Raw genomic sequence first — 57,671 nt, 5'->3', positions numbered from 1 at the left:
GATTCAACAACTTCGCCAGTCACGATCACAGAACAACCAGCGGTTAGCTTAAGAACATCATTCTCATAATTGGAAAGGGTATTAGGCGCTACGGCTTGCACGGCATCAAAACACGAGCCATCGTGTACCGCTAAAAATGAAAGACCTGCTTTTGAATCACGACGAGTACGGATCCAACCCTTGATAGTAACTTGTTGACCAACGCTGAACTTACCGCCCAAAACGTCTGTCACTGAGGAATGCGTCATAGCAAACAACTGCTCCAATCTGATAGTGCTAATATTGTAAGGGAACCAATGTTACTTCTTGAGGCTAAAGACTCAAGTAAAAATTGATAAAACACAGGAAATCTATAAGTTATGTTAATGAAAAGGACTAACAACGGGATTAATTAGGGTAGGAAATGCCACAAAATAGAAAAGAACGAAGAAAAGGCCCCGACGGTTTACAAAAATTGTTTGTGTTGTTCTCGCTACTCGCTTGGACAATGTTTCTCGGTTCGCTCATCGTTTATCACTATGCTAGACCAGAAATTGCCTATAGCGCCTTTCAGCCATCAGACGGGCAAGGGTATCGTGACCATTGGCATGAAGACTTACGTCAAATATTTGTTTATTTGTTGTGGGGCTGCTGTGGAATTACCCTTGGGGGAATTTTTATTAACTGGAGTCGCTCTCGCCGCAAAACTGACCATTTCAAAATCAATATGGGTTTATTGGCGATGATTGTGATTACTGTGCTGCTTTCGTATTACTTAAAACTGTTCAACTAATTAGTCACTCAGTACTTGGTAAATGGCCGAGCACAGCTTGGCTAATTGAGTGTCGCTAATCGTGTAGGGCGGCATAACGTAAACCAACTTACCAAATGGCCTAATCCAAACACCTAATTCAACAAATTTAGCTTGTATACTGGCTAAATCATTAGCGGTTTTGGTTTCAACAACTCCTATCGCGCCTAGTACCCTAACATCAGCGACGGTGCTTAATTGCCTACATGTGCTTAGTTGTTGTTTAAGTTGTTGCTCAATTTCGGCTATGCGAGCTTGCCAATTGCTGTCTAGCAGTAGCTTTATGCTGGCGTTAGCTACCGCACAAGCTAAAGGGTTACCCATAAAGGTGGGTCCATGCATAAACACACCCGCTTCGCCGCCACATATTGTATCTGCAACATGTTTCGAGGTGAGGGTAGCCGCTAAGCTCATATAGCCGCCGGTAAGGCCTTTACCTAAACACAAAATATCTGGGGTAATGTTGGCGTGTTCGCAAGCAAACAGCTTACCGGTTCTGCCAAACCCAGTTGCAATCTCATCGGCGATTAATAGCAAACCATAGTGGTCGCATAGGTCTCTTAACTCGCTCAGATACTGTGGATGATAAATCCTCATTCCGCCTGCACCTTGAACAACAGGCTCGATAATTACCGCAGCGATGTCTTTATGATGCTTATCCAACATGGTTTTCATGGGGGCGATATCTTGTTCTTGCCATGGTTCATTAAAACCAATCTGCGGGGCTTCACAGAATAAGTGCTCAGGTAAAAATCCCTGATAAAGTTGATGCATTCCCCCTTGTGGATCACACACCGACATCGCGCCAAAGGTATCGCCGTGATAGCCATTTCGGACAGTGGCAAACTTAGTGCGTTTTTCACCTTTGGCATGCCAGTATTGCAAAGCCATTTTTAAGGCAACTTCTACGGCCACTGACCCTGAATCGCTAATAAAAACTTGTTCTAAATTGCCAGGGCTTAAAGCGACAAGGTGTTTGGCTAAATCTACAGCGGGTTGGTGGGTTAAGCCACCAAACATTACATGAGACATTTTACTTAGTTGCTCGCTGGCGGCCTTATCAAGTTGTGCAATTTTATAACCATGAATGCACGCCCACCAAGAGGCCATGCCGTCTACCAAGCGTTGACCGTTTTCTAATTCAATCTCACATCCTTCGGCCGATGCTACTGGATAACAAGGAATAGGATTGATTGAAGAAGTATATGGATGCCAAAGATGTTGTTGGTCGTAATGTAAATCTATGCTCATTTAATAACCGCTAGTAAAGTTGTTGGTCTTAAAAAGTTGACAGCGAGGTGGCTGTGGATAGACTAACGGAATATTTTTTCTAAAGAAAGCTTAACCAATGACTCAAGCACTCCGCCACGATTGGACCGTACAGGAAGTAAACGACTTGTTTGCTTTGCCATTTAATGATTTGTTGTTTCAAGCCCAGTGCGCTCATCGCGCAAACTTTGATCCAAACCAAGTTCAGGTTTCAACGCTGCTTTCTATTAAAACGGGCGCATGCCCTGAAGACTGTAAATACTGCCCGCAAAGTGCACATCATAAAACCGATTTAAAAACAGAACGCTTGCTAGAAGTAGAGCACGTGTTAAAAGAAGCAGAAAAAGCGAAAGCAAACGGCTCAACCCGTTTTTGTATGGGCGCTGCTTGGAAAAACCCCAAACAACGAGATATGCCTTACCTAGTAAAGATGGTAGAAGGCGTAAAAGAGATGGGAATGGAAACCTGTATGACTTTAGGCATGTTAGAAAAACAACAAGCCGATGAGTTGGCAGTAGCGGGCTTAGACTATTACAACCATAACCTTGATACTTCGCGTGAGTACTACCAAGAAATTATTACCACAAGGACATATGATCAGCGCTTAGACACGCTTGATAACGTGCGTTCAGCCGGAATGAAAGTATGTTCGGGCGGAATTATGGGCATGGGCGAAACCGCCACAGACCGCAGTGGTTTGTTGGTGCAACTGGCTAATCTGCCACGTCACCCAGAAAGTGTGCCGATTAACATGTTAGTTAAGGTAAAAGGCACCCTGCTAGAAGATGTTGATGACATGGACCAATTTGAGTTCGTTCGTTGTATTGCCGTTGCTCGAATCATGATGCCTCGTTCACATGTGCGCTTGTCTGCAGGACGCGAGGAAATGAATGAACAAGTGCAAGCCTTGTGTTTCATGGCTGGCGCTAATTCAATATTTTATGGTTGTAAACTGCTTACCACACCAAACCCTGACGAAAACCAAGATATGCAGCTATTTAAAAAACTGGGTATCCGCCCTGAGCCTGCGGCACTAAAAAACGGTACTGAGGAGCAGGAAGAAGCGCTTTATCAAACTTTAGTGAAGCAACAACAGCAAAGCTCCCAGTTTTATGACGCATCTTAATGGCCTTTGAGTTTGTTAAAGAACAGCTAGTAAGCCGTAAACAGCAACAGTTATTGCGAGCCAGGCGCTGCCAAAGTAGCGCACAGGGCAGGGTTATCGACATTGCTGGCGAGCGTTTATTAAACTTTTCTAGTAATGATTATTTGGGTTTGTCTCATCACTCTAAGGTGATTGACGCTTGGGTAAAAGGTGCTAAAAAATATGGCGTGGGCAGCGGTGGTTCGCCCTTGGTCACCGGATTCCAAACGCCACATTATGCGTTAGAGCAACAACTGTGCGAATGGCAGGGGCGTACAGGTGCGTTACTATTCAATAGTGGTTTTTCCGCTAACCAAGCGGTGATCAAAGCCTTGTTAAAAAAGGGTGACTTATTAGTTCAAGATAAGCTCAATCATGCATCCTTACTTGAAGCGGGTATGCTGTGTGAAGCACAGCAAAAACGCTTCGCTCATAACGATATAGATCAATTGAATCATCGATTATCTTCTCATGAAAACAATAAGTTAGTGGTCACAGAAGGGGTATTCAGCATGGACGGTGATCTTTCCCCTTTAAAAGAGTTAAGCTCACTGTGTAAACATCGCAATGCTTGGCTAATGGTAGATGACGCTCATGGCGTAGGCTGCATAGGTGACCAAGGTCGGGGCAGTATTAGTGACGCCAGCGTGCGCGCCGAAGATGCTCAAATACATATGCTCACTTTTGGTAAAGCACTGGGCGTATCTGGCGCGGCTGTATTATGTGATGAAGAACTTAAAGATTACTTGGTTAATTTTAGTAAGAGTTATGTGTATTCCACCGCTATGCCAGCAGCACAAGCGTGTGCGGTAAGTGCTGCTATCAAGGTAGTGTGCACAGAACCTGAATTTCAAACTAAGTTAAATAATAATATTGGTTTGTTTAAACGCTTGGCTGAACAACTTGGTTTAACGTTAGCCAATTCTAATACTGCCATTCAACCCATTTTGTTAGGTTCAAGTGAAAGAGCTTTGTCGATCAGCCAACAATTACAGGAAAAGGGCTTTTTTGTTAGCGCTATAAGGCCGCCTACTGTGCCCAAAAACACCGCGCGTTTGCGTATTACCTTAAGTAGTCACCACTCAACGCAAGACATTAGCGATTTATTGACGGTGTTGGTTGATTTATTAAGCGGTGAAAAATGATTATCGATAAAGAGCAAGTTGCTCGGCACTTTTCTAAAGCAGTAGATACCTACAATGATTTTGCGGGCTTACAGCGAGATATTGGCCATCGCTTGTTACAAGAAGTGCCAAATAATCACTATCCGCTAGCAATGGATCTTGGTTGCGGTACGGGTTTTTTTGCTAAAGCACTGCAAAGTAGCAGTAGTCAGGTTATTGGTATTGATTTGTCCCACGCCATGGCCTCGCAAGCTAAACGGGCTAACACTGGGATCGCTGCGGTGGTTGCTGATGCAGAGCAACTAAGTTTAGCGAACGATAGCGTAGATTTGGTTTTTTCTAATTTAGCGCTGCAGTGGTGCAACGATTTAAGTACTGCACTAAGCGAAATTAAACGCGTTCTAAAACCTGGTGGAGTAGCAGTTTTTTCAACCTTGCTAGACGGAACGTTGTATGAACTCAAACAAAGTTGGTCTGAACTTAATCAGTACCGACATGTGAATCACTTTATAAGCGCTGATGACGTCGCAGCTTGTATTCAATTATCGGGATTCAAGAATTCTCGATTGATATTTGAAACCGAGACGCTTTGGTACCAACAAGCACTAAGTTTACTGGCTGAGTTAAAAGGCATTGGCGCGAATTATGTGATTGATGGTAAACCCAATGCCAGTAACGCCACTCAGTTGAAAAAAATGGTGAGCAGCTATAAACAGCAATTTGCTAATCCTGCCAAGGGTAATCGAGTAAGCGCGACTTACAAGGTATGTTACGGAGTATTAATTAATGACTAAGGCTGTTTTTGTCACTGGCACTGATACAGAAGTAGGTAAAACAGTGGTGAGTTGTGGGCTTATTAAGGCCTTACAAAAACACTCTTCTGGACTGGTGGTTAATGGCTTTAAGCCGATAGCAGCGGGGGCCGAGCAGAGTGAGCAAGGTTTAGTCAATGAAGATGGCTTAGCCATTCAAGCTGTATCATCTTCTTCGCTAAGCTATCAAACCATCAATCCTGTGGTGTTGGAGCAGGCTATTGCTCCCCATATCGCCGCCCGGTTTGCTAAAACACCGATAGACACCCACTTAATGGATAGAGGCTTGAATGAGCTTAAAGCCTTATCTGATTGTGTCGTTGTAGAAGGCGCTGGCGGTTGGCATGTGCCATTAAACGATAACGCTGGCACCATGTCTCAATGGGTGGCTAATCAACAGCTTCTGGTGTTGTTGGTGGTAGGGGTAAAGCTCGGTTGTTTAAATCATGCTCTGCTGAGTGTCCAAGCAATTAAAGCCAGTGGTGTGCGCTTGATAGGTTGGGTTGCGAACGTGCTAAACGATGACGAGCAAATCTCTACGCTTAACATTGAGTATTTACAAGGTGCTATTGAGGCACCATGCGTGGCCACCATTCCTTATAAAACTGACCTCAAGCCTCAATCAATAGAAAAATATTTCAATATCAATCAACTTATTGGTGAAATGTAAATCAAAAAAAAGTAGTTGTTAAACCATTGAAAATTGTGAGCTATGCCCAATATTATAGTAGTTGGGCTTTTCCACGTTTTTAGAGGAAGACGATGAAACGTATATTGTTGTTTTTAGGTACTAACTTAGCGGTAGTTTTAGTGCTAGGTATAGTGATGAACATAGTATTCTCTGCTTTGGGTATTTCTACTCAAAGTATTGGTGGGCTATTAGTATTTTGTGCCATTTTTGGTTTTGGTGGCTCAATTATTTCCTTACTTATATCAAAGTGGATGGCTAAGCGTTCTACTGGCGCTCAAGTCATTACCACCCCAAGAAACGAAATCGAGTCTTGGTTAGTTAACACTGTAGCCAAGCAAGCAAAAGCTGCCGGTATTGGCATGCCTGAAGTAGCTATTTACAACGCTCCAGATATGAACGCTTTTGCTACAGGTGCTAAACGCGATGCAGCTTTGGTGGCAGTAAGTACCGGTCTATTAGAAAATATGAACCGTGAAGAAATAGAAGCGGTTCTGGCTCATGAAGTGAGTCATATTGCTAACGGCGATATGGTTACCCTTACCTTAATTCAAGGTGTAGTGAATACTTTTGTAATGTTTTTCGCTCGAATTATTGCCAATCTCATTAGCTCATCAATGAGCAACAATAATGAGAATGGCCAAGGTATGGGTACTTTAGCCTATATTGCTACTGTGTTTGTGTTAGAAATGGTATTTGGTATTTTGGCCAGCATTATTGTTATGTGGTTTTCTCGTCAGCGAGAGTATCGAGCAGATGAAGGCTCGGCTAAGTTAGTCGGTAAAGAAAAAATGATTAACGCCTTACAGCGTTTAGGCGGAAGTCGAGAGCCCGAGATGGAAGGTTCAATGATGGCGTTTGGTATTAATGGTAAGCGCGCAATGAGCGAACTGTTTTTAAGCCACCCTCCACTTGAAAAACGTATTGCTGCTCTAAAAGCGAGATAAGCCTCTGCAGGAAGACCGTAAACTTTAGTAAAAGTGCCGTTTTAACGGCACTTTTTTGATCTTAAGCTTAATTTTTGAGCGTAAACATTTAAGTTTGTAATATCGGCGTAAATTTTTACACTGTTCGCTTTCTTTTTAGGCTAAGCGCAAGCAGAATGGTTACATCAGTTTTGGTTGTGTACTCAGGACGAGTAAAGCACTACGCAGGGATATGAAACTTTCGCTTTTATTAAATAGTTATTTCAAACAAGGGCTGTTATTTGTACTCGGCTACTTGTTAGTTGCTTGTCAAAATCAAACCCAACAGCTACGTGTTGCCGTATCGCCGTGGTTAGGTTTCGAACCCATTTACCTGTCTAAACAACTGGCTTACCCCGGTTCAGACGAGTATCAAGTTAATGAACTCACCACGCCAAGTCATGTAATGCATGCTTTAAAAAGTGCACAAGTAGATGCTGCATTTTTAAGCCTCACTGAAGTGATTAGCCTTTTAGCTGAACGTGTAGATTTAACTGTGGTTGCGGTAATTGATCGCAGCGTAGGCGGGGATGCCTTAGTCACTCAACAGCCTATTAACGACATAACTCAACTTAAGGGTAAACGCATCGGTTATGAAAGCTTATCGGTAGCCTCTCTGGTGATGGACGATTGGCTAAAAGATACTGACGTAAATGCCGATGATTTTGTTCTCGTTGAAGCAAAGCTAGACGAGCAATTAGGCTTATTTCGCCGAGGTGAAATAAGTGCAGTAATGACCTCTGGTCCTATACAAAGCCGCTTGGTAGACAATTTATCGGCCAATGTCCTTTATCAAAGTGCTGCTCAAGGCCAACCTTACTATCGTGTGTTAGTTGTAAGAACGGCGGTACTACAAAATAAACGCCAACAGGTTTCAAAGCTGCTGACTAATTTCTATGCTGCAAATAATTGGCTAGAAGAGCACTCACGAGAAGGGTTTAAATTAATTGCTAAACGCACTCAGTTATATAGCAAAGAAGTAAGACAAGCCTACAGCAAGATTCAAGTACTTAACGCTCAACAAAGTATCGCCTTGTTTTCTAGCAAATTTATCTTAGGGCATGCCCAAGAAAAAGCCCAACGAATGGCTGAGCTAGAATTAATTCATCGAGCTCCTGATTTGTCTCGTAACTTCAACAGTCAGTGGTTGATGGAGTTAACTGGTGTTTAAGTTTAAACGTATATCTCTCAGTGTAGTGATACCCATTTTGGCGTTGGTATTATTGCTTATTGCCCAAGGTTTGTTATTGCTGGGAACCTTAAACGAGCAACAGAATAAAATGGCTGATCACGCAAGCCAACGCTTGCTGCATATTGGTTATCAATTGCAACAAAGTTTGTCAGACAGTTTGTCCCGTCATCAGTGGGATATTGCTGAACGGCAACTCACTTTAGTCGCACTTAATCAACAGCTAGATTCTTTACAAGTTATTGATCCGCAAGGCTTGGTGCAGCTTTCGAATAAACGAGCAGAAAAAAGCTTGTTTGCCGCCGATAATGCCAACTACTTTAACAGCGAGTTGTTTAATCAAGTTAAAACCAAACGTTCTCCAGTGACTCAAGTTTTGCCAGAGCAATGGCAGGTTAATTTGTATTTGCCGCTAGATATGGGACCAAGAGAAGACAGCTTACGCAGAGCTGATCAAGGTGCCATCTTCGTGAGTTATAATCTTAAAAACACCTGGTTAGTTAAGCGCCAGATTATTTTAGACGAAGCAGTAAAAACCTTTGTCTATATGGCAGTCGCCATGCTGTTATTGGTATTGATGCTAAATAGAATGCTGGTTAAGCCAATTAACAAATTAGTAGGGCGCACTAAGCAAATTCAAACGCATAACAACGCCAATATTAACGCTAAGAGTCAGGGCGAAATTGGTGCTTTAGAAAACGCTATTGGAAAAATGGCCAGTGGTATTCACACTAGTTTTGCGCAATTGCAACGCAGTGAACAGCGCTGGCAGTTCGCCTTAAGTGGATCTGGCGACGGTATTTGGGATTGGAACCTGATAACAAACACCGTTTATTATTCACCTCAGTGGAAAGCCATGCTTGGTTATCAAGAGCGTGAAATTGGTGAAAAGATTGAAGAGTGGGAATCTCGCATTCACCCCGATGATCTAGATAAAACCTTAAATGAACTTCGTAAACACCTTAAAAAGAAAAACAAAGTTTATGAAACGATGCACAGGGTTAAACATAAAGATGGTCATTACCTGTGGGTACTATCTCGAGGCATGGTAGTAGAGCGCAGCGAGCGTGGACTGCCATCGCGGGTTATTAGTACTCAAACCAATATCTCTGAAGTACGCTCAGCACAAGAGCTTGTGCGTTTCCAATCATCACATGACGATATTACTCGTTTGTCGAATCGCCGTAAGCTTCTTGAAAACTTAGATTTAGAAATTGAGCGAGGCCGCAAGAGCAATAACGTTGGTGCGTTAATTTACTTAGACATCGACCACTTTAAAAATGTTAACGATATGCTCGGGCATGCCGCAGGGGACTTACTGCTACGGTTAATTGCCCACCGTTTACGGGAAGGGCGCAGTAGTTCAGAAACTGTGGCGCGCTTAGGTGGTGATGAATTTGCCTTATTGGTACCTAATCTGTCTAGTAATAGAGAAGAAGCTCAAGAGCTTGCCAGAAAAATGGCTGAGCATCTCGGTAGAGTTATTCATAAAGAGTTCGTGATAAAAGGTAATCAAATTTCGTTAAATTTGACTACTGGTGTTGCGCTATTCCCTAATCATGACAACAACGCTACTGAGATTTTACGCCAAGCGGATATTGCGCTTTACCACGGTAAAGACAATGAACGTTCAAGCGTGCATGTATTCTCAGACAAAATGGCTGACGAAATTCAAGAGCGCCACGTACTTACACGAATGATGCGGGAAGCCTTAGAAAACGAAGACATGGTGGCTTACTTTCAACCGCGTTATAACGATAATTATGAAATGGTGGGCGCAGAAACATTGCTACGTTGGTTTGATGCCAAAATGGGCTGGATTTCGCCAGGCCGCTTCATTCCTCTTGCCGAAGAGACTGGCCTTATTGTTACGCTAGGTGAATGGGTAATGCGCAGTGCCTGCGAAACCCTTAAAACCTGGCAAGACCGCGGTTTACCCGATAATTTTAAAACCCTGTCGATCAACGTAAGTCCTAATCAGTTTCACCGGGACACTTTTGTTAAAGAAAGTTTAGCGATTATTCATGCCTCGGGCTGTGATCCTAAGTTAATTGAATTAGAAATTACCGAAGGTGTATTGGTAGATAATGTTCAAGATACCGTAGAGAAGATTCAAGCTTTGCGCGATATTGGTGTACGTTTCTCAGTAGATGATTTTGGTACAGGGTACTCATCGCTGGCTTACCTTAACAAGCTGCCAATTAACTGTTTAAAAATTGATAAGTCATTTGTTAGTGAGTTGCAAAGTGGTGGTAGTGAGTGTGCCATTATTACTACTATTATTTCTATGGCAGAAAACTTAGACCTAGAAGTGATTGCTGAAGGGGTAGAAACGGAGTACCAATTAGAGTTTCTTAAATATCGTCGTTGTACTGTGTATCAGGGATTCTATTTTAGCGAAGCGCTTGAGCCGGAGATATTTGAAGAGAGATTGTTTGTTGGCCAGGCTGAAACGGAAATAGCCTGACCAATATTACCATGGCCTAAAGTTTAGGCCTTTCTTGTCCATTTATGAAACTTCTCTAAATACGATAACACCTTTTCTGGAGCGTGATTACGCTTCCATTCACCGGCTACATATTTATTGGCTTCCATCATCGTCGGGTAGGCGTGAATCGTGCCCAATATCTTGTTTAAGCCTAAACCATGTTTCATTGCCAAGGTAAACTCTGCTAATAATTCACCGGCGTGTTCAGCTACAATTGTCGCACCCAATATTTTGTCTTTACCAGGTACGGTGAGTACTTTAATAAAGCCATTGGTTGCTCCCTCTGCGATTGCTCTGTCTAGCTCTTCTAGCTGAAACTCTGTTACCTCGTAAGCAATCCCTTGTAGTTTCGCGTCTTGTTCATTGATCCCTACGCGAGCAACTTCAGGGTAGGTGTAGGATGCCGCTGGTATTACCGAGTAGTCAGCTTTAAACTTCTTAAAACGCCCAAATAGCGCATTCACTGCAGCGTACCACGCTTGGTGTGCCGCAAAGTGCGTAAATTGGTAAGGGCCTGCCACATCGCCTACAGCGTATATGTTAGGAAAGTTTGTTTGCAGGTGAGCATTAACCGCTACTGTGCCGCGTTCCGAGTTTTCAACGCCGAGCTCTTCTAGGCCGAATCCTTTGGTATTTGCTACGCGACCTAGCGCGAGAATGACCTTGTCGAACTCTATTTCTTGTTGCTCTTCACCTTTAGTCAGCTTAACGCTTTGTACTTGGTTGTTATTGTGAAAGCTAATGGCTTTCCAGCCCAACATCAGTTCAATACCTTCTTTGGTAAACTGTTCTTCAAGTAGCTTACTTACTTCAAGGTCTTCGCGGATCAATAAGTGGTCAGCCATCTCTATTTGGGTTACTTGAGCGCCCAATCGTGCAAAACTTTGGGTCAGTTCACATCCAATTGGACCGCCGCCTAATACCAATAGTTTTTTAGGCAATTCACTTAGTTGCCATAAGGTATCAGAGGTTAAAAAATCAACATCTTGTAAGCCGGGAATAGGGGGCACAAGAGGGCGAGCACCGGTAGCAATAACAATATTTTGCGTGGTTACTGTTTTACCATCTATTTCAACTTCCCATGGGCTACGAATATGAGCTGTTCCCTGTACACAGTTAACGCCCAGCTTTGTATAACGCTCTACAGAGTCATGTGGTTCTACTTGCTTAATCACTTGATGTACACGCTCCATTACTTTCGTAAAGTTTGCTTGAGCGTCCACTTTCTCGTAGCCAAAGTTTTCAGCATTTTTTGCTTCATATGCAAACTTAGCGCTGCGGATTAAGGCTTTAGAAGGGACACATCCTGTGTTTAGACAGTCACCTCCCATTAAATGTTTTTCTACTAAGGTGACTTTAGCTTTAACCGCGGCAGCAATGTACGAACTCACCAGCCCGCCAGCGCCAGCGCCAATTACCAATAGGTTATTGTCAAAGGTTTTGGGTTTGTTAAAAGGCGCATACACTTTACGCTGCTTAATGCCATTTAGGATGGCTTTGCTGATATAAGGCAGAATGCCTAGTAGGGTAAAGGCAACCAATAATGAAGGAGATAAAATTCCAGATAAACTGTCTAGCTTCGCTAACTCGGTGCCGGCATTTACATATACAACAGTGGCCGGGAACATACCTAATTGGCTTACCCAGTAAAACGTTTTTAATGGTAGCTTAGTTAATGCCATTACTAAGTTAATAAGAAAGAACGGAAAAATTGGGATTAAACGTAAGCTTAATAGATAAAACGCGCCTTCTTTTTCTATGCCGCTGTTAATGCTTTTTAGTTTTTCAGCATAGCGTTGCTCTAGACTGTCTCTAACTAAATAGCGCGCCACAATAAACGCCAAGCTAGCACCAATGGTACTGGCGAACGACACCATAATCACACCATTTACAACGCCAAATAAAGCGCCGGCTAACAGTGTTAATAGTGCCGCTCCGGGGATGGAGAAGGCAGTTACAAATACATATAGGAAAAAGTAACCGATAATCGAAATAAGGAAATGTTGTTCTACGTTAGCCTGCAAGCTTGCTTGGCTTTGCTTAATTGTGTCGAAATTAAGCCATTGTCCTAAATCAAACCACCATATCAGGCAGACAACAACGGCAAGCACCGCAACAACAATCAGTTTATTTGGTTTCATATTTAATTCTCTGAACGGTAGTGTCAGTTTATAGACCTTTAAGTGAATGATTCTATTTCACTATTTTTTCACTGTTAGTATAGGTCACAATAAAATCACACACTGCCTTGGGATCATTTAAATCCAATTTTGGCAGATGGCTACTTAGTTCGTCGGTACTAGCAATGGCAATAATTTGAGCGTCGTTTAAAGACAGCAAAGGTTTGTTTAGCGCAGATCTATGTACTTCAATTTTGGGTATTTGGCTATGACGATAACCTTCTACTAGTACAAGATCACAAGCCTGCCAGTTAACCCAATGTAGTTGCTCTTGTATCTCGTCGTGTTGTTGCTGTTTGCTAAAGTGGTAGCGCTTGTGAGGGCAAGCCAAAATCACTTCGTTGGCGCCTGCAGTAACAAACTGGTGGCTATCTTTACCTGGTTTATCTAATTCTAATTGGTGGTGGCTGTGCTTGATCACCGATACCTCAAGCCCTCGTTGTTTAAGAAGAGGAATGAGGGCGCTTAGTAAGGTGGTTTTGCCACTTCCGCTATATCCCGCTAAACCTAACACCGGTTTTGGCCATTTTTTATCCATTTAGAAACACCTTCATACTTTTTTAGCTCGATTATTAGAGCTTACCTAGATAAGTAGTTTTAAACTGTAAAAAAATCTTTAAACTTAAGCATTCATGGATGTTTATTCGAGGAAGAGTGCAATTGTTTTTTCGCTTGTGGCCGATATTGCTAGTTTTGTTTACCACTTCGGTAACAGCGATTGATTTTGATTACCAAGGATTATCAGGCGAAACCAAAGATAACGTAAAAGTGTATTTGGAAGCGCAAACTTTCCCAGAAAACAGTAGCGTACGTCGCATCTCATCTGCCAGTGCTGAACAAACTAAACGTGCCTTGCGCGCGTTGGGTTATTACCAAAGCAAAATAGATGTTAGCGAGAAAGAAAAAGATGTTTACTTGGTTGAGGTGGAACTAGGCGAACGCTTAGTGATAAGCAAATTCGACTTTACATTTGAAGGCGAAGCCAACAAAGACAGTCGATTCACTAGCGCTGTAACAAAGAGTGGGCTAGCTGATGGGCAAGTGTTCTCTCACGCTGCTTATGATGGCTTAAAGTCTGAGTTTAATCGACTGGCCGCGCGATATGGATATTTTGACGCTGAGTACCACCAATCCGAAGTAAAAATCAGTATTAAAGAAAACACAGCCAGTATTCATTTAAGTTATGACTCCGGTCATCGTTATCGTTTCGGCAACATCATATTTACCAATCCCGATTTACCTAAAACAATTTTTGCTAATCTTGCCGAGTTTAACAAACAAGATCGTTATGATTCGAAAAAAGTCGGGGAGTTTAATCAACGCCTGGGTGAGACTGACTACTTCCAAGTTATATCAGTAAGGCCAGATCTAGAAAATCGCCACGACGACAAGATAGATTTATTGGTGGGATTGGCGCTAAAGCCTCGAGACACTTTTGAGGTAGGTGGCGGCATCACAACCGATATAGGCCCTCGTGTCCGTTTAAAGTGGACTCGACCATGGGTAAACGATAAAGGCCATAGCATTGCCTTTGAAATTGAAGCCGCCGAGCCAAAACAAAGTGCGTTGTTTGTATACCGTATTCCCATGAATAATCCGGTTGATGATTACCTTGATATTCAAACCGGCTACATTCGCGAAAAAACTAACGATACTGAAAGTGAAAAGACCGTCGTGTCAACCACTAGGCAGTGGCGCTGGGATAACGATTGGAAGCCTTCTATTTTCCTCAAATGGCAACACGAGGAATATCGTCAGGCAGATCAGTTTGATGTTACCGATTTGGTGCTGCCTGGTTTTAACTTTGCTCGCTTACGTACCCGCGGTGGTTTAGATCCGTATTGGGGAGATAACCTGCAAGCTAGTGTTGAAGTAGGGCACCCATATTGGGGCTCTGATGTCGAAATGTTGCGCTTAGCCACTATTGGAAAATGGCTCCGCTCTTACCAAAATCATCGACTTTTACTGCGTGCAGACGTTGGTGGAATATTGGCAGAAGACATTACTGACGTTCCTGCGTCTATGCGTTTCTTTGCCGGTGGTGACCAAAGTATACGCGGGTATGATTACAAAACGATTAGTCCGAAAAACGAAGAAGGTCAACTGATTGGTGGTAAATACCTGACTGTGGGAAGCATAGAATACAATTATCAATTTGCTGAAAAATGGCGCTGGGCAACCTTTGTAGATGCGGGTACGGCAACCAATGATTTCTCAGAGCCTGTGTCGGTTGGCGTGGGAATGGGTATTCGATGGCTTACCTTAATTGGTCCGCTGCGGATAGACGTGGCAAAAGGCTTACAAAATGAATCGGATCCATGGCGTGTCCACTTCTCGTTAGGGCCTGATTTATGATTTTTAAAGCTTTCAAGTACTTGCTGGTTTCAATTAGCGCGCTGTTATTTTGCCTCATTCTCGGTTTATCGTTGACCCCTAGTACTCAGTGGATTTTAGGAAAAGTGAGTAACTTGGTTGATGGACTGACCATTACCCAGCCAGACGGAAACTTATATAAAGGCATTTCAGCAAAACAGCTTATTTGGCAACAAGCCGGGTTACGTGTAGAGCTGGCCGATCTTGATCTCGCCTTAGATTGGGTATGTATGAGTAAAACTCAGCTTTGTGTAGAAAGGTTGTTAAGCACAAAGTTGTTGGTTGCCGTTGACACCGCGGCCATGGCCGCAGCCTCAAACATTGACGACCCTGAGCCACCGGTAGAATCAAGTACCGGACCGTGGACACCTCCTTTCCCCTTTGTGTTAAATCGCTTAGCAGTAGATAACGCAGCAGTTACCATTGATGATATTGATATTTCATGGCAACGCCTACAAGTTCAAGCTAACTGGCAGAAAAGCACTATCAGTGTTGACCAGTTGTATTTGGATAAATGGAAACTAGCACTGCTTAATCAAGATAGCGCAGCTCAACCATCTAAAGAGACATCTGAATCTAAGCCTCTTGTTCCTCTGCTTATCGAGGTGCCTGATGTGACGATGCCTTATCAAGTGATGGTTAATGACTTAGTGCTTACTCAAGGGGAATTAACACTAAGTGAGCCTGCCTTGGCGTTTCCTTCACTGGAGCTAATAGGGAAGTTAGATTTTTCTTATCTGGAATTAGAAAAGCTAAATGCAATAACTCCTTGGGGAGAGTTAACACTAAAGGGGAGTCAAGGTTTCCAAAAGCTTTACGCGTCGGATTTAGCTGGTCGTTGGGATATGAAAGTTGATGAGCAGCACTTAGGTGTAGACTTCCAATTGCTAGGTGATGGCAAGCAGCTAGATGCCGAACTGTCGAGCGACGGGTTCATCGCTTCAGAAGTCGGGTTAAATATAGCCTGGCAGAAAACCAACATTCCCTTCGAAATAACCACAGAGTTAAAGCAAGCGTTTAGTGTTTTGCCAGAACAGCTTTCGGTTAACGCGCTTAGCTTGCATGCCGACGGTGATTTGTCTGGTTACCAGATGCAGCTGCAAAGTGATTTGTCTGGCTTGCAAGATCTATGGTTAAACGCCCAACTTACTGGTGATTTATCGCAAATTGAGCAACTGGCCATACAGGGTGAACTGCTAAAACCCAAGACCCTATCGGACAGTAGTCAAAAGAATGGTGAAGAAAAAGCTAGCAAAGCAAATGAAGTTGAAGCTACCGGCTTAGTTGTCGAGCAAACAGTGGTTCGCGACCAACAAGCGATTGGTGGATTTAATATTTCCGGTTCTGCGGCATGGCAACCTGAGTTGAACGCTGAGGTCGCTATCAGTTTAGATAACCTGCAACTCAGTCATTGGGCTGATTTAGGTGAGGAAATGGCGCTGCCTGATTTAGACGGTGACATTAAAGCCAAACTAGTGGCTAACCTCTGGGAATTACAGCAAGCCAGTTTAAGTGGAGAGTGGTTAAACTTGCCGCTTAACATCGAGCTAGTGGGCAAGGGGGATTTAGATAAGCAGGCTCACCAAGCGAAGTTAAACCTCAATCTGGCTAATACTCAAGTTAAGGCAGACGCAAACACGAATGCTGAAAATGTAGACGTAACTGTTAATATTGACGCTAAGAACTTGGCAGAGCTCCCTTGGCTAGACAGCGGTTTGTTGGATGCAGATATAAGCGTGGCTGGCGCAGTTGATAACCCAGTATTCACTTGGCGTATTGCGGGTGACGAGTTAAATAGCCAGGATTTCACTTTAGTTAAGCTCAATACCCAGGGAAATCTATCCTTGGACGAAGCCTTTACTGGTCAAATTGATTTAGCGATAGCGCAGTTATTGGTGGCCGGAGAGACTATTCAAACTGCTGATTTGAACTATTTCAGCAAAGATACAAAACAACAGTTAGCGATTAATGTTGAACAAGCTCAACGAAGTGCCCATGTTAAACTTGCGGGTAGTGGCGGTTTAGAAAGCTGGCAAGGGCAGTTAGCCAAAGCTGACCTTAACGCCGAACTCGGCAATTGGTCGCTGTCTAACCCCGTCGATATAGATTATCAGCAAGCGGTGGCCACTATCGGAACACACTGTTGGTCTAGAGAGCAAAGTGAATTTTGTTTGTTATCTCCTTTTGTGAGTGACGGAAACAGTGAAGTGGACCTTACCATTAAACAATTCGATTTTGCTGTGCTGAACAAGCTCATTCCAGAAGACCTCCATCTTGAAGGACAGGCGTCTGCTGAAATATTTGCGAAGCTGAATCAATGGACACCAGAAACAGCCCGTTTAGCGCTTAAACTAAGCCCTGGTTCACTTACTCAAGATGCCGAGAGCGGCGAGATAACCTTGGCTTACGAATCCCTTGATTTAAACGCAGATATTAAAAATGAAAAACTACATTGGCAGGCTTTGTTTAGCTCAAAGCAACTGGGCGAATTACTCACTTCAGGAGCCGCTTCAATTGATAAAGAGGGAAGTATAGACGGTGAGTTACAGTTAAATCATCTTACCTTATCGCCGTTACTGCCTTTTGTTAATGTGTTAGATGAGCTGGACGGTGACATCAATGGTTTGGTAAAGGTATCGGGTAAGCTAAAGTCACCAGTATTGCTCGGCGAAGTTAAATTGGAAAATGGTTTGGTATCGGGTCCTGATGTGCCCCTTACGATAGAGCAACTGCACACAGAGCTGAGTTTCGATAATCAATTAGCGCGTTTAAACGGTGGCTTTAATAGCGACGGGAAAACCGCTCAGTGGACTGGTGAGTTTAGTTGGCCTAACAATCAGTTGTTTGGTCAACTAGATATAGATGCTAGTCAACTCCCCATTAACGTAGACCCTTATGCCAGTTTATCTGTTTCTCCAGATGTGAGTATTAAGTTTGCTGATAATCTGATTGATGTAAGTGGCACCATTGCAGTAGAAGACGGAGCTATCGTAGTGAAGTCGCTACCCGAGTCAGCCGTATCTGAATCATCTGACGCGATTGTAATTGAAGAGCAATCGGAAACGGTTGCCTTACAGAAAACCAAGATTGACCTAAATGTAACATTATCGGAAACCATTACCTTAGAAGCATTAGGTCTTAATACTAACCTTAAAGGCCATTTAAACTTAAAACAACAACCTTTAGAGGCGTTGCGCGCCAATGGTCGGATTGAATTGGTTGATGGTAGCTTTAAAGCCTACGGACAAAACTTATTGATAGAAAAAGGTTGGTTAATGTTTACCGGGCCTTTAGAGCAACCCTATCTAGATTTTGAAGCGGTGAGAAATCCAGACACTATTTCAGACAGTGTTACTGTGGGCGTTAAAGTTGTAGGTTTAGCTGATGCCCCTCAAGTAACGTTGTTTTCAGACCCATCTATGTCGCAAAACGAAATGTTGTCTTACTTATTGCGCGGCCGGGCCTTAAGCGACAGCGAACAGGATGATAATGCACTTTCTTCCATGTTACTTAGCGCGGGAATAGGCAGGGCTGAAGGGTTAGTCGGTAACGTGGGAAGTACCCTAGGTTTAAACGATTTGGCCTTAAGTACCGCGGGTTCTGGTAGCACGACTCAAGTTGAGGTGAGTGCCTATGTATTACCTGGCGTACAAGTTCGTTATGGCATGGGGGTATTTGATCCGGTTAATGAATTAACCGTGAAATATGAGATTTTACCTAAACTGTTTATTGAGGCATTTTCTGGCTTGCATAGTGCGTTAGATGTTTATTACGAATTCTATTTAGATTAAGTGTTAGCGTGGTCTCGGTTATATCGGCTGAAGGTTGAAGAATACATGAACAAAAAAATAGCTAAACGGGCGCTGCTGGTAGCGTTAATTGTCGGGTCTTTATTAAACCTAATAAACCAGTGGGAAGTTATTAATGGCGCTGCCGCTAATTGGGGAGCGCTGCTATTTACTTACTGTGTACCATTTATCGTTTCTTACTTTAGCGGTGTTATGGCTAATCAAGCGCCTGCCGCCAATAGTAATACCGCTAAACAGCCACCAGCAGAAACTGCATTAATCCAAATTAATCAGTCGTTGTCTGAAATTGGTCAAAAATTACGTTGTTCTATCAACGATACCGGTGATTATGAAACACTCGCCGACAATGCTGAAGAAACCATAAAAGACTTAGCAATCCAACAACAAGCTTTGCTAGCGGTCGTTAAGGCATCTAAACCGTCACAATAAAGTAACCTCTTATTCATCTAACAAGCAGCTCGCTTTAACGAAAGTCGCTAATTTGACCTTGTGTTCCTGTTTATTAAATAACAAAAACTTTCCTATAGTTTGCTGTACCTCACACTAGATATATATCGTAATATTCTCAATCCTTAACATAATAGTCTGGTGATTCTTCGTCAAAGAGAATACTACTCGACAAAACATGTTTTATTGCGGAGATTTTATGAGCACAATTAACCTAACGGTTAAGGAAAAAATTGCCTACGGCTTGGGCGACACGGGATGTAACTTTGTATGGCAAACTGTCATGCTATTTTTGGCTTATTACTACACCGATGTTTATGGTTTATCACCTATCCATATGGGAACTATGTTTTTATTGGTTCGGTTTATCGACGCTGTCACTGACCCCTTAATGGGCTCGTTGGTTGACCGCACACGAACCAAACACGGACAATTTCGCCCTTATATTCTTTGGATGGCGGTGCCGTTTGGCGTGGCGTGTATGATCACTTTCTACACGCCTGATTTAGGCTCCACCGGCAAAATTATTTACGCATACTGCTCGTATATTCTACTTACCTTAATGTACACCGCGATTAACGTGCCTTATTGCGCAATGGCTAACGCTATGACTAATGACCCTAAGCAGCGAGTTTCATTGCAGTCTTATCGTTTTGGATTAAGCACTGCGGGTGGTTTAGTTGTGGCATTAGTGGCTTTACCTTTGGTTGACTACATTGGGCAAGGAGATGAGCAGAAAGGCTATTTAGGCGCCATGATCATAATGGGCATTGGCGCAATGTTGCTATTTTTCTATTGTTTTGCCAATACAAAGGAACACCACACAACAGAGCTTAGTGAAGCGAAGAAAGGTTCAACGCTTAGTGATGTAAAACTGCTGTGGAAAAACACCCAATGGCGAGTATTATTTATTTTAAATATTGTGCTGCTAACTGGCATTGTGCTTAAAGCAGCTTCAACTATGTATTACGTAAATAGTGTAATGGGTCGCCCTGATTTGGCGACAATGATGATGGTGGCGGGCATGCTCGCAAATATTGTTGGTGCGCTGGCTTCTGCGCCAGTACTAGGGCGTTTTGACAAAATAAAAACCTATAAAGTGCTGATTGGCATCTCTGGTATTCTATCAGCGTCGATGTTTTTTATTGAACCCACTAACATCATGTTGATCTTTGTGGTGATGATTGTGCTAAGTGTGGTTCAAATGAGTACCACGCCATTGTTATGGAGCATGATGAGTGACGTTGTTGATTACGAGAAATCGCGCAGCGGTCGCTCGTTAAGTGGAATGGTATTCTCAACTAACTTGTTTGCGATTAAAGCCGGTATTGCAGTAGGTGGCGCAATGGTAGGTTGGATACTTGCTGGAGCCGGTTACGTTGGTGGAGCGGAATTACAATCTAACCAAGCAATTACGTGGATCAACTTACTGTATACCTTTATCCCTGGCGTGTTTTTTATCTCGTTAGTTGTTGTTATGCACTTTTATCGTTTAGACGAGAATAAACTGCAATTGATAAAACAACAAAATGAACGAGCGGAAACCAAGTTACAAGCTCAAGCTGTTTAAACTGTTTTGAGTATCCAAAAAAGCCAATATCAGTGATATTGGCTTTTTTCGTTTGGCGCGCTTTGATGCTTGCTTAATACAGTAAGCTAAAGTACTTACGTCTAAATTGCGAAGACAGTGGGTCACCGTTTAAGGTCGCCAGTATATCTAAGAAGTTTTTCTTCACTTGGCCGTCTGCAGCCTCTAGGTTGCTTTGCAATATCTCATACAGCAACTCTAAAGCTTCTTGATTACGGCCCGCTTGTGAGTATTGGATGGCTAAACTTACTCGTAGCTCTGGGCTATCCTCATTGCCATTAAGCTTTTCTTCCAAAGCCTTAATCTCTGGGCTTTCTGCCGCAGCTTGTAATAACTCTAATTGGCTTTTCAGCTCATGGTAATCAGCTTGTTGTTCTTCAAGTGGCAAGGCATTAAGCAAAGTTTCTGCTTCAGCGGCTTGTTGGTTATTTAACAAGGCCTGGATCAGCACCAAAATAATATCGTTGCGTTGCGGTGCTAGTTGGTGTGCTTCTTTAATGGCACTTAAGGCTTCACTTTGTTGGTCAGCTTCCAGCAAGGCTTTTGCTTTAGCAAAAAGTTGCTCTTCTGGTGGCGGTAAATGGCGCACAATAGTTTGCATCACTTCTTCAGGAGATGGGATGTCGGCAAATCCGTCAACTGGGCGACCTTCTTTAAGAATGACGACGGCTGGCGCTTGAGTCACACCAAGTTGCTGCGCTAAGGGCGCAAGCTCATCCATATTCACTCTAGCAAGAACAAAACTACCACCGGTTTGCTGGTGGATTTGCTGCAACAAGCCAAATAGCGGTTCACATTGCGGACTAGAAGGAGACCAAAAGTGGACGACCACAGGTTGGTTTAGTGAACCTTCAATAAGTACCTGTTGGGCATTCTCAAAACTAATATCGATAACAGACGGTGTAGGCTGCATAGTGTTTTCCGTTAATTGTTTAGCCTTAATTTGGTGACTAAATGCATGTTTTTCAAGTAAGAGTTCTAGATTAGCAAATTAGCGATAAAAAAGCGGGCTTTAAAGGAGTAAACTACATCATCATTTGAAAGTTCAAACAGGGTGTTATGGAATCATTGTCGTTAGCAGATCTTACGATCTTATTGGTAGAGCCTTCAAACATGCAGCGTAATATCATTCGCACTCGCTTACACGAAGCAGGTATTGATAACTTCTTAATGGCAGAAAACTGCCAACAAGCGCTGGAACTCGCGATTAAAACGGCACCAGATTTGGTGGTAAGTTCGATGTACTTTAGCGATGGTACCGCTACGGATTTAGTGCAGCAACTTCGTGCAAACGACTTAAGCCGAGATATTGCATTTATGCTTATTTCTAGTGAGGCTTGTCACCATACTCTAGACGCGATAAAGCAAGCTGGTGTTATTGCCATGCTGCCAAAGCCTTTTGAGTTTACTCACTTGTTAGCGGCTTTACAGGCTACGATTAGCTACATCGAGCCAGACAGCCAAGTAATTAATAATCTCGACATTTCCGATAAAACCATTTTGGTCGTTGACGACAGCCAAACTGCGCGTCGACACATCTCTAAGGTGCTTGAAAATATTGGATTGGTTAATTTGTTAGTGGCTGAACATGGCCAAGAAGCGCTAGCTATTTTGGAGCAGAATGAAGTTGATTTGGTCATTACTGACTACAACATGCCGGTTATGGATGGTGCAGCGTTAATCGAAGCCTTAAGGCAACACCCTAAATTTTGTGATATTCCAGCCTTGATGGTGACATCGGAAAATAACTGCGCCAAGTTAGATGGGGTTCGCCAAAGCGGTGTTTCTGCTCTAGTGGATAAACCCTTTGATATTGACGCAGTGAAACAGGTGCTTACTCGACTGTTCGAAAACGTGTAAGTTTAGTCGAAGATTTGATCGCCCATCTGATCAATAAAGGTTTTGCACTTATGCATTGCTAGCTCGGCGGCATCGTCTGAGCTAGCGCAAGTGTCTGAACGAATAAATGTATGTTCTTTTAACTCGCCATTTATTGTTTTACTAATTACCGCTGCCACTCGGTACTGGCCATTTGACGACTGAGGGCTAGGGGTAATAGTAAACTCATTGTATAACTCTTCTGGATAGCTTTTTGCCTGAACAGGCGCGGCTTGAAACATTTTCTTTAAAGCTGAAAAGATACTCATCTTAATGATTTTCCTAAATTTAAGCTAAAACATGCGAAACAGCCGCGAGCTTAACGGGCCGTTTACGGTATGATGCATGATAACGAGCAAAACACCCTAACCGCAATGGAATTACTGTGAACTTAGAGCTTATTTCTTCTCAATTTAACCAAGTTAGCGCTTTAATTACCTTATCTCTCGCTATTCTTATTTTATTACTGTTGCTGATAAATAGCATAAAGGGCAGTCAAGCAAACAAGCAAAAGGCCGCGCTTGATATGCAGATTGACCAGATACAGCAAGAGCAAGCTGAGCTAAAACTAAACCTCGACAATACTCAACAAAGTTTGCAAGAGCAGCTGATCAGCAATGCTGGTTTACGGAATGAAGTTGAATACTTACGTGAAATAAAAGAGCAATTTGAAACTAGCCAGCAATTGTTACAGCGTGAGCAACAGCGCTGTGCGTTGCTTCAACAAAAAGACCTTACCTTGCAAGAGCGCATTACTTACCTAGAAAAAAGTGAAGAACGGGTAAATGTCCAGTTTGAATTATTGGCTAACCGAATTTTTTCTGAAAAAGGTTTGGAACTACAGCAACAAAGTAAACAAAGCATAGAAACTGTGTTGCAGCCTTTAAAGCAGCAGTTAGATGGATTTAAACAGCAAGTTCAACAGAGTTATGAGAACGAAGCTAAACAGAGACACTCTCTAAAAGACCAAATAGTGACCTTGCAACAGCTCAACCAACAGATGAGTGATGACGCGTTGCGTTTAACTAAAGCGCTAAAAGGTGACAACAAGCAACAGGGGGATTGGGGCGAGCTAATCCTCGAGCAAATCCTTCAATCTTCTGGATTGAGAGAAGGGCATGAGTATCAAACTCAAGTAGTGGGTGTGAATCAGCATGGGCAAACAATTAAACCAGATGTAGTGGTTAAATTGCCAGGTGATAAGGCAGTAATTGTTGATTCTAAAGTGAACTTGGTGGCTTACGAGCGTTACTTCAACAGTGACGATACAGAAGTTAAGAAAACAGCCCTAAAAGAGCACGCAAAAAGTTTACGTAATCAAATCATTGGTTTAGGCAAGAAAGATTACCATACTCTTTATCAACTACAATCTTTAGATTATGTATTGTTATTTGTGCCAATTGAAGGCGCATACCTGAGTGCGCTGGAGCATGACCCATCTTTAGTTCAGTTTGGTGTAGAAGCGAATATTTTGCTGGTTAGTCCAAGTAGTTTAATGGTGGCATTGCGAACGATTCAAAATTTGTGGAGAAGCGAACATCAGCAGCAAAACGCTCAAGTTATTGCGCAACGAGCTGGGAAATTGTTTAATAAATTTGTGGCATTTACCGAAGATCTGCAGAATCACGGTCAACAATTGCAGCGGTCAACTGATAGCTATAATAGTGCGATGAATAAACTGAGTACTGGTAAAGGGAATTTAGTTAGGCAAGCCCAGCAGTTAAAAGATCTGCAGGTTAATACCAGCAAATCTTTAGACAATAAGTTGCTGGCCGATAGCCAGCAACATGAGCCAGTTTAAATACTGCTTAATATCAACGATGATTGCGCTTCCAACGACAATGAAAGTTGTTGTTGGTTGGGCTGCAGTTCTTCAATACTTCCCATCAATCTATAACGCGTCGATTGCTGCATATTGCTTAAGTTTAAGGTGATATTGGTAGCATCTCCGCGATTGATTACCACAATAGAATGGTGTTTTGGTAACCAACGTATAAATACCCAAACATCATCACTTTCAAGCAAACTGAGGATATCGCCTTCTTGAAACTCTTTTCGGTGTTTGCGCAAGGCGATTAACTGCTGGTAATGAGCCAGCAATGGCAGTTGCCACAGCGATTGATCCCATGGGAAACAGCGACGACAATCTGGATCGTTAGCACCGGTTACACCCACTTCATCGCCATAATAAATTGACGGTACGCCTACGTAGGTAAGTAATAGCGTGGCAGCTACTTTATTGAGATCTATGCCATCATTAACTAAGTGACTAAAGCGGGGAGTATCGTGACTGTCTAAGAGGTTATATTGGGCTAGTTGATTAGCAAAAGGAATTGAACCGCGAGACTCGGCTAGCCACTCAGCTAATCCTTTTGCATCAAGTTTAATTGGCGAATAACGCGGAACATCCATTTTGGCTAAAAAGGCAACAATGGGTTGGTTAAAACCGTAATAGTTCATTGCCGCATCTTCTTGGTCCCCCTGTAACCATTGAGTTGCTTCGGCAAAGTGCTCGCCAATCATGTATGCGTTTGGGTTGGTTTCTTTAATCGACTTTCTAAATTCTGCTACGTAATGAGCATTATTTTGTGCACTGTTATGTTCACCCAGCATATGAATCACATCAAAGCGCCATGCATCGATAGAAAAGGGGGGCTTTAACCAATGTTTAAGTACCGATTGCTCACTTGAGTAAATCGCTTTTTGTACTTCTAGGTTGGCAAAGTTAAGTTTAGGCAGGGTCTCTACGCCTTTCCAAGACCAATAGTTACCGCTGTCGTCAAAGTGGTACCAATCTTTAAACAAAGAGTCACTGTTGTGATAAGCGCCGCCCGTTCCTTGCTGGTAGTAGTCCATCCAATGGTGTTGATTAGAAGTGTGGTTTACCACCGCATCTAACATTAACTTCATACCACGTTGCTTCATGTTCGCAGATAAGCTAATAAGTGCATCGTCTCCACCAAAATGAGGTTCTACTTTAAAGTAGTTACTACAGTCGTACTTGTGATTACTTGGCGAGCAAAAAATAGGGTTGAGGTAGATGGCGGTAACCCCTAACTCGTCTAAATAATCGAGCTTTTGCTCAATACCTATTAAATCACCACCATAAAACTCTGTTGCTCCGGTCCCTGAATGAGATTTGGCTACCGGTTCTCCCCATTTCTTTTGAACCACCGCTCGGCCATCGCGATGGTAGCTATAACTGTCATCTGTTGGCGTTAGACTTGGGTCTCCATTAGCGAAACGCTCGGGAAATATTTGATAAAATATTTGCTGTTTTACCCAAGCTGGCGGTTTAGCATTGTGGTTAATTTTAAAATGGAAATGTTTTTGAGGAAGCCTAGATGATTCGCCAGCGGCGTGCAAAAACACTTGCTGGTCTTGGCACAAGAACTTGAAGCAATACAAGGTTAATGGGCTATGAGGGCTAACGGGGATTTTGGTTTGCCACTTTAACCAGTTTCCTTCTTGTTTAGGCTTTTTTAGCTCAATTAACCATTCTTCATGATCAGGCTCTACACGCACAAAAATTTGAGAGTAGGGGTGATTAATAGCGGTGTATAGAGTAATTAAATAGCTGTCTTGCTGCTGAACAACCTGACTTTGTGGATGGAAGCGAAAATCAGTCATGAATTTACCTTTATGTTTTTCACCAGTATCGTTGGCTCAGTTGTGGCATTCAAGTATGAAAACTGAAAAAGCCATTATTTGTTTTAATGTGTAATTATGTGCATTGGTGGAAGTTAAAAAAACAGCAAAAACTGTTTAAATGTTTAATAATAGGTTGTAACTAAAACATTTTCTTAAAGTGTGCAATTGAAGCAATCAACTCTTCTAAATAGCTGGTCATGGAAAAAACGCGCCTCATTATGGGCACTATTGGTGACTTTGTTGTTCTCTGCTGTCGTTTCTCATCGTTATCACACCGTTAAGCATCAAATCGACGAAGAGGTAGAGCTGTCTTTTCGTGGCTTTAGTACAGCAAACAAGCATTTGGTGAGTTTGTTATCTCAACGTTTATCTTTACTCACTCGTACCTTAGGTTTGCTTAACTACGTTAACGATGAAAATGAGCTCACTTTAGTGTCCTTAGCAACAGAATGGCAGCGCATTGCTAAAGATGTAAATTTAGAAGGTGACTTCTATTATATTCATCGAGACGGTCGTGTTGATTTAGTTTTAGACCAAAACAAGCAAGGCCATGAACTTAAATGGAATAGCGAAGTTAACCCTCTCATTACTCATTATTTTAAAGAGCTGGTATGGCGCGGCGAGGGTGTAATTTCTTCAAAAGCATTGCTAGATAGGTCTTCTAATACTTACTTCTACCTTCTTTATATACCGGTGTTTGATAAATGGTCAAAACTAGTAGGTTGGATGGTAAACGAATACGACCAGCAAGCAATTAATCAAACGGTGCATTTTGTAGGACGACCACAGCTTGTAGAGAGAGCGATAATCTTAACCGAAGAAGGAGTCATCATTGAGGGAGACTATAGTAAACCTACTTACAATAAGTTAATCGAATTGGTTGGCCGTATCGATTATGAGTTGACACAAAGTTATTTCTTAAGAGACGATTTTGTAAACAAAAAAGACCCTTACTCGGTAAGTGGAGGGCTAATGTTTACCAAAGAAACAGGAATAGAAGAAGACGAGCCCAACTTAACATTCCTGTATATTTCTTATCGTGATTTGATAATAGACAGTAAATACTGGTTAGTGTTTTTCGCTGTTGTATACATTGCTGCGCTGTTTAGTTGTTTTATCGGCTCTTACCTTACCGAAGTCATTCGCCGTGAAAAAGCAGTGGTTAGAAAACTTAATGCTCTGAGACAGGCTGCTTTTGAGGGAGAGTTTTCTCAGCTTATTACCGATGTTGACGGTGTTATTGTGAAGGTGAATCGCTACCTAGCTGAAAAAATGGGCCTTACTACTGAATCCATGATGGGTAAAAAGATGACTGATTTTGGTCATTCGTCTCCCAGCTTTGAATCCATTTTACAATTGGCCAAAAATCAAGGTAGTTGGTTAGGTGAGATATCTATTCATGATTCAAACGGTGCAACTTCTATTCAGCAAATGACAGTTACTGCGGTATATGCCGACCAAGAAATAAAAAATTATGTTTGTTCTAGTATCGATATTAGTGCGCAAAAGTCATTAGAACGAAAATTGCAGCGCCTAGCGAATACTGACCCGTTAACGGGGGTATCGAACCGCAGGCACTTTGAACACTCAGTATACTTAGAACAAAGTCGCAGCGATCGCAATGGTTCGCGCTTTACCATCTTGATGTTGGATGTAGACCACTTTAAACAACTAAACGATAAACATGGTCATGACGTGGGTGATTTGTGTTTGATTAGGTTGGTAGAAAAAGTGAATGAACTAAAACGCGAGACAGACTTGCTGGCTCGCTGGGGTGGAGAAGAATTCATTATGTTACTGCCTGAAACTGACGTTTCTCAGGCATTGAATTTGGCGGAACGTTTACGATTGTCTTTTGAAAATGATCTCAATGACCCAAGTTTTACCTGTAGTTTTGGCCTAAGTGAAAATCAAAAAGACAGTAGTTTTGCAAAACTGTTTAAGCAAGCAGACAGTGCCCTTTATCAAGCTAAGTCACAGGGTCGAAATCAAGTTGTGTTGTATGTAGAGGAAGCTAAAAACAGCTAATTTCTTCGACCCTTAAAGCGCGATATTCACCTGGCTTTAGCGAAGCGTCGAGGCCTATTTCACCTATCTTTTCTCTGTGTAAACTCACAACTTTGTTACCCACTGCGGCCAGCATGCGTTTTACTTGGTGATAGCGTCCTTCACTAATCTGCAAAACTATTTGGGTGGCGTTTATGTACTCAACCAGAGCCGGTTTAGTTGGTTTGTCTTCGCCGCGTAACATTAAACCATCGCGTAATTGCTGCAGTTCTTCTTCGCCGATTTCATCCGCTAATTCCACTCTGTATTGCTTAAATTTATTCGCTCGAGGGCTAGTCACTCGGTGTGACCATTGACCGTCGCTGGTTAGCAGTAATAATCCGGTCGTATCAACATCGAGCCTTCCGGCAGAATGCAATGGATTGCTTAACTCTGTAATTAACGATAACGCGCTAGGGTGGTTAGCTTCTGCTTCTGTACTTAAATACCCACTAGGTTTATTCAGCATAAAGTAACAGTGCTCTTGTAGACTAAGTAGTTGGTCGTCTAGAAATACACTGTCATCTTGCTTTATGGCTAGCTGTGCATTTTTAGCAAGTTGTTGATTTACCTTAAGTCTATTGCTTTTTATTAGCTTTTTGGCATCGCTACGAGAAATTAGTTTTGCTTTCGAAAGGTATTTGTCTAATCGACAAGGGTATTTCATAATGGCCTAGTACAGAAGGTAAAAACAGATAGTAACGTTATCTGAATGCTTCAACAAACCCTATATAGCAGCGTGGAGAAAGATTTTTGCAGGTAATTTGTCGTTCAAATATTGAAATACTTGGCAACCTTGTGACTAAAGATGTCACGCTTCGCTATTTTAGTGATGGAACAGCGATCACTCAGTTTGAAGTATTGGTAAAAAAGAAAACCAAATCATCAGCGAAAGAGCAGATTGAAGTGTTTCAAATTACTGTTCGGGGCGAGCAAGCTGAGCGACTTAAAAGCTACGCAAAAGCTGGGGATGGTGTGGTAATTAATGGTCGGCTAAGAAACCAGAGAGATTCCGCTGGGGAGATTGTTAGCGCAATAGACGCTGAACAACTTAGTTTCGTCGGTGGACCAACTCAGCTTTATTGGAATAAAGTCACATTAATTGGTGAAATCGCTCATGCTTCTACTTTACGTAAAAGTGTCAACGACCAAAGCTATATTAAACTGCAACTTGCTACAGACCTTAGTGACACCCAGCATCGAGTAAACTGTAATTTATGGGCTTACCCAGCGGAGCTGATTGCCAAAAAAGCAAAGTTGGGCGATAAGTTAGTGGTTGAAGGGAGCCTAAAAAAGGCTTTTGCCGATGACCAGAAAGTTTCACCTATATTGGTAGATGGGCACACCTGCTTGCACTTTCTCGACTAATACTTTGCTAGTTGAGTCTGATGGTATTGGCTTGTGTCAATAACAAGCCCTTGAGCTTGAGCTAGTTCATCTAGCTTTTGTTCACTTAGCGCAAGTTCACTCAGCATTAAGGTGTTGTCGTCTAATTCCCATATCTGCCTGCTGCCTAAATAGCTAAATTTAATAATACTGAACGCTATCGCATCACCGTGTTTTGAGGCTCTTGATAGCGCAGCCATCTTACGGTTAATTTTGTTTAATTCTTGTTTCAGCTCCCAGACATAAATGACTTCGGCAAACCATGGCTTTGTTTTACAAAAAAGTACTACAGGCACAATCGACAATACTGCCGCTACAACGCCCATTAAATTGAGGTAAAAGTTATCTGAGCCTATAGAAAATAGGGCTATGAACAATGTTGACCATACTAAGGTGAATAGGATCAACAAGGCTGAAATACCAATATAGCTGTAACGAGAACGTGTTTGATAAATGTCTTTATTTACGGGTTTAAGTTGCATATTGCTGCCTAGCTAAAACAAGTGGAGCAATAGTAACAAAGTGTATTAATGTGGGTAAATGAAAACAGCTTGATTGTATGTAAAGTAAGCTGTTGTTTACTATTTAAAAAAATGTACAGTTAAAACTAGACTATTGGTTTTCATGTAACTGTTTACGGTCTATCATTACAATTGATTTAACTAGGTACACATTAATAAACACAAGGATCGTTTATGAACCGCACACCTGTTGTAGCTCGTGTGGCTAAAGCGTTAGGATTGACGCTAGCCTCACTTTCATTATTAAGTGCGTGTGACACTGCACCACCACCTCCTCCAGAAGTTAAAGCAAATGTTAAAGTGCTTGAAGTTACCATGCAACAAGTTACGCCAAGTAACGATTTCGTTGGCCGAACTGAAGCGACTCAAGACATTACTTTAAAATCTAAAGTTCGCGGCAATCTTGCAAAAACTAATTTTCAAGAAGGTAGCATCGTAGAAAAAGGCGATTTACTGTTTGAAATTGACCCAGAACAGTACGATGCAGCTTTAAAATCTTCTAAGGCAATGGTAGCGCAAGCGAAAGCCGCTTACGATACTGCTGTACTGAACTTTAAACGTGGTGAAGGGCTAATCAAAGACAACTTTATTAGTCAGTCTGATTACGACAATCTGCTATCTCGTAAGTTACAAACTAATGCTGCATTGCAAAGTGCTAACGCAGAATTGGATAACGCGAAACTAGAATTAGGCTACACCAAAATTTACGCACCTTTTACAGGTCGTATTAGCCGAGCAGCTGTTTTCACCGGTGATCTAATCATACCTGATCAAACTGAACTTGCAGACCTAGTGCAAATGGAACCAGTTTGGGTGAACTTCCAGTTACCAGAAAAAGTGTTGATTGAAGCTCAACGAGCGCATAAATCAGTTACCACGCCATTTAAGTTAAGTGATTTCCCGGTAAAAATTCAATTTCCAGACGGCTCTATGTTTGAAGAAACCGGCAACATGGATTTTGTAGATAACCGAGTAGACGCTACTACTGGTACCTTGGCAATACGCGCTGAGTTCCCAAATAAAGAACACATTATTGTTCCTGGTTTGTATGTGACGGTAATTATTGAATCTCCAGAAATGGAAGAAGTGTTGTTAATCCCACAACGTGCTGTTCAAGAAGATCAGCAGGGACGTTACGTTCTTACGGTTGATAAGAAAGACGTTGTGACTCGAAAAAATGTTGAGCTTGGTCAGCGTTACGGTATTGACTGGGAAGTTGAGAAAGGTTTAGAAAAAGGCGATTTAGTTATCTCTGAAGGTTTACAGAAAGCCCGAGTAGGCGCTGAAGTTGACCACGAAATGGATACTATTCAGCCATTCTCTGACACTAAATCTTAAGGAGTCGGTGATGATTAGTAAGTTTTTTATTCATCGGCCCAAGTTTGCCTTTGTTATTGCGATTGTTTTAACACTGGCTGGCTTCTTGTCGATTCCGGTTTTACCGGTAGCTGAATTTCCGAATATTTCGCCACCTATGGTGTCTGTTACCACTAGCTACCCAGGTGCGAGTGCCGAAGTTGTTGCGGATACCGTTGCTAAGGTAATTGAAGCCGAAGTAAATGGTGTTGAAAACATGATTTACATGGAGTCAAAAGGCGCTAACGACGGTAGTTATTCTCTAAACGTGACCTTTGAGGTAGGCAGTAACGTAGACATGGCACAGGTAAACGTGCAAAACCGCGTTCAGCAAGCTATGCCGCGTTTACCATCTGAAGTACAACGAAATGGGGTTAAAGTTGAGAAACAAGACCCTAGTATCTTGATGATGCTTAACCTTGTTTCTCCTAATGAATCTTTAGATAACTTGTTCCTTAATAACTACATGGGGATCAATATTAAAGATAACCTGGCACGGGTTAATGGTGTATCTAAAGTAAGCATTATTGGTGGCATGGACTATTCAATGCGAGTGTGGCTAAACCCAGACCGCATGGCGAGCTTAGGTGTTACTGTTGATGATGCAATAGCGTCAATTCAAGAGCAGAATATTCAGGTTGCAGCTGGCCGTATTGGTGCTGCTCCGGTGCCTAGAGATCAGCAGTTTCAGTATACTTTGTCTACCAAAGGCCGTTTAAGTCACCCAGAAGAGTTTGAAGAAATTATTGTACGCTCAAACCCTGATGGCAGTGCAGTTTATCTTAAAGATATCTCACGCATTGAGTTAGGCGCAGCAAGTTACGATGCTGAAGCTATGTTAGACAATAAAGCTTCTGCCTTATTGTTTATCTATCAAGCCAGTGGTGCAAACGCACTTGAAGTCGCTAAAGGTGTGCGAGAAGAACTCACCCGTTTGAGCGTTCAGTTCCCAGAAGATATGGACTACAAAGTGTTGTACGACACGACAGAGTTCGTTGAAACCTCAATTGATGAAATGCTTGAAACGCTGCTGATTGCTATCGCTTTAGTTATTTTTGTTGTTTATATCTTTCTACAAGATGTTAGGCAAACGCTAATCCCAGCTATTGCTATTCCAGTATCACTGGTTGGCACGTTTGCTTTCTTGTTGGCTACTGGCATGAGCATTAACACGGTATCGTTGTTTGCTCTGATTCTCGCCATTGGTATTGTGGTAGATGATGCGATTGTGGTGGTAGAAAACACCACGCGGTTAATGCAAGACGAAGGATTAAACGCAGTAGACGCGACCACTAAATCCATGCAAGAAGTAACCGGACCGGTTGTTGCTACAACATTGGTACTCTTAGCTGTGTTTGCTCCTACAGCGGTTATGCCTGGTATTACTGGTCAAATGTACGCTCAGTTCTCAGTTACCATTTGTATTTCAGTGCTTATTTCTTCGATTAATGCATTAACACTAAGCCCAGCTTTATGTGCATCGTTGTTGAAAACGCCAAAAGTACACGAAAAAGGCTTCCATGCTTTCTTTAACAAGCACTTTGATAAGGTTACTGGCAAATACACTGGCTTTGTTAGTGGAATGGTACGAAAACTGTCTATTGTAGGCATTGTTTATGTATTGCTGATTGGTGCTACTGGTTATTTAGCCACTTCGTTACCATCAGGCTTTGTACCTACAGAGGATAAAAAGGCCTTCTTTATCGATGTGCAGCTGCCTAACGGTGCATCTATCAACCGTACTAAAGACGTTGTATCTAAGATGGTTGATGAGCTAAATGACCTTGAAGGGGTAACCAATGTTATTTCTGCAAGCGGTTATTCAATCATTTCTGGGGCCGTTTCTTCTAATGCTGGTTTAATGGTAGTTATCTTATCTCATTGGGATGAACGTAAAGACCCCGCATTAATTGAATCTAACATTGTCCAAAAAGCTAACGGCGTTTTAGCCGGATATAACGAAGCACAAGCCGTAGGCTTCTCGTTACCTGCTTTACCTGGTGTAGGTACTGTTGCGGGTGTTGAATTCTTTATTCAAGATACTTTAGGCCGGACTCCAGCAAGCCTTGCTAGTGTAATGAGAGCAACAGCGGTAGAGGCGGGCAGTGCACCAGAACTAGCTGCTGCATTTAGTACATACCGAGCTGATGTACCACAACTATTCGTAGATGTGGATCGCCAGAAAGCAAAAGTACAAGGGGTACAATTAAGTAGTATCTTCATGACCTTGCAAACCATGCTGGGTTCTATGTATGTGAATGACTTTAACCGCTTTGGTAAAGTGTTTCGCGTGAACATGCAGGCTGAAACAGAATATCGAAATTCTGAGCAAGATATTGCTCGCTTCTATATTCGAAATAAGTTTGATGAAATGGTACCGCTAAACACCCTAGTTAAGGTTGAGCCTAAACTAGGCCCTGAGTACATTAACCAATTCAACTTGTATGGCGCAGTGAAAATGAACGCTTTCCCTGCACCCGGTTTTAGTTCTGGCCAAGCAATTGATGCCGTTAAGCGAATAGCCGAAACGACGTTCCCCGCAGGCTACACTTATGAGTGGTCTGGTCAGACCTACCAAGAGCTTAAAGCAGGAAACTTAGCGCCATTTATCTTTAGCTTAGCGCTTATCTTTACCTACTTGTTCTTGGTAGCACAGTATGAGAGTTGGACAGTTCCTATTTCGGTGATGTTAGCGGTTCCTATCGCGATTTTGGGTGCCTTTATTTATATTTGGATCATGGGTTCAGACATAAACTTGTACACTCAAATCGGACTGGTGTTGTTGATAGGACTGGCCTGTAAAAATGCTATTCTCATCGTAGAGTTCGCGAAGCAGTTACGCGAAGGCGGAATGAGTATTCGTGATTCTGCAGTAAAGGCAGCTCGACTACGCTTTCGTGCGGTATTGATGACTGCATTTTCGTTTATCTTAGGCGTAATACCTTTGGTGATAGCCACCGGAGCTGGCGCGGCGAGTCGAATATCGCTGGGTTATGCCGTTATGGGTGGGATGATCGCAGCTACTATTGTTGGTACTTGTTTAGTGCCTGTTTTCTACGTGATGCTGCAAGGTTTACGAGAAAAAGTTAAAGGTATCGAAGATGCTGAAGACAGCTAATTAGCTGCAACAAAGTAAAATAAAAAAGCCTGATGAAATCAGGCTTTTTTTGTTCTAAGAGTTTTTATTGTCCGGGGTCGAAAAAGTAACAGCAACGTAATTTCGGGTCAAAGTTCTTTATCAGAACAGCAGGAACATCGTCCCATTTAACCGTTTTGTTTATCTTAATGTCTTCTTTAGTTAGGTCTGCTACGTTGGCGTTACTAAAGTTTTTTCCTTTTTCTAACAGTAATACTCTTGGTTTAAGTTTTTCTTTAGGATTACTCGACATCACCATTGCATAACCATCGTTAGATAGGCTTACAATTGAGCCCGGTGGGTATATGCCTAAGGTATTCATCAGTTGTTCTAAGTACAGTTTGTTGTACTTGGTTCCAGCACTCTTGTATAGAAAAGCGAATGCTTCTTGTGGGGTCATTCTTTTTTGATTTGCTAAAGGGGCGCAAAGGTGTTCAAAGCTATCTACTATGCTCAGCAATTGTGTTGCTTTGTCTAGTTCGCTGGCTTTACGTTGGTTAGGGTAACCACTGCCATCTAAAAGCTCATGGTGATTAATCACAATGGGTAAAACTTCTGGAGGAAAAGACCCAGCTTTTTTAATTAACTCTGCACCAAATTTGGGGTGAGTTTGGTAAAAGTTTTGCTCAGCTTGGCTCCACTCGCTAGGTTTTCGGCGTATTTGCTGAGGTACTTTTAATTCACCAATGTCATGAATCATCCCAGCTATACATAAGTGCTGGCATTCTTTTTCAGAAAATCCCAGGTTTTTTGCCACTAAGATAGAAAGCACCGCAACGTTTACACTATGAAAAAATATATCTTCGTCGCTACTGGGCTCTAAACTCACGTAAACACTGTGGGCATCTGCAGACTTAAACATAAGCTGAAGGGTGATATTAACTTGTTCAAATATGCTGTAGTAAGCTTCTTCGGGTTTACTGGTGAACTTAGTCAGTGCTGAGCGAAACTTTTCTGCGTTTTGTAAATAGGCTTTGTTAGCGCGTTTCTGCCCGTTACGTAACTCATCTAGCCAAGCCTGTTCAGGGTCGATTTCTGGCTCTTCTTGGTCAGCCCCTGCTAAGTCGTCTTCATTATTAGTATCAGGTACTGCTACTTTAGATTTACTAGGAATAACGGCAATGTTGTCTAAACCTAAGGAGCGAACAACAGTAAGTTGCTCTTGGTTTTTAATGATGAAGTTATTGCGCATAAAAGGGTGAGCAGTCCAACCTATAGGCAGGCTAATATAATGCCCAACTTGCAATGAATCGGTGGGTATTTCTATCTTAGACATAGTCCCAACTTATTAAGTCCTTTAGATAATTGTAGTAAATAGTCACAAATTTATAAATGGCTGATTGTTCATAACAAGTCGCCTCGCACACTTATTGGCGTTACAATCTGTGGATCAGCGTTCATCTGTCTTCTTTTCATTGAAAGTGCTAATTAAATGAATAATAAACAAATCACCTTAGCGATAACTGGAGCGTCCGGCGCTCCTTATGCTTTATGTTTACTTGAACAGTTAGTAAAAAAGCAATTTACCATTCATTTGCTCATATCTAGCGCAGCGAAAGTGGTGCTAGCTACTGAGGCTAACCAGCAGTGGCCAAGCCAAAATGACAAAGCTCAACTGTTTTTAGAAAACAAGTTTGGTGCTCAGCCAGGCCAGATATTAGTGCCAGGCAAAAATGATTGGTTTTCTCCGGTAGCTTCCGGTTCTGCTGCTCCAAAAACCATGGTGATATGTCCTTGTAGCATGGGCACGCTGGCCTCGGTTGCTATGGGGTTGTCTGATAACTTACTTGAGCGCGCAGCGGATGTGGTTATAAAAGAAAAGGGCAAATTGATTCTGGTTCCTCGAGAAATGCCATTTTCAGCCATTCATTTAGAAAATATGCTTAAGCTCGCTAAGTTAGGCGTAGATATTCTACCGGCTTGTCCTGGCTTTTATCATAAACCTGAGTCGATACAAGATTTGGTAGAGCACGTTACGGCTAGAATCTTAGATCATATTGGAATAGAGAATGATTTGGTTGAGCGCTGGGGTTACTCAGGGGAGAGTAAAACAGGTGCTTAGCACCTGTTTCCATTTTAATCTTCGCGGTTTTCGCAATCCACTTTAGTGCAGTTTCCGTAAAGATATAAACTATGGTTAGTTAGTTGAATATTGTTTGTTTTAGCAATATCTTTTTGTCTTTGTTCAATGGTGTCGTCATTGAATTCGATAACTTTTCCGCAATCTAAACATACTAAGTGGTCATGGTGTTGCTGGCTATTTAGTTCAAATACTGATTTACCACCTTCAAAGTGATGGCGGGTAACAATGCCGGCGTCATCAAACTGATTAAGTACTCGGTAAACGGTAGCTAAACCAATCTCTTCACCTTGGTCTATCAGTAATTTGTACAAGTCTTCGGCGCTAATATGTTGATTAGACGGAATTTGTAGTAGCTCCAAAATTTTCATTCGGGGCAGGGTGACTTTAAGGCCTGCTTTTTTTAGAGCTTGATTATTATCAGACATAGGTGAAATATTTTCCGTTGCTGTTATTCATTCCATAACTGCGGTAAGTATACGGACTTACGAGACAAACAGAAAGCTCGATAAGAAAACTTGTAGCGCAGTTAATTATTTATTAACCTATTGTTAACATGTCTGACCAGTTGAGCTTATGGAACATCTACTTAAAAACGCCAACCTAGCAAAAAGCTTACTCAATCTGTGGCCTCCTTTCTGGGGAGCAGGGATTAAGATCTCTAAACTATCTAAAGATTTTCGCACTTGCGAGGTGAGGCTCGCGTTTAGATGGTGGAATAAAAACGCTAATCGGTCTCAGTTTGGTGGCTCTATGTTTTCGATGACCGATCCTATTTACCCGTTAATGTTGATGGCGATTTTGGGTAACAAATACCATATTTGGGATAGTGAGGCCTCGATCAAGTTTGTTTCTCCAGGTCGTGGAGTGGTGTTTGGGCACTTCAAACTAGAAGAAGCATTTATAGAAGATGTTTTGCGTAAGGCTGAGAGTGGAGAGAAGTATCAACCAGTGGTAAGTACCGAGGTTATTGATTCGAAAGGCAAAGTTATCGCAGTGATTACCCGTAAGCTCTATATCCGTTTAAAGCGACAGCATAGACCAAACCTTGAACAAGTTGCTTAATGATTACTGAACAAGGCTTAGGTTTTTTTTGTAGCGCTCAATGACTTTAGTCACGTAGTTCTGAGTCTCTTTATAGGGAGGAATCGCAAAGCCGTAGCGTTTTACGGTGTTTTCTCCTGAGTTATAAGCCGCTAAAGCGAGCTGAAGTGATTCAAATTCATTCAGTAGCCAGCGCAGGTAGCGTGTTCCTGCTTCTATATTTTGTTCAGGCATAAATGGGTCTGTCACTGAAAAACGTTCGGCTGTAGCAGGCATTAACTGCATAAGTCCCATTGCACCAGCGCGAGAAACTACATCGGCTCTGTAATTGGACTCAGTTGCTATCACCGCATGAACGAGCGCAGGGTCAAGTTTATGGCGCCTTGCGCTTGCAACAATAAGCTGGTGATAAGGGCGTTGATTAGGTGCTTTTTGTTGGGTACTTTTGGCTTTCGGCGGGTCGAGCGATTTAGGCGTACGCATCAGCAAGCGCCATTTAGAGCCCTTTTTTTCCTGAGCAAAGTGCATCACACCGTTTTGGTCTTCATAAAACCAAACGTCTGCATTTACACAACTGGATATTCCCAGGAAAATTATAAATAGATACTTAAACACATTTTTCTCCCTCTGAGCCAAGTTAAGCATAAACTTGGCCAACTATACGAGGGTCAGATACAAAAACTGGGCTTTCGCCCAGTAGATTTTTAGTCGGCTAATTCAGCTAAGCACATTTCTTCATATACTTGTTTACACCAACCTTTAACACGCTCTTGGGTTAACTCAGGCTGGCGATCTTCATCGATACCCAAACCAACGAAGTGAGCATCATCTGCTAGCGCTTTTGATTCCTCAAAGTCATACCCTTCGATGGGCCAATGACCAACAACCGTAGCACCTTTGGTAGTAACGATATCGTTGATAGTACCCATAGCATCAAGAAAATACTCGGCGTAATCTTCTTGATCACCACAACCAAATATTGCGACTAACTTTTCTGAAAAGTTTATTTGCTCAAGATCTGGGAAGAAGTCATCCCAATCACATTGTGCTTCGCCGTAATACCAAGTGGGAATACCTAAAAGAATCAATGAAAACTCATCAATGTCTTCTTTAGTAGATTTTGCAATGTCTTTTATTTCTACTAGTTTTTTGCCTAGCTCTTTTTGGATCATTTGTGCAACTGCTTCGGTGTTACCGGTGTCGCTACCAAAAAATATTCCTACGCTCGCCATAAATATTACCTGTATTACAAACTATTGATTTGTTGAAAATTGATTAACTTGGTTGTTCAGCATCTTTTCTATCAGTTCACTTCGGCTTATGCCCGATTCATTGGCTAACTGATTTAAGGTTTCGAAAAGCTGTTGTTCAACTTTCAACTCGATTCTTTTAAGCCCATTCGCACGATCTCTTTTAAGTTGATTTCGTTTATTGGCTTTTAGCTGATCTTTACGCTCTAAAGGGTTAGTTCTCGGTCGACCAACTCTTTTTTCACTTGCGAATAGATCAATAGTAGTTCGATCTGTATTTTGTTTTGCCATTAATATTGAAACAACCGTCTAACCTAAACCAGTGCCTTCCCAAGACATTTGAATTAGGCCTTTTGCAATAAAGCCTGCACACCCTAAAAACAACACTAACCAAACCACGGCGCGGCCAAATGGGGGAACGTTGCCTTTTTTAAGTACGTCTTGAATAGCCATGCCGATAAAGAAAAATAGAATTACAAAACCTATATTTAGAGCAAGGCTTTCGATTAAATCTATATGCTTCGCGAACATCACTATCCTTGAGAGAAAAATTCGACGCGCACTATACCATAAAGCGCGTTAGGGTGTTAAATATGCTTGGCTAAAAACTGTTCGGTTAAACGATTAAAAATAGCTGGCTTTTCAGCATGTAACCAATGCCCGGTGTCGCTGATTATTTTTAATTCAGCTTTAGGAAATTGCTGAGCTACTTCTTGTTGATACTGGTTAACAATATAGTCTGAGTTTTGCCCTTTGATAAACAAGCAAGGTTTGTTAAACGCGCCAAAGGTTTGCCACCCAGTGATGTTGGTATAGTTTTCCGCAAGTAAAGGTACATCAAACAGCCAATGCCAGTGTTGTTCACTTTTGGTTAAGGATTTAAGAAGAAATTGCCTGACTCCAGGTTCTTTTATATGTTGGGCAAGTAATCCATCGGCTTGTGAGCGAGAAGTGACTTGGCTTACATCAAAACCATTTAAGCCTGCGAAAACAGCCTGATGATTATGGTTATAGGCCACAGGAGCGATATCTGCTGCGACTAAAGCGCTAACCAAAGTTGGGTAAAGTTGCGCCGTTGTCATCGCTACTTTACCGCCCATAGAGTGACCAACAATGGCGCATTCTTCTATATTAAGGGTGTTACACAGGGTGTATATGGCTTTAGCTTGTGTTTGATAATCCATTTTCGGCGCACGAGGGGATAAGCCGTGATTAAGCGCATCTACGCTAATCACTCTATAACCAAGACGTTCCAAGTGTTTGGCTAACAATCCCAAATTAGACAAACTACCAAACAAGCCGTGAATCAATAAAATAGGGTAGCCAATACCTTGATCTTTGTAGTGCAGATCCAAAACAACACCTCTTATGTAATTGGATTGTTAGTCTGCCTTTGCAGCTTTATTACTACAAGTCTTTAAAAGCAAATTGTTTGCGCATTATTTGTGCTTTTAGCGCTGGCAATTCGGATTGTTGATGAGTTATTAACTTTGCTATGTATAATCATTAGCTATGTTAAGTACAGAGCATGACTTGAAAGTAGCGATGAAAACCATAGAAATTGAAGAAGACTTGTATTTATATATTGCTGGCCAAACTAAACATATTGGCGAGAGCGCATCAGATATTCTTAGGCGCTTACTTGAGGTAGACGCCTCTATTCAAGCAAGCGCAGAACCAGAGCTTGTTGAGTTGAACAGTCAAGCGGTTGACGATGTTCCTCCTGAGCAATCCACTCAAGAAAGCTCTGTATCCGAAAACCTTGAAGACGTGGTAACAACTCCGCAAGACTCTGATGTCCTCAGTTACTTCAATTTTGAGCTTATCGGTAATGCGGGCAGTTCCACTAAACGCTTCCTTGCTTTACTCGCCAGTCTATATACCGTTAATAACGCAATGTTCGCTAAAGCTTGTGTGATCAAAGGCAGTAAGCGAGAGTACTTTTCTCAAGACAAAGATTCATTACTTGCGTCAGGAAAAACCAGTAAACCGCAAGCCATCCCAGATACGCCATATTGGGTGATTACAAACACTAATACCGCGCGTAAACGCCACATTCTGCATCATGTTGCTAGCGAAATGGGTCTACAAGAATCTCAAATTGAACGCTTATGTGAAGCGATCTAATCATTTTTTATTTTTAACTTAAGCATCGGAGAAGCTATAAATGGCTATTCACCCTCTAGCAGGAAAGCCAGCTCAGGCTGAGCATCTTGCAAATATCCCACGTCTTGTGGCCGACTATTACTTACTAGAACCAGACGTAGCGGTTCGAGAGCAACAAGTTGCATTTGGTACATCTGGCCACCGCGGCAGTTCTAGTAAAAAAGCCTTTAACGAAAATCATATCTTGGCTGTTAGTCAAGCATTGGCAGAATACCGTTTAGCGCAAGGTACTACCGGGCCTTTATATATAGGTAAAGACACCCACGCTTTATCGGAGCCTGCATTTTGCTCAGCGATTGAAGTGTTTGCAGCAAACGGTGTTGAAGTTCGTTATCAAGAGGGTTTAGGTTACACACCAACGCCAGTTATTTCTCATGCAATTTTGGCTTACAACCGTTTAGGTAAAGACCAGGCTGATGGCGTGGTGATTACACCTTCTCATAACCCACCTGAAGATGGCGGTTTTAAGTACAACCCGCCAAACGGTGGTCCAGCAGATGGTAATGTAACTAAGGTTGTTCAAGACCGTGCAAACGAAATATTAGCGAATGGCCTAAAAGACGTTAAACGTTTGTCTTATGACGAAGCCATTGCATTACCTTCTATTGTTGGTATTGATTACATCAAACCGTATGTTGATGATTTAGCCAACGTATTAGATATGGATGCGATTGCTAAATCTAAAGTAAAAATTGGTGTCGACCCCTTAGGCGGCAGTGGCATTGCTTACTGGTCGGTAATTGCAGAAACCTATGGTTTAGACATTGAAGTGGTGAATGAGCGCGTAGACCCAACGTTTTCTTTCATGACTCTAGATAAAGATGGAAAAATTCGTATGGATTGTTCATCTCCGTACGCTATGGCCAGCTTAATTGCCTTAAAAGACAAGTTCGATGTAGCGGTAGCCAACGACCCTGATTATGATCGCCATGGTATTGTGACCAAAAGTAGTGGATTACTAAATCCTAATCACTACTTAGCAGTAGCGATTAACTACCTTTACTCTCATCGGAGTGAGTGGGGCGCTAATGCTGCAATTGGTAAAACCTTGGTGTCTAGTTCGATGATTGATCGCGTTGCAGCCAGTTTAGGGCGTGAACTAAAAGAAGTTCCGGTTGGCTTTAAGTGGTTCGTAGACGGCTTGTTTGACGGTAGCATTGCTTTTGGTGGCGAGGAAAGTGCCGGTGCTTCTTTCTTACGAAAAGATGGTGGTGTGTGGAGTACCGACAAAGACGGTATTATTTTGGCATTACTCGCGGCAGAGATTATTGCTGTTACTGGGAAAGATCCTGGCGAACACTACCAAGGTTTTGTCGAACAGTTTGGCGAGCCTTGTTATAAACGGATTGACGCGCCAGCTAGCATAGAGCAAAAAGCTGTATTGAGCGCCTTAGACCCTGCGATGGTTGAAGCTGAAACCTTAGCAGGGGAGCAGATCACTGCAAAACTTACTGCTGCTCCGGGTAATGGTGCTGCCATTGGTGGTTTGAAGGTTGTCACTGAAAATGGTTGGTTTGCTGCCAGACCGTCAGGAACTGAGGCTATCTATAAGATTTATATGGAAAGCTTTAAAGGCGAAGAGCATTTAGCGCTTATCGAGCAAGAAGCACAAACAATTGTTTCTGCCGCATTGGCTAAAGCTGGACTATAATCTATAAGCGCCGACTGAAGGGTATTGAATAAATACCCTTTTTTTGTGCATAAAATCCGCCTGAAAACGTATGCCAACTGCTTTAAATTGCAAGTTCTGTAATAGTTTTGTTACAAAGGCAGATTACAATGTATCAGGTCTTATTTTTGGACGAATTGGCACAAAAGCCCCGTTTTAATTGATTCCGATCAAGATTACTGCCGATTAGCGTATGAAAGCATTTTCAAATGCTGGGCTTTTGTTGGGTTTTCTTTACACTTCATTTCGGTTCTTTGAGTGAAAAAGCATTTTTTCCAAAAAATGCATAAAAATTTAGTCTTGAGAGAGGCTTTTTTACCTAAATGTGATGTAGAACGTATATAATATCGTTTCGCATCGGTAACATGAGCTCGGATTTTTGAGCACATACAGTCTTTTGTAGCATTTGCTGTTCGGTTAACCATCGAATGCTACGTTTGAAGATGTCACCACAAAGGTTAGATACAAAGGAAATTCACATGGCCGCTAAAAAGGCAAAAGCAAAAAACGCACTAGCGTTATCGAAAGTTGAATTTAAAGATTCAATTATTAAACACTTGCGCAGTACTCACGGTACTGATGAAGGACGTGCTAACAACCAAGCTTGGTGGAAAGCAACGTGTTCTGCAGTAAACGAATTAGTGTTTGATCGTTTAACTGAAACTTCTAAAGCGAATGCAGAAAACGATTCTCGTGCTGTACATTACTTTTCTTTAGAGTTCTTGATGGGTCGTTTAACTATAAACAACCTTCACAACGTTGGTGTGTTCGACGCTGCACGTGATGCACTTACCGATTTAGGTAAAGACATTAACGACATCTGTGACGAAGAACCTGATATGGCTCTTGGTAACGGTGGTCTAGGTCGTCTAGCTGCTTGTTTCATCGATTCTTTGGCTACGCTTAACTACCCAGCGGTAGGTTACGGTATCCACTACGAGCACGGTTTATTCCGTCAAGAAATTCAAGGCGGCCGTCAAATCGAACGTCCTGATAGCTGGCGCGAATACGGCAACCCTTGGGAAATCTGCCGTCCAGAATCAATTCAAGAAGTACCTTTATACGGTTACGTAGAAACGGTATTTGGCGAAGATGGCAAAATGCGTAAAGTTTGGCATGCTGGTCGTCAAATTAAAGGTGTGCCATGGGATATCCCTGTAGTTGGTTACGAAGCTAAAACTGTAAACGTACTACGTTTGTGGGAATCTAAAGCTGCTGACTTCTTCGACTGGGACGTATTTAACGCCGGTGGTTACATTGATTCTCAATCTGAGAAATCGCAAGCTGAAGCAGTATCTAAAGTACTTTACCCGAACGACGAAAGCGAACAGGGTAAAGAACTTCGCCTTATCCAACAGTACTTCTTCTGTGCTTGTTCACTAAAAGACATCATTCGTCGTTACAAACGTAACCACAGTGATTTCTCTCAGTTCTCTAAGCAAGCTGTAATTCAGTTGAACGATACTCACCCAACTGTAGCTATTCCTGAGTTGATGCGTATTCTTATCGACGAAGAAGGTCTAGTTTGGGACGACGCTTGGAAAATCTGTACAGAAACTTTCGCATACACTAACCACACTCTATTGCCAGAAGCACTAGAAAAATGGGCTGTGTACTTGTTCGAAAAAGTACTTCCACGTCACCTAGAAATCATTTACGAAATCAACCGTCGCTTCTTAGAAGACGAAGTTGAAGCTAAATGGCCTGGCAACGACGAAATGAAACGTCACCTTTCTATTATTGAAGAAGGTGAAACTCGCATGGTTCGCATGGCGTTCCTATGTGTTGTTACTTGTTTCAAAACTAACGGTGTTGCAGCAATGCACTCAGAGTTGGTTAAAGAAGATTTGTTCCCAGAGTTTTACGAACTATGGCCTGAGCGCTTCGTAAACGTAACAAACGGTGTAACTCCTCGTCGTTGGTTGCTTGCATGTAACGAACAGCTAGCTAATATGTACAACGATACTGTTGGTACTGATTGGCCGCGTAAACTAGACGAGCTAAAAGGCGCAGCTAAATTTGCTGATGACCCTAAGTTCCAGAAAAACTTCATGGCGATTAAACGCGAGAAGAAAGTAGAACTAGCTGACAAGATTGAAGAGCTATGTGGCATCAAAGTAAGCCCTGATGCTATGTTCAATGTTCTTATTAAGCGTCTACACGAGTACAAGCGTCAGCACCTTGCACTGCTACACATCCTAGCACTTTACCGTCGTCTACTTGAAAACCCAGATTACGATATGGGCCCACAAGTATTTATCTTCGGGTCTAAAGCTGCACCTGGTTACAAGCTAGCTAAAGACATTATCTACGCAATTAACAAAGTTGCAGATAAAGTGAACAACGACCCACGCATTAAAGACAAGCTGAAAGTTGTGTTCATGCCTAACTACCGCGTAACGCTTGCTGAGAAACTATTCCCAGCAGGTGACGTATCACTGCAAATTTCTACCGCAGGTTACGAAGCATCTGGTACTGGTAACATGAAGTTTGCCCTAAACGGTGCCCTAACTCTTGGTACTCTTGATGGTGCAAACGTTGAAATCGCAGAAGAAGTAGGCGATGACAACATCTTCATCTTCGGTCTAAACTGTGACGAAGTTAAAGCGCTTAAAGCTGCTGGTTACAACCCATGGGATTACTACTACGGTAACCCTGAGCTGAAAGCTGTTCTAGATTGGTTAGAAACAGACTTCTTCACGCCTGGTGCTCCTGGTGAGCTAGCTTCAATCAAGCACAGCTTGCTAGAAGGTGGTGACCCGTATCTAGTATTGGCAGACTTCGAGTCTTTCACTACTGAGTACGCTGCAGTTGACGCAACTTACCGTGATCAGAAGAAATGGGCTAAGATGGCTATCATCAACTCAGCGTCAGTAGGTAAGTTTAACTCTGACCGCTCAATTGAAGATTACGTAAGCCGTATCTGGAAACTTGAAAAAGTTATGCCTAACTAAGCTTTGTTTAAGCCTTAGTTAACAATAAAAAGGGAGACTATGTCTCCCTTTTTTTATGCCTTAAAAACTAGCATACTGTTGCTTACTTCGTTTACATCTAAGGATAAGATGTGCCTAAAGAAAGCTTACTCCAACTTGGTCTACTTAAATTCACTTTAAATGCGCCAGAAAGTTCTGAGACTTTTAGTTTCAATTTAGCCAGCCAAACCAAAGTTAGTTTACTAAGTACTGGTGTATTGTTGTTTGAACCAACAGCTAAGATAAGTACCAGAGCAGTGGTACTCTCTGCCGGTATTCACGGCAATGAAACCGCCCCCATCGAATGCATCGACGAGCTTGTAAGCAAAATCTTAAACATGGAGGTCGAATTACAACAACCTTTATTAGTCATCTTGGGTAATCCTCCCGCAATGGTTGAGGCAAAACGGGAGCTAATGCTAAACCTAAACCGTTTATTTATTGGCAAGCATGCTAATTACGATGATTGCTATGAAGTACGGCGAGCAAAACATTTAGAAGAAATAGTGAAACAGTTTTTCACTCGTTATAGTCTTTTAGCTGCTTACCATTTAGATCTACATACTGCCATTAGAAGTTCACAACACGAGAAATTTGCCGTGCATCCCTTTACTCATGGGAGAGCATGGAAACAAAGTAGCTTAGCTTTACTGCAAGCCTGTGAAGTTGATTGTGTATTGTTTTCAAATGAACCTGCGTCAACGTTTAGTTATCACTCAAGCTATATCCATAATGCAGTGGCGTTTACTGTTGAACTTGGCAAGGTGCATCCATTTGGCCAAAACGATCCCAATAAACTGAAGGCATTAACTCAAACCTTAACTACCTTGTTGGGAGCTAGTGATTTATCTGAGCTACAGTTCAACTCTTCGCGTGCCACCTTATTTCAAGTGAGTAATGTGCTTAATAAAACCACCGATGATTTCTGTTTTAGTTTCAACCAGAGTCAGGCTAACTTTACTGAATACCCCAATGGTTACCGTTTAGCTAAAGATGGTTCGCGCATTATTGAAGTTGAAGATGGTCCAAAAGCAATAGTGTTTCCTAACGATAAAGTAGCAATTGGCCAGCGAGCAGTGTTATTGGTTAAGCAAATGACACAAGCCGATATACAACAAGCAATAACAGATAAAAATCTCATATAAACCGTCTACCACGCAGGTGAGGCTGGTTTGTACTTTTTTTATAAGGCCAGCTAGTAATTAATACTAATAAGCCAAGAAAATGCTTTAGTGATTCGCTGTAACCAAGGTGATTTAAAGAACAACCCTTTGTTAGTAGCAAAGTCTTACAGAAGCGAGAAATCACGTGATATAATCCCTCCAATTTTTAATACCTTAGAGTGGGACAACGGATTTATGATCCCTAAGTTAAGCCCTCAGCATTCTCTTGAGGCTCTGTATTTAGATTATCTAACCAAGCTTGAAGTTTCTGCATTTTCCGGCGAAATTCAAACTTCTTATGCTAGCCGTTTGGCGGTAGCAACAGATAATTCAGTGTATCAATATTTGCCACAAGCCGTGGTATTCCCGAAAAGCACAGCAGACATTAAACAGCTTTGTAGATTAGCCTCGGCCTCGGCGTTTGAATCAATAAAGCTCACTCCTAGGGGAGGCGGTACGGGTACCAATGGCCAGTCGTTAACCCAAGGTATTGTTGTTGACTTATCTAAGTTTATGAACAAGGTTATCGAACTTAATGTTGAGGAGCGTTGGGTTAGAGTTGAAACGGGTATTGTTAAAGATAAGCTTAACAGCGTGTTAAAAGAACATGGCTTGTTTTTCTCTCCAGAGCTTTCAACCAGTAACCGCGCGACACTTGGAGGGATGATCAATACTGATGCTTCAGGTCAGGGATCGATGGTTTACGGTAAAACCAGTGATCATGTTTTGTCCGTTAAAGCAGTGCTGGCGAGTGGGGAAGAGCTCGATAGCGAAGCGGTGAGTGTAGATCACATAGATCAGCAGCGCGAGTCGCTTATTGATATCTACTCGGCGGTTAAACACGCTTGTGTAGATAAGCGCTCGTTAGTAGAAGAAAAATTCCCTAAACTTAATCGCTTTCTAACAGGCTATGATTTAAAAAACGCTTACAGTCCAGAGGATGACCGTCTCGATTTAACTCGCATTTTATGTGGCTCAGAAGGTTCATTAGCCTTTATTTCTGAAGCTAAGTTAGATCTCACCGCTATTCCAAAATTCAGAACTTTAGTCACGGTTAAATATGACTCGTTCAATTCGGCACTTCGTCATGCACCAAGCTTAGTTGCAGCTCAAGCATTGTCGGTAGAAACCATCGACTCTAAGGTGCTTAACCTAGCTCAGCAAGATGTTGTTTGGGATAGCGTAAGAGAATTAATTAGCGATGTAGAAGATGCCGATATGCAGGGCATTAACATTGTTGAGTTTGCAGAAAATGACAAATTATTGCAGCAGCAAAAAGTATCTGAGCTGCTAAGCACTTTATCTCAGGAAAATGTTGCTGATTTAGGCGTTATTGGCTATCAAAGTTGCGATGACCTCACTAATATCAACGCTATTTACAATATGCGGAAAAAAGCCGTTGGTTTATTAGGCAATACTGCCGGCGCCGCTAAACCTGTCGCCTTTGCTGAAGATACTTGTGTACCTCCTGAAAATTTAGCTGACTACATTGTTGAGTTTAGAAAACTGCTGGATGACAAAGGTTTGCAGTACGGCATGTTTGGTCATGTTGACTCAGGCGTATTGCATGTTCGACCAGCCTTAGACTTGTGCGACCCAGAGCAAGAGCTTTTGATGCGTGAAGTGTCAGACCAAGTTGTCTCTTTAACAGCTAAGTATAAGGGCTTAATGTGGGGCGAGCACGGTAAAGGCTTCCGTTCGGAATACAGTCCAGCATTTTTTGGTGATGAGTTGTTTGCCGAATTAAGAAAAATTAAAGCAGCGTTTGATCCGCATAATCAAATCAATCCCGGCAAAATTTGTACGCCGCTGCATAGTGATGAAAAGCTAGTATCGGTAGACGGTACTAAACGTGGCAAATACGATAGAGAAATAGCTGTAGAAGTGCGAGACAGCTATAAGAACGCCATGGAATGTAATGGCAACGGTTTGTGTTTTAACTACGACACTGCTAGCCCTATGTGTCCGTCGTTTAAAGCCACTGGTGATAGACGTTATTCACCAAAAGGTCGAGCGGGGTTAATGCGCGAATGGTTACGCCAACTTGCTGCGCTAAAAGTTGACCCTTTGGCCCAAGAGCAAAAGTTAACGTCTAGTTTTATCTCACCGGATAGTATTTTGCTTAAGATACGTAATAGCATTGCAAAATCTAAAGGTGAGTACGATTACAGCCACGAAGTTTATGATGCCATGCAAACCTGTTTAGCATGTAAAGCGTGTACCACTGGGTGCCCAATTAAAGTTGACGTACCTACGTTTCGTTCACGCTTTCTAAATATTTATCATGGTAGATATTTACGACCTATAAAAGACTATTTTGTTGCTTATGTAGAAACCTATGCGCCGTTAATGGCGAAAGCACCCCGTTTGTTTAACGCTGCTATGGCACCTAAGTGGACCAGTAGTTTAGTGACAAAAACTATCGGTATGGTTGATATCCCTACGCTTAGTTTCCCCACGCTGGCACAGCGAGTTCCAGAAAGCCTAACCAGCAAGTACGACTTTAAAGCGTTGCAGGCGTTAAGTGATGAGCAAAAACAACGCACGGTGTTAATTGTACAAGATCCGTTTACCACTTTTTATGAAGCAGAGTTAGTTGAAGATTTTATTCACTTAGCTAAAAAGTTGGGAATTAACCCAGTTCTTTTGCCTTTTAAACCCAACGGTAAGCCGCAGCATATTAAAGGCTTTTTAAGCAAGTTTAATAAGTCTGCCCAAACCAGCGCTGCTTTTTTAAATCAAGTGAGTGAGCTTGGCATTAAAATGGTAGGGGTAGAGCCCGCACTCGTACTTTGTTATCGCGATGAGTATAAACATGCGCTTGGCGAAAAGCGGGGAGATTTTGAAGTACAGGTGGTTCAAGAATGGTTAGATGGCTTAGCTCCAGAGTTATTTGAAAAGCAGCAGGTGAGCGATACCAATACCTGGTACTTATTTGGCCACTGTACTGAAAAAGCCTTAAAGGCCGACGCTTTCAAGCAATGGCAGCAGGTGTTCACGCGATTTGGCGCTAGTTTAGAAGACGTAGCTGTGGGGTGTTGTGGTATGGCGGGTACTTATGGTCATGATGCAAAGCAATTAGCCACTTCTAAAGCTATTTATGAGTTGAGCTGGAAACAAAAAATGGCAAGCTTGCCGCGCGAACGTTGCATGGTTACTGGGTACTCCTGTCGTAGCCAAGTCAAACGATTGGAAGGGGAGAAACCAAAACACCCCCTCCAAATATTGTTGAGCTTGCTGCCTTGAGTATTTGGAAGTTGCCAATGAACCTCGAGAGCTTAAACCAAATGGGCGAGGGCAACATGCTCGCTTTTTTGGATATTAAGTTTACCGAGGTGGGCAACGATTACTTAGTCGCTACCATGCCTGTTACTGCAAAGGTAAAACAGCCTATGGGCTTGTTGCATGGTGGGGCTAACGTTGCACTGGCAGAAAGCCTTGCTAGTTGCGCAGCTTATTGTGTTGCTGGTAAGGGCTCTATGGTGGTGGGCGTAGAAATAAATGCAAACCATCTTAAAGCAGTACGTAATGGAGAGGTGAGTGCCAAGGCTACACCTGTTAGATTAGGTTCTACCTTACAGGTATGGCAAATCAATATTACCCAGGGTGACCAGTTAGTTTGTAGCTCAAGATTGACCGCAATGGTTAAACCAATTAAAGCTTAATATATTATCTAACATCAAACTTTGTTCCACATTCCGCTCGGCTTGCTAGAACATTTCCTAACAAACTGAACTTTAAACAATTTCAGTGTCTAATTTACCTCAATAATTTTGTAGAACTGTCGTTATGCGACTAACTTTTATATGTATTGGTAAATCAACTTAGGGATCCCTATGACGCGCAACACATACCTAGGTCTAGCTTTTGTTACTTGCAGTAGTTTGTTACTACTGAGCTGCAAAAAAGACCCCGTAGAGTCTGTAGAAAGCTATCCACGCCCCGTTAAAGTAGAGCAAATAGAAATAGGAGATGGCAAACGAATACGCACACTGCCAGGTGAAACCTTTGCGTCCGATACTGCTATTTTGTCCTTTCAAGTCTCAGGACGATTAGATGAAATCCTCGTTAGACCGGGCGAAATGGTTAAAGCAGGTCAGCCATTGGCGAATATTGATCCGGCAATGTATAACCAAGAGCTAGAAGTAGCCAAAGCAAACTATGAATTAGCTAAAGTGTTGTTCGATCGAGCGAACCAATTGGTTGAACGAGGGGTGATTTCTCGAAGTGATTTTGATAAATCTAAAAGCCAATATGCCATTAGCAAAGCCGCTTTGGACAAAGCAAAAGTGAATCTTAGTTATACCAAGCTTGTTGCACCCTATGATGGAGTAATCGCTCGTAAGTATGCAGAGCAATTTGAGTATGTTTATGAGAAACAACAAGTATTAAGCCTGCAAACTGAATCGACTATAGATGTTAACTTTCAGCTACCTGAGCGGCTGATTAGTATTTTCCAAGAAGCCCGTCGAAACGGACAGCTCGCACCGGATCTCGCAGTACAGTTTCAAGGCCGACAAGATTGGTACGTTGCATCATTAAAAGAGTTAAGCACGGTGGCGGATCCTTCCACTGGTAGTTACACCATCGTTTTAACCTTACCGATACCTAATGAACTCAATATTTTCCCTGGTATGGCAACGCTAGTGCAGATTGAATCAAGTACTCAGTTAATTGGAAAAAATTTGGTCGCTCCTGCAGGAAGCTTGGTTGAAGACGCGGGTCAAAGTTTTGTTTTTATTTGGAATCCAGAGACTAAAATAGTGACTAAAAAGCAAGTAACAATTGATAAGGGTAATATATCAAGTGGGCTCAATGATGGTGATTGGTTAGTGGTTGCAGGTGCTCAAGAGCTAGTTGATGGTCAAGCTGCTATCCAATGGGTAAAAGAGAGGGGGCTCTAATATGTTCACTAAAACAATTACCACTAGTTTAATCACTCTTATATTAGCCGGGTGCGGTGTTGAGGAATCTATTGAGATGCCTGAACAGATCGTCGAAATTTATAGCTTACCTACGGAAGTGAACTCTGTAGAGAGAGATTTTAATGGTATTGCTCGTGCACATGATCTCGTTGATTTGGCTTTCAGGGTAGATGGTGAAATAAAATCAATAAATATCAATAAGGGCCAGAAAGTTAACAAAGGAGATGTGCTAGCAGTATTAGACAAACGCGATTATCAAATTGTAGTCGATGACAGAAAGGCTCGCCTGGTCTTGACTGAACAGCAGTTTGAGCGCGCTAAAGCATTGTTAGACAAAAAACTTTTATCCCAAAGTGAGTATGACAAAATGCGAGCTGAATATTTAGTGGCGCTAGCTGATTATAAAAAAGCAACACTAATGTTTGAATACACAGAACTAAAAGCCCCTTTCGACGGGATTATTGGTGACGTGTTTTCAGACCCATTTGTAAATGTACAACCTGGATCTGCAGTATTAAGCCTTCATAAGGTCGATTTTGTAGAAGTTGATGTGCAATTGCCAGATATGATTTTGGCAGTGGCTAAGTTAGGCGAAAACAGAATTAAAAACTTGGATGTAAAAGTGACCTATGAGGCGTTCCCTGATAAGACTTTTACTGCTACACCCTATGAGCTAAACCTTGAAAAAGATCCAAGCACTCGTAGTTATATAGCTACCTTTTTAGTGCCTTTTGATAACCAGTTTGGTGTATTAGAAGGGATGCCAGCCAAGGTATCAATAGACTTATCAGACTTGACCTACACCTACTCAAGAGATTTCTTGGTACCGGTGGCAGCGGTAGTAATGCCCGATGGTTCCCGAATAGGCCAGCAGCGGCCCGTGGTGTGGCGTTACAAAGATGACCAAACTGTTGAGTCACAAGAGGTAGAGCTAGGGACTCTGTCCGGCGATATGATTGAGATTAATCAAGGTCTGAACGACGGTGATGTGATCGTTTCAGTTGGTGCCAACAAATTAGTAGATGGTCAAAAGGTTGTTTTAAAGAAGGATAAACGATGAACATTGCAGGCTATTTCGTAAAAAACTCCATTATAAGCTGGATGTTCACCCTGATATTACTTATTGGTGGAATAGTATCGTTTACTGGCTTAGGTCAATTAGAGGATCCTCCGTTTACTATTAAAGATGCGGTGGTTGTAACAATGTATCCAGGCGCTACTTCAACAGAAGTAGAAGAAGAAGTGACCTATCCTGTAGAAAAAGCGATTCAAGCCTTACCTTATGTAGACGAAATTGTATCGTTAAGTACACCGGGGCTATCGCAAATTACCGTTTCTATGAAGAAAACTTACGGCCCAGAAGAACTACCTCAAATTTGGGATGAACTGCGCCGAAAAGTGGGGGACATGCAATCGCAGTTACCTCCGGGAGTCGCGGCTCCTCTAGTTAATGACGATTTCGGTGATGTATACGGCATTATGTATATGGTGTCTGGAGAAAACTACGATTACAAAGACCTACAAGACTATGTTGATTACATTAAACGTGAAATCGAATTAGTACCTGGTGTGGGTAAGGTAACTTTAGCAGGTGAACAAACTGAACAAGTTTTTATAGAAATTTCGATTCAAAAACTCGCCACCTTTAATCTTGACCCTGGTTTGATTACCAGCTTACTCAATTCACAGAACATGGTAACTTCTGCGGGTAACATCAAAATTGCTGGTGACCAACTTACCATTCGTCCTACTGGCGCATTCAAGTCAGTGAATGAGTTAGGCGACTTAATTATTCCTGGAACCAGTGGTGACAAGCTCATTTATTTAAAAGACGTTGCAACCATTAGCCGAGGTTACCAAGAAATACCCACTAACTTAGTCAGCTATAACCAACATCAAGCCATTAATATAGGTGTGGCGTTTACCAGCGGTGTGAATGTGGTGGAAGTGGGTAAGGCAATCGAAACTAGGTTGAATGAAATTGATTATGCTCGACCAGCGGGAATGATCGTTGAATCTATGTACAACCAACCTCAAGAGGTTGATAAATCGGTAAGCTCTTTTGTCTGGAACTTAATTCTCGCGGTTGTCATTGTGATCGTGGTGTTGCTGTTATTTATGGGCCTAAAGAGTGGTATTTTAATTGGCCTGATTTTGTTCCTCACATGTTTAGGAACTTTTATTTTAATGAAGCAAGCTGAGATAGAATTACAGCGTATTTCATTAGGTGCTTTAATCATTGCACTAGGCATGCTGGTCGACAACGCAATCGTGGTGGTTGAAGGTATCTTGATGGGCCGTAAGAAAGGCTTAAGTACCTTAGACTCTGCCCAGCAAATTGTTGGTCAAACCATGTGGCCATTATTGGCGGCTACAGTTATTGCTATAACTGCATTTGCACCGATTGGTTTATCACCTGATGCGACTGGCGAATTTGCGGGATCACTATTTTGGGTGTTGCTGTTCTCATTATTTTTATCGTGGGTTACTGCTATTACCATTACCCCATTTTTTGCCCAACTATTTTTTGGTAAAGAAGGTGAGGCGCAAGTTGATGGCGAGAACAATGATCCATATAAAGGTGCATTTTTTAATGCTTACAAGGTCCTGCTAGATTTTTGTTTACGTTTTAAATGGCCAACGTTAATAGTTGTTATCTCTTTATTCATTGTCTCGGTACTAGGTTTTGGTTACGTAAAACAAATGTTCTTTCCTCCTTCGTCTACACCGATATTTTTGGTAGATGTATGGATGCCTGAAGGGACTGACATACGAGAAACAAGTGAGTCGGTGGGGGTAATGGAGCAATTAGCTTTAGATACCAACGCAGTCGAGTTTGTGTCGTCGTCGGTAGGTAAAGGCTTTCAACGTTTTATGTTGACCTATTCGCCAGAGAAAAACTACGGGGCTTATGCGCAAATAGCAGTGCGAACAACAGATCCTCAAACTGCGGCTGCAGCTATGTCTTCTCTTCGTAAAGAATTTGAGCAACAGTTTCCGCAAGCTCAATTCAAGTTTAAAAATCTTGAAATTGGCCCGTCTACCGACGCAAAAATTGAGGCTAGAGTGTTAGGTGCTGACCCTGATGTACTACGCTCAATCGCAGCTGAGATAAAGCAAATCTTTAACGATACACCGGGCACCGTAAACGTTCGTCACGATTGGCGCGATAGGGTTAAGTACATTGAACCAAACTTCAATGAAACTCAGGCTAGGCGCTTAGGCATCAATAAATCTGATATCGACCAAACCCTAGAGTTTGCTTTTGCGGGTTTAAGTTTTGGTTTGTATCGTGAAGGTACCACTTTACTGCCGATAGTTGGGCGTTTACCTAATGATGAACGAATTGATATTGATTCGTTAGAAAGCTTACGAATTTGGAGCCCAAGTTTAAAAACTTATATACCTATTCAGCAAGTAGTAAATGGTTTTGACGTTAAATTTGAAGATCCTATTGTACAACGTCGCGACAAAAAACGGACATTAACCATTTTTGCTGATGCTGATTTTGAATACGACATATTGCCAGCAGAGTTATTTGCTAAGGTTCGGCCGCAAGTTGAAGCCTTGGAATTACCGCCTGGTTATGAGCTGCAATGGGGTGGGGAATATGAGTCTTCAGGGGATGCTCAAGAAGCCTTGTTTGCTTCGTTGCCAATGGGTTACTTGATCATGTTCATGATCACGGTGTTCCTGTTTAACTCCGTCAAAAAGCCATTAGTTATATGGTGTTGTGTGCCTCTAGCACTTATAGGGATTACCGCAGGGTTATTGTTTTTAGGCAAGCCATTTGGCTTTATGGCCTTGCTTGGCATGTTGAGCTTATCAGGGATGTTGCTCAAAAATGGTATTGTGTTACTCGATCAAATTAACGCTGATATAAATGCTGGTAAAGAAGCATATCAAGCAGTATTTGAATCTACCGTGAGTAGAGTGCGTCCGGTGTGTATGGCTGCGGTCACTACCATACTAGGTGTAGCGCCGCTGATCTCCGATGTATTCTTTGAATCTATGGCTGCCGTAGTGATGTTTGGTTTGGGTGTGGCAACCATACTTACTTTATTGATCGTGCCAGTTTTATATGTGATTTTCTTTAAAGTTAGTTATCGAGATTACAAACAGTTCTAACGAGTACTATATAAGTAAAGGCCGAGAGTTATCTCGGCCTTTTACTATCCACACAAACCCATCACATAACGCACAAACGGCTTAGCTTCTTGTAGGTCAAAATATCCATCCTTCTTGCGAGTTGTGCGCAAATACTGATAAGTCGCTACAATGACCTTCATCACTTTTTCATTTTCTACACTTAAATCATTTTGCTCGGCAGCAGATAAAGTGAGTTCAACGGCTTTCTCTAACGCTTCCATATCAACCACTTCAGCTTTACGGTATTGGTAACCTTCGCCAGTAGCTAGCCATTCCAATGAACAGTTGGCTTTTTGCGCTATTTGGTTAGCTTTAGAGAGGCTTGGCTCCGAACCTTTTAAATATTTGCGTATTAAGCTTTCATTTAACTCTACTTTTCGAGCAAAGCCACTAACACTCTGTTCACCCATGAGCTCTTTCAAACGTTCAGAAAACTGTGCCATTAATCCTTCCCATAAATGTCGTTGCCTCACTATAGTGCGAGTTGATTAGAACTATAGTATTGATTCTAGGATTATAAGCATCAAAATACTAGCGACTTTTATGATAAAGGAACCTGATGGATGGAAAACTTAGCAGGCAAATGCGCAATTGTAACTGGCGGCGGAAGTGGGATTGGCTTAGCGATAGCAAAGGCATTGGCAGAGCAGGGCGTAGGTGTAGTGATTAGCTCAAGGGATTTTGCCAAGCTAAAACAATCAGCGGAATACCTAAGTAAACAAGCGGGTACGAAGGTGCTTCCTTTTGCTGCAGATATACGCAGTAAACAACAAGTACAAGATCTTAAAAACTTCGCCTTAAGCAGCTTTGGAAAAATAGACATACTTATTAACAATAGTGGCTTGGGTGTTGGCGATACCATTGAAAACTGCAGCGAAGATGATTGGGATTTAGTGGTAGATACGTGCACAAAAGGCACCTTCTTAACTAGCCAGGCTGTATTACCCACTATGCGAGAGCAAAAAAGCGGTCATATACTAAACATTGCATCGCAAGCAGCCAAAAATGGTTACGCGAATGCAGGTCCATATTGCGCGGCAAAGTTTGCGGTATTGGGATTAGCTGCAGCTCTACAAGAAGAAGTAAAAGAATATGGTATAAAGGTACATAGTTTGTGTCCTGGCTTGGTTCAAGTACCAGCGCCGACGTGCGAAAGTGAAATAAAACCAGGTTGGTTGCAAGTAGAAGATCTTGCTGAATCAGCGTTGTTTGTACTTAGACAGCCTAAACGTGTGCAGCTAGAAAATATCGGTTTGTATGGATTTTAGAGATTAACAAGAAAGCAGCTGCGAAAGGTGGCTGTTTTAAAGAATAAGCTGAAAGAAAGTATAGAAAAACCAAGAATTGGTTGCGGGAGCTGGATTTGAACCAACGACCTTCGGGTTATGAGCCCGACGAGCTACCAGACTGCTC

The 57,671-nt window shown here is 42.1% G+C and carries 47 protein-coding genes (1 of these 47 running past the window's edge); 30 read left to right on the top strand and 17 right to left on the bottom strand.

Annotated features, from left to right (window positions below; translation table 11 throughout):
• Nucleotides 1–248: the start of an asparagine--tRNA ligase gene (asnS, locus tag Q4592_RS20200; RefSeq protein ID WP_137674544.1), read on the bottom strand. The gene continues 1,153 nt to the left of window position 1, outside the view; the window shows 248 of its 1,401 coding nt (coding positions 1–248); its start codon is at nucleotides 246–248; the stop codon falls past the left edge of the window.
• Nucleotides 249–403: 155 nt separating this feature from the next.
• Between asnS and Q4592_RS20195 the strand changes: the two genes are divergently transcribed.
• Entirely contained in the window at nucleotides 404–772 is a 369-nt protein-coding gene (locus Q4592_RS20195) for a hypothetical protein (protein WP_137674545.1), read from the top strand.
• Here the strand turns inward: Q4592_RS20195 and bioA are convergent, their stop codons facing one another.
• Nucleotides 773–2,041, bottom strand: coding sequence for an adenosylmethionine--8-amino-7-oxononanoate transaminase (bioA, locus tag Q4592_RS20190; RefSeq protein ID WP_303516503.1), 1,269 nt, complete (start codon nucleotides 2,039–2,041; stop codon nucleotides 773–775).
• A gap of 97 nt (nucleotides 2,042–2,138) precedes the next feature.
• Between bioA and bioB the strand changes: the two genes are divergently transcribed.
• From bioB to Q4592_RS20155, 7 genes are all read left to right on the top strand, one after another.
• Nucleotides 2,139–3,185, top strand: coding sequence for a biotin synthase BioB (gene bioB, locus Q4592_RS20185; protein ID WP_303516501.1), 1,047 nt, complete (start codon nucleotides 2,139–2,141; stop codon nucleotides 3,183–3,185).
• Entirely contained in the window at nucleotides 3,185–4,348 is a 1,164-nt protein-coding gene (bioF, locus tag Q4592_RS20180; RefSeq protein ID WP_303516500.1) for an 8-amino-7-oxononanoate synthase, read from the top strand. Before bioB ends, bioF begins: the two co-directional genes overlap by 1 nt.
• The gene (bioC, locus tag Q4592_RS20175; RefSeq protein ID WP_303516499.1) at nucleotides 4,345–5,121 is read left to right on the top strand and encodes a malonyl-ACP O-methyltransferase BioC; all 777 of its coding nucleotides are present in this window, start codon (nucleotides 4,345–4,347) and stop codon (nucleotides 5,119–5,121) included. Before bioF ends, bioC begins: the two co-directional genes overlap by 4 nt.
• Nucleotides 5,114–5,809 (top strand): dethiobiotin synthase, encoded by a 696-nt coding sequence (bioD, locus tag Q4592_RS20170; RefSeq protein WP_303516497.1) that lies wholly within the window; start codon nucleotides 5,114–5,116, stop codon nucleotides 5,807–5,809. The genes bioC and bioD overlap by 8 nt, the downstream gene beginning before the upstream one ends.
• A gap of 92 nt (nucleotides 5,810–5,901) precedes the next feature.
• Nucleotides 5,902–6,774, top strand: coding sequence for a protease HtpX (gene htpX, locus Q4592_RS20165; RefSeq protein ID WP_303516495.1), 873 nt, complete (start codon nucleotides 5,902–5,904; stop codon nucleotides 6,772–6,774).
• Nucleotides 6,775–6,985: 211 nt separating this feature from the next.
• Nucleotides 6,986–7,963, top strand: coding sequence for an ABC transporter substrate-binding protein (locus Q4592_RS20160; protein ID WP_137674552.1), 978 nt, complete (start codon nucleotides 6,986–6,988; stop codon nucleotides 7,961–7,963).
• Nucleotides 7,956–10,448: an EAL domain-containing protein gene (locus tag Q4592_RS20155; RefSeq protein WP_303516493.1), complete on the top strand. Its 2,493-nt coding sequence runs from the start codon at nucleotides 7,956–7,958 to the stop codon at nucleotides 10,446–10,448. Before Q4592_RS20160 ends, Q4592_RS20155 begins: the two co-directional genes overlap by 8 nt.
• Before the next feature lie 23 nt (nucleotides 10,449–10,471).
• On the opposite strand, the gene Q4592_RS20150 is transcribed toward Q4592_RS20155, so the two are convergent.
• The gene (locus Q4592_RS20150) at nucleotides 10,472–12,610 is read right to left on the bottom strand and encodes an FAD-dependent oxidoreductase (protein ID WP_303516492.1); all 2,139 of its coding nucleotides are present in this window, start codon (nucleotides 12,608–12,610) and stop codon (nucleotides 10,472–10,474) included.
• Nucleotides 12,611–12,662: 52 nt separating this feature from the next.
• Entirely contained in the window at nucleotides 12,663–13,187 is a 525-nt protein-coding gene (mobB, locus tag Q4592_RS20145; protein WP_303516490.1) for a molybdopterin-guanine dinucleotide biosynthesis protein B, read from the bottom strand.
• 98 nt (nucleotides 13,188–13,285) lie between these two features.
• On the opposite strand from mobB, the gene Q4592_RS20140 reads away from it, so the two are divergent.
• From Q4592_RS20140 to Q4592_RS20125, 4 genes are all read left to right on the top strand, one after another.
• Nucleotides 13,286–15,004 carry an autotransporter assembly complex family protein gene (locus tag Q4592_RS20140; RefSeq protein ID WP_303516489.1) on the top strand — a complete coding sequence of 573 codons (1,719 nt, stop codon included), beginning with the start codon at nucleotides 13,286–13,288 and terminating at the stop codon, nucleotides 15,002–15,004.
• On the top strand, nucleotides 15,001–18,813 hold the full coding sequence (locus Q4592_RS20135; RefSeq protein WP_303516488.1) for a translocation/assembly module TamB domain-containing protein: 3,813 nt from the start codon (nucleotides 15,001–15,003) through the stop codon (nucleotides 18,811–18,813). The genes Q4592_RS20140 and Q4592_RS20135 overlap by 4 nt, the downstream gene beginning before the upstream one ends.
• Before the next feature lie 45 nt (nucleotides 18,814–18,858).
• Entirely contained in the window at nucleotides 18,859–19,260 is a 402-nt protein-coding gene (gene nrtS, locus Q4592_RS20130; RefSeq protein WP_303516487.1) for a nitrate/nitrite transporter NrtS, read from the top strand.
• 217 nt (nucleotides 19,261–19,477) lie between these two features.
• Nucleotides 19,478–20,848, top strand: a complete 1,371-nt coding sequence (locus Q4592_RS20125) for a glycoside-pentoside-hexuronide (GPH):cation symporter (protein WP_303516486.1) — start codon at nucleotides 19,478–19,480, stop codon at nucleotides 20,846–20,848.
• 73 nt (nucleotides 20,849–20,921) lie between these two features.
• Here Q4592_RS20125 and Q4592_RS20120 read toward each other — a convergent pair whose 3' ends face one another.
• Complete coding sequence (locus Q4592_RS20120) at nucleotides 20,922–21,779, bottom strand: tetratricopeptide repeat protein (RefSeq protein ID WP_303516485.1); 858 nt, start codon at nucleotides 21,777–21,779, stop codon at nucleotides 20,922–20,924.
• A gap of 146 nt (nucleotides 21,780–21,925) precedes the next feature.
• Between Q4592_RS20120 and Q4592_RS20115 the strand changes: the two genes are divergently transcribed.
• Nucleotides 21,926–22,726, top strand: coding sequence for a response regulator (locus Q4592_RS20115; RefSeq protein ID WP_137674561.1), 801 nt, complete (start codon nucleotides 21,926–21,928; stop codon nucleotides 22,724–22,726).
• 2 nt (nucleotides 22,727–22,728) lie between these two features.
• Here Q4592_RS20115 and Q4592_RS20110 read toward each other — a convergent pair whose 3' ends face one another.
• On the bottom strand, nucleotides 22,729–23,013 hold the full coding sequence (locus Q4592_RS20110; RefSeq protein WP_303516483.1) for an HlyU family transcriptional regulator: 285 nt from the start codon (nucleotides 23,011–23,013) through the stop codon (nucleotides 22,729–22,731).
• Nucleotides 23,014–23,129: 116 nt separating this feature from the next.
• Between Q4592_RS20110 and rmuC the strand changes: the two genes are divergently transcribed.
• Nucleotides 23,130–24,545, top strand: a complete 1,416-nt coding sequence (rmuC, locus tag Q4592_RS20105) for a DNA recombination protein RmuC (protein ID WP_303516482.1) — start codon at nucleotides 23,130–23,132, stop codon at nucleotides 24,543–24,545.
• Here the strand turns inward: rmuC and malZ are convergent.
• Nucleotides 24,542–26,374: a maltodextrin glucosidase gene (gene malZ / locus Q4592_RS20100; RefSeq protein ID WP_303516480.1), complete on the bottom strand. Its 1,833-nt coding sequence runs from the start codon at nucleotides 26,372–26,374 to the stop codon at nucleotides 24,542–24,544. The genes rmuC and malZ overlap by 4 nt on opposite strands.
• Before the next feature lie 186 nt (nucleotides 26,375–26,560).
• Here malZ and Q4592_RS20095 point away from each other — a divergent pair, with 186 nt between their 5' ends.
• Nucleotides 26,561–28,423, top strand: a complete 1,863-nt coding sequence (locus tag Q4592_RS20095; protein WP_303516479.1) for a sensor domain-containing diguanylate cyclase — start codon at nucleotides 26,561–26,563, stop codon at nucleotides 28,421–28,423.
• Here the strand turns inward: Q4592_RS20095 and Q4592_RS20090 are convergent.
• The gene (locus tag Q4592_RS20090; RefSeq protein WP_303516478.1) at nucleotides 28,410–29,108 is read right to left on the bottom strand and encodes a pseudouridine synthase; all 699 of its coding nucleotides are present in this window, start codon (nucleotides 29,106–29,108) and stop codon (nucleotides 28,410–28,412) included. The two genes, Q4592_RS20095 and Q4592_RS20090, sit on opposite strands and share 14 nt — an antisense overlap.
• 86 nt (nucleotides 29,109–29,194) lie before the next feature.
• Here Q4592_RS20090 and Q4592_RS20085 point away from each other — a divergent pair, with 86 nt between their 5' ends.
• On the top strand, nucleotides 29,195–29,809 hold the full coding sequence (locus Q4592_RS20085) for a single-stranded DNA-binding protein (RefSeq protein ID WP_303516477.1): 615 nt from the start codon (nucleotides 29,195–29,197) through the stop codon (nucleotides 29,807–29,809).
• Here the strand turns inward: Q4592_RS20085 and Q4592_RS20080 are convergent.
• Entirely contained in the window at nucleotides 29,806–30,309 is a 504-nt protein-coding gene (locus Q4592_RS20080) for a DUF3087 family protein (protein ID WP_303516476.1), read from the bottom strand. The two genes, Q4592_RS20085 and Q4592_RS20080, sit on opposite strands and share 4 nt — an antisense overlap.
• A 213-nt stretch (nucleotides 30,310–30,522) precedes the next feature.
• On the opposite strand from Q4592_RS20080, the gene Q4592_RS20075 reads away from it, so the two are divergent.
• Together Q4592_RS20075 and Q4592_RS20070 are read left to right on the top strand one after the other, a co-directional pair.
• Nucleotides 30,523–31,686 (top strand): efflux RND transporter periplasmic adaptor subunit, encoded by a 1,164-nt coding sequence (locus Q4592_RS20075; RefSeq protein ID WP_303516475.1) that lies wholly within the window; start codon nucleotides 30,523–30,525, stop codon nucleotides 31,684–31,686.
• Between the two features lie 10 nt (nucleotides 31,687–31,696).
• Nucleotides 31,697–34,822, top strand: coding sequence for an efflux RND transporter permease subunit (locus tag Q4592_RS20070; RefSeq protein WP_303516473.1), 3,126 nt, complete (start codon nucleotides 31,697–31,699; stop codon nucleotides 34,820–34,822).
• Nucleotides 34,823–34,886: 64 nt separating this feature from the next.
• Here the strand turns inward: Q4592_RS20070 and Q4592_RS20065 are convergent, their stop codons facing one another.
• Nucleotides 34,887–36,116, bottom strand: coding sequence for an HD-GYP domain-containing protein (locus tag Q4592_RS20065; RefSeq protein ID WP_303516471.1), 1,230 nt, complete (start codon nucleotides 36,114–36,116; stop codon nucleotides 34,887–34,889).
• 156 nt (nucleotides 36,117–36,272) lie between these two features.
• Here Q4592_RS20065 and Q4592_RS20060 point away from each other — a divergent pair, with 156 nt between their 5' ends.
• Entirely contained in the window at nucleotides 36,273–36,902 is a 630-nt protein-coding gene (locus Q4592_RS20060; protein ID WP_303516469.1) for a flavin prenyltransferase UbiX, read from the top strand.
• A gap of 14 nt (nucleotides 36,903–36,916) precedes the next feature.
• Here the strand turns inward: Q4592_RS20060 and fur are convergent, their stop codons facing one another.
• Entirely contained in the window at nucleotides 36,917–37,348 is a 432-nt protein-coding gene (fur, locus tag Q4592_RS20055; protein ID WP_137674573.1) for a ferric iron uptake transcriptional regulator, read from the bottom strand.
• 148 nt (nucleotides 37,349–37,496) lie between these two features.
• On the opposite strand from fur, the gene Q4592_RS20050 reads away from it, so the two are divergent.
• Nucleotides 37,497–37,985, top strand: coding sequence for a DUF4442 domain-containing protein (locus Q4592_RS20050; RefSeq protein ID WP_303516465.1), 489 nt, complete (start codon nucleotides 37,497–37,499; stop codon nucleotides 37,983–37,985).
• Nucleotides 37,986–37,988: 3 nt separating this feature from the next.
• On the opposite strand, the gene Q4592_RS20045 is transcribed toward Q4592_RS20050, so the two are convergent.
• The 5 genes from Q4592_RS20045 to Q4592_RS20025 form a co-directional block, all read right to left on the bottom strand.
• Nucleotides 37,989–38,579 carry a lytic transglycosylase domain-containing protein gene (locus Q4592_RS20045; RefSeq protein ID WP_303516464.1) on the bottom strand — a complete coding sequence of 197 codons (591 nt, stop codon included), beginning with the start codon at nucleotides 38,577–38,579 and terminating at the stop codon, nucleotides 37,989–37,991.
• A gap of 89 nt (nucleotides 38,580–38,668) precedes the next feature.
• Nucleotides 38,669–39,196, bottom strand: a complete 528-nt coding sequence (gene fldA / locus Q4592_RS20040) for a flavodoxin FldA (protein WP_303516463.1) — start codon at nucleotides 39,194–39,196, stop codon at nucleotides 38,669–38,671.
• Between the two features lie 21 nt (nucleotides 39,197–39,217).
• Nucleotides 39,218–39,505, bottom strand: coding sequence for a LexA regulated protein (gene ybfE / locus Q4592_RS20035; protein ID WP_137674577.1), 288 nt, complete (start codon nucleotides 39,503–39,505; stop codon nucleotides 39,218–39,220).
• Between the two features lie 18 nt (nucleotides 39,506–39,523).
• On the bottom strand, nucleotides 39,524–39,745 hold the full coding sequence (locus tag Q4592_RS20030) for a DUF2788 domain-containing protein (protein WP_137674578.1): 222 nt from the start codon (nucleotides 39,743–39,745) through the stop codon (nucleotides 39,524–39,526).
• A gap of 56 nt (nucleotides 39,746–39,801) precedes the next feature.
• The gene (locus Q4592_RS20025; RefSeq protein WP_303516460.1) at nucleotides 39,802–40,569 is read right to left on the bottom strand and encodes an alpha/beta fold hydrolase; all 768 of its coding nucleotides are present in this window, start codon (nucleotides 40,567–40,569) and stop codon (nucleotides 39,802–39,804) included.
• A 157-nt stretch (nucleotides 40,570–40,726) separates the two neighbouring features.
• On the opposite strand from Q4592_RS20025, the gene seqA reads away from it, so the two are divergent.
• The 9 genes from seqA (at nucleotide 40,727) to Q4592_RS19980 (ending at nucleotide 56,237) form a co-directional block, all read left to right on the top strand.
• Nucleotides 40,727–41,341 (top strand): replication initiation negative regulator SeqA, encoded by a 615-nt coding sequence (gene seqA / locus Q4592_RS20020; protein ID WP_303516458.1) that lies wholly within the window; start codon nucleotides 40,727–40,729, stop codon nucleotides 41,339–41,341.
• Nucleotides 41,342–41,381: 40 nt separating this feature from the next.
• Nucleotides 41,382–43,031, top strand: coding sequence for a phosphoglucomutase (alpha-D-glucose-1,6-bisphosphate-dependent) (gene pgm, locus Q4592_RS20015; RefSeq protein WP_137674581.1), 1,650 nt, complete (start codon nucleotides 41,382–41,384; stop codon nucleotides 43,029–43,031).
• 497 nt (nucleotides 43,032–43,528) lie between these two features.
• The gene (locus Q4592_RS20010; protein WP_137674582.1) at nucleotides 43,529–46,003 is read left to right on the top strand and encodes a glycogen/starch/alpha-glucan phosphorylase; all 2,475 of its coding nucleotides are present in this window, start codon (nucleotides 43,529–43,531) and stop codon (nucleotides 46,001–46,003) included.
• 110 nt (nucleotides 46,004–46,113) lie between these two features.
• The gene (gene astE, locus Q4592_RS20005) at nucleotides 46,114–47,166 is read left to right on the top strand and encodes a succinylglutamate desuccinylase (RefSeq protein ID WP_303516455.1); all 1,053 of its coding nucleotides are present in this window, start codon (nucleotides 46,114–46,116) and stop codon (nucleotides 47,164–47,166) included.
• 213 nt (nucleotides 47,167–47,379) lie between these two features.
• Nucleotides 47,380–50,430: an FAD-binding and (Fe-S)-binding domain-containing protein gene (locus Q4592_RS20000; RefSeq protein WP_303516453.1), complete on the top strand. Its 3,051-nt coding sequence runs from the start codon at nucleotides 47,380–47,382 to the stop codon at nucleotides 50,428–50,430.
• A gap of 17 nt (nucleotides 50,431–50,447) precedes the next feature.
• Nucleotides 50,448–50,849: a hotdog fold thioesterase gene (locus tag Q4592_RS19995; RefSeq protein WP_303516451.1), complete on the top strand. Its 402-nt coding sequence runs from the start codon at nucleotides 50,448–50,450 to the stop codon at nucleotides 50,847–50,849.
• A 171-nt stretch (nucleotides 50,850–51,020) separates the two neighbouring features.
• Nucleotides 51,021–52,088, top strand: coding sequence for an efflux RND transporter periplasmic adaptor subunit (locus tag Q4592_RS19990; protein WP_303516449.1), 1,068 nt, complete (start codon nucleotides 51,021–51,023; stop codon nucleotides 52,086–52,088).
• A 76-nt stretch (nucleotides 52,089–52,164) separates the two neighbouring features.
• Nucleotides 52,165–53,169, top strand: a complete 1,005-nt coding sequence (locus Q4592_RS19985) for an efflux RND transporter periplasmic adaptor subunit (RefSeq protein WP_303516447.1) — start codon at nucleotides 52,165–52,167, stop codon at nucleotides 53,167–53,169.
• Nucleotides 53,166–56,237 (top strand): efflux RND transporter permease subunit, encoded by a 3,072-nt coding sequence (locus Q4592_RS19980; protein ID WP_303516445.1) that lies wholly within the window; start codon nucleotides 53,166–53,168, stop codon nucleotides 56,235–56,237. Before Q4592_RS19985 ends, Q4592_RS19980 begins: the two co-directional genes overlap by 4 nt.
• Before the next feature lie 44 nt (nucleotides 56,238–56,281).
• Here Q4592_RS19980 and Q4592_RS19975 read toward each other — a convergent pair whose 3' ends face one another.
• Nucleotides 56,282–56,701: a helix-turn-helix transcriptional regulator gene (locus tag Q4592_RS19975; protein ID WP_174235969.1), complete on the bottom strand. Its 420-nt coding sequence runs from the start codon at nucleotides 56,699–56,701 to the stop codon at nucleotides 56,282–56,284.
• 120 nt (nucleotides 56,702–56,821) lie between these two features.
• Here Q4592_RS19975 and Q4592_RS19970 point away from each other — a divergent pair, with 120 nt between their 5' ends.
• Nucleotides 56,822–57,526 (top strand): SDR family oxidoreductase, encoded by a 705-nt coding sequence (locus Q4592_RS19970; protein ID WP_303516442.1) that lies wholly within the window; start codon nucleotides 56,822–56,824, stop codon nucleotides 57,524–57,526.
• Nucleotides 57,527–57,671: the final 145 nt, after the last annotated feature.

Source organism: Agarivorans sp. 1_MG-2023, from assembly GCF_030548385.1.
GTDB lineage: Bacteria > Pseudomonadota > Gammaproteobacteria > Enterobacterales > Celerinatantimonadaceae > Agarivorans.
Note: the sequence above shows the minus strand (reverse complement) of the source record. Positions and strands in the feature narration are given on the sequence as shown.

Excerpts from the sequence above, each read along its gene's own strand:
- Q4592_RS20150 (WP_303516492.1), bottom strand. The coding sequence starts at position 12,610 with ATGAAACCAAATAAACTGATTGTTGTTGCGGTGCTTGCCGTTGTTGTC.
- Q4592_RS19975 (WP_174235969.1), bottom strand. The coding sequence starts at position 56,701 with ATGGCACAGTTTTCTGAACGTTTGAAAGAGCTCATGGGTGAACAGAGT.
- Q4592_RS20080 (WP_303516476.1), bottom strand. The coding sequence starts at position 30,309 with ATGCAACTTAAACCCGTAAATAAAGACATTTATCAAACACGTTCTCGT.
- Q4592_RS19980 (WP_303516445.1), top strand. The coding sequence starts at position 53,166 with ATGAACATTGCAGGCTATTTCGTAAAAAACTCCATTATAAGCTGGATG.
- fldA (WP_303516463.1), bottom strand. The coding sequence starts at position 39,196 with ATGGCGAGCGTAGGAATATTTTTTGGTAGCGACACCGGTAACACCGAA.
- bioD (WP_303516497.1), top strand. The coding sequence starts at position 5,114 with ATGACTAAGGCTGTTTTTGTCACTGGCACTGATACAGAAGTAGGTAAA.
- Q4592_RS20135 (WP_303516488.1), top strand. The coding sequence starts at position 15,001 with ATGATTTTTAAAGCTTTCAAGTACTTGCTGGTTTCAATTAGCGCGCTG.
- bioA (WP_303516503.1), bottom strand. The coding sequence starts at position 2,041 with ATGAGCATAGATTTACATTACGACCAACAACATCTTTGGCATCCATAT.
- Q4592_RS20075 (WP_303516475.1), top strand. The coding sequence starts at position 30,523 with ATGAACCGCACACCTGTTGTAGCTCGTGTGGCTAAAGCGTTAGGATTG.
- Q4592_RS20195 (WP_137674545.1), top strand. The coding sequence starts at position 404 with ATGCCACAAAATAGAAAAGAACGAAGAAAAGGCCCCGACGGTTTACAA.
- Q4592_RS20140 (WP_303516489.1), top strand. The coding sequence starts at position 13,286 with ATGTTTATTCGAGGAAGAGTGCAATTGTTTTTTCGCTTGTGGCCGATA.
- Q4592_RS20065 (WP_303516471.1), bottom strand. The coding sequence starts at position 36,116 with ATGTCTAAGATAGAAATACCCACCGATTCATTGCAAGTTGGGCATTAT.
- seqA (WP_303516458.1), top strand. The coding sequence starts at position 40,727 with ATGTTAAGTACAGAGCATGACTTGAAAGTAGCGATGAAAACCATAGAA.
- bioC (WP_303516499.1), top strand. The coding sequence starts at position 4,345 with ATGATTATCGATAAAGAGCAAGTTGCTCGGCACTTTTCTAAAGCAGTA.
- Q4592_RS20060 (WP_303516469.1), top strand. The coding sequence starts at position 36,273 with ATGAATAATAAACAAATCACCTTAGCGATAACTGGAGCGTCCGGCGCT.
- pgm (WP_137674581.1), top strand. The coding sequence starts at position 41,382 with ATGGCTATTCACCCTCTAGCAGGAAAGCCAGCTCAGGCTGAGCATCTT.
- Q4592_RS20115 (WP_137674561.1), top strand. The coding sequence starts at position 21,926 with ATGGAATCATTGTCGTTAGCAGATCTTACGATCTTATTGGTAGAGCCT.
- malZ (WP_303516480.1), bottom strand. The coding sequence starts at position 26,374 with ATGACTGATTTTCGCTTCCATCCACAAAGTCAGGTTGTTCAGCAGCAA.
- Q4592_RS20030 (WP_137674578.1), bottom strand. The coding sequence starts at position 39,745 with ATGTTCGCGAAGCATATAGATTTAATCGAAAGCCTTGCTCTAAATATA.
- bioB (WP_303516501.1), top strand. The coding sequence starts at position 2,139 with ATGACTCAAGCACTCCGCCACGATTGGACCGTACAGGAAGTAAACGAC.
- Q4592_RS20125 (WP_303516486.1), top strand. The coding sequence starts at position 19,478 with ATGAGCACAATTAACCTAACGGTTAAGGAAAAAATTGCCTACGGCTTG.
- Q4592_RS20050 (WP_303516465.1), top strand. The coding sequence starts at position 37,497 with ATGGAACATCTACTTAAAAACGCCAACCTAGCAAAAAGCTTACTCAAT.
- Q4592_RS20010 (WP_137674582.1), top strand. The coding sequence starts at position 43,529 with ATGGCCGCTAAAAAGGCAAAAGCAAAAAACGCACTAGCGTTATCGAAA.
- mobB (WP_303516490.1), bottom strand. The coding sequence starts at position 13,187 with ATGGATAAAAAATGGCCAAAACCGGTGTTAGGTTTAGCGGGATATAGC.
- Q4592_RS20160 (WP_137674552.1), top strand. The coding sequence starts at position 6,986 with ATGAAACTTTCGCTTTTATTAAATAGTTATTTCAAACAAGGGCTGTTA.
- Q4592_RS20090 (WP_303516478.1), bottom strand. The coding sequence starts at position 29,108 with ATGAAATACCCTTGTCGATTAGACAAATACCTTTCGAAAGCAAAACTA.
- Q4592_RS19990 (WP_303516449.1), top strand. The coding sequence starts at position 51,021 with ATGACGCGCAACACATACCTAGGTCTAGCTTTTGTTACTTGCAGTAGT.
- Q4592_RS19985 (WP_303516447.1), top strand. The coding sequence starts at position 52,165 with ATGCCTGAACAGATCGTCGAAATTTATAGCTTACCTACGGAAGTGAAC.
- htpX (WP_303516495.1), top strand. The coding sequence starts at position 5,902 with ATGAAACGTATATTGTTGTTTTTAGGTACTAACTTAGCGGTAGTTTTA.
- bioF (WP_303516500.1), top strand. The coding sequence starts at position 3,185 with ATGGCCTTTGAGTTTGTTAAAGAACAGCTAGTAAGCCGTAAACAGCAA.
- nrtS (WP_303516487.1), top strand. The coding sequence starts at position 18,859 with ATGAACAAAAAAATAGCTAAACGGGCGCTGCTGGTAGCGTTAATTGTC.
- ybfE (WP_137674577.1), bottom strand. The coding sequence starts at position 39,505 with ATGGCAAAACAAAATACAGATCGAACTACTATTGATCTATTCGCAAGT.
- Q4592_RS20000 (WP_303516453.1), top strand. The coding sequence starts at position 47,380 with ATGATCCCTAAGTTAAGCCCTCAGCATTCTCTTGAGGCTCTGTATTTA.
- Q4592_RS19995 (WP_303516451.1), top strand. The coding sequence starts at position 50,448 with ATGAACCTCGAGAGCTTAAACCAAATGGGCGAGGGCAACATGCTCGCT.
- Q4592_RS20070 (WP_303516473.1), top strand. The coding sequence starts at position 31,697 with ATGATTAGTAAGTTTTTTATTCATCGGCCCAAGTTTGCCTTTGTTATT.
- Q4592_RS20120 (WP_303516485.1), bottom strand. The coding sequence starts at position 21,779 with ATGCAGCCTACACCGTCTGTTATCGATATTAGTTTTGAGAATGCCCAA.
- Q4592_RS20110 (WP_303516483.1), bottom strand. The coding sequence starts at position 23,013 with ATGAGTATCTTTTCAGCTTTAAAGAAAATGTTTCAAGCCGCGCCTGTT.
- Q4592_RS19970 (WP_303516442.1), top strand. The coding sequence starts at position 56,822 with ATGGAAAACTTAGCAGGCAAATGCGCAATTGTAACTGGCGGCGGAAGT.
- fur (WP_137674573.1), bottom strand. The coding sequence starts at position 37,348 with ATGTCTGATAATAATCAAGCTCTAAAAAAAGCAGGCCTTAAAGTCACC.